This window comes from Bacillus smithii, from assembly GCF_001050115.1.
In the GTDB taxonomy this organism is placed as follows: Bacteria; Bacillota; Bacilli; order Bacillales; family DSM-4216; genus Bacillus_O; species Bacillus_O smithii.
Genome location: NZ_CP012024.1, coordinates 2,921,073 through 2,978,743, shown reverse-complemented (window position 1 = coordinate 2,978,743; position 57,671 = coordinate 2,921,073). Strand labels below are relative to the sequence as shown.

Annotated in this window: 54 protein-coding genes, 3 pseudogenes and 1 riboswitch (2 of these 58 cut by a window edge); of the genes and pseudogenes, 32 read left to right on the top strand and 25 right to left on the bottom strand. The window is 39.6% G+C overall.

Annotated elements, in window-relative coordinates:
- A protein-coding gene (gene aceA / locus BSM4216_RS13960; RefSeq protein WP_003354103.1) for an isocitrate lyase crosses the window boundary here: on the top strand, positions 1-414 show its 3' end. Its footprint begins 876 nt before the window's first position; the window shows 414 of its 1,290 coding nt (coding positions 877-1,290); its start codon lies beyond the left edge, outside the window; its stop codon occupies positions 412-414.
- 89 nt (positions 415-503) lie between these two features.
- Here the strand turns inward: aceA and putP are convergent, their stop codons facing one another.
- Positions 504-2,000: a sodium/proline symporter PutP gene (putP, locus tag BSM4216_RS13955; RefSeq protein ID WP_048624100.1), complete on the bottom strand. Its 1,497-nt coding sequence runs from the start codon at positions 1,998-2,000 to the stop codon at positions 504-506.
- A 353-nt stretch (positions 2,001-2,353) separates the two neighbouring features.
- On the opposite strand from putP, the gene gatC reads away from it, so the two are divergent.
- From gatC to ltrA, 4 genes are all read left to right on the top strand, one after another.
- Complete coding sequence (gene gatC / locus BSM4216_RS13950; RefSeq protein WP_003354105.1) at positions 2,354-2,644, top strand: Asp-tRNA(Asn)/Glu-tRNA(Gln) amidotransferase subunit GatC; 291 nt, start codon at positions 2,354-2,356, stop codon at positions 2,642-2,644.
- A 13-nt stretch (positions 2,645-2,657) separates the two neighbouring features.
- Positions 2,658-4,118: an Asp-tRNA(Asn)/Glu-tRNA(Gln) amidotransferase subunit GatA gene (gene gatA / locus BSM4216_RS13945; RefSeq protein ID WP_048624099.1), complete on the top strand. Its 1,461-nt coding sequence runs from the start codon at positions 2,658-2,660 to the stop codon at positions 4,116-4,118.
- Between the two features lie 15 nt (positions 4,119-4,133).
- Positions 4,134-5,564 (top strand): Asp-tRNA(Asn)/Glu-tRNA(Gln) amidotransferase subunit GatB, encoded by a 1,431-nt coding sequence (gene gatB / locus BSM4216_RS13940; protein WP_048624098.1) that lies wholly within the window; start codon positions 4,134-4,136, stop codon positions 5,562-5,564.
- Positions 5,565-6,169: 605 nt separating this feature from the next.
- Complete coding sequence (gene ltrA / locus BSM4216_RS13935) at positions 6,170-7,432, top strand: group II intron reverse transcriptase/maturase (RefSeq protein ID WP_048623974.1); 1,263 nt, start codon at positions 6,170-6,172, stop codon at positions 7,430-7,432.
- An 88-nt stretch (positions 7,433-7,520) separates the two neighbouring features.
- Here the strand turns inward: ltrA and BSM4216_RS13930 are convergent, their stop codons facing one another.
- The 6 genes from BSM4216_RS13930 to argC all read right to left on the bottom strand — a co-directional run bounded on the left by BSM4216_RS13930 (position 7,521) and on the right by argC (position 15,578).
- The gene (locus tag BSM4216_RS13930) at positions 7,521-8,567 is read right to left on the bottom strand and encodes a ribonucleotide-diphosphate reductase subunit beta (protein WP_003354124.1); all 1,047 of its coding nucleotides are present in this window, start codon (positions 8,565-8,567) and stop codon (positions 7,521-7,523) included.
- A gap of 27 nt (positions 8,568-8,594) precedes the next feature.
- Positions 8,595-10,838 carry a ribonucleoside-diphosphate reductase subunit alpha gene (locus BSM4216_RS13925; protein WP_048624097.1) on the bottom strand — a complete coding sequence of 748 codons (2,244 nt, stop codon included), beginning with the start codon at positions 10,836-10,838 and terminating at the stop codon, positions 8,595-8,597.
- A gap of 132 nt (positions 10,839-10,970) precedes the next feature.
- Positions 10,971-11,159: riboswitch (cobalamin riboswitch) on the bottom strand.
- A 192-nt stretch (positions 11,160-11,351) separates the two neighbouring features.
- Entirely contained in the window at positions 11,352-12,491 is a 1,140-nt protein-coding gene (locus BSM4216_RS13920) for an acetylornithine transaminase (protein ID WP_048624096.1), read from the bottom strand.
- Positions 12,488-13,258: an acetylglutamate kinase gene (argB, locus tag BSM4216_RS13915; RefSeq protein WP_048624095.1), complete on the bottom strand. Its 771-nt coding sequence runs from the start codon at positions 13,256-13,258 to the stop codon at positions 12,488-12,490. Before argB ends, BSM4216_RS13920 begins: the two co-directional genes overlap by 4 nt.
- Positions 13,259-13,285: 27 nt before the next feature.
- Entirely contained in the window at positions 13,286-14,518 is a 1,233-nt protein-coding gene (gene argJ, locus BSM4216_RS13910) for a bifunctional glutamate N-acetyltransferase/amino-acid acetyltransferase ArgJ (protein ID WP_048624094.1), read from the bottom strand.
- A gap of 22 nt (positions 14,519-14,540) precedes the next feature.
- Positions 14,541-15,578, bottom strand: a complete 1,038-nt coding sequence (gene argC, locus BSM4216_RS13905; protein ID WP_048624093.1) for an N-acetyl-gamma-glutamyl-phosphate reductase — start codon at positions 15,576-15,578, stop codon at positions 14,541-14,543.
- Between the two features lie 407 nt (positions 15,579-15,985).
- Between argC and BSM4216_RS13900 the strand changes: the two genes are divergently transcribed.
- Complete coding sequence (locus BSM4216_RS13900) at positions 15,986-16,549, top strand: thioredoxin family protein (RefSeq protein ID WP_003354132.1); 564 nt, start codon at positions 15,986-15,988, stop codon at positions 16,547-16,549.
- Positions 16,550-16,643: 94 nt separating this feature from the next.
- On the opposite strand, the gene BSM4216_RS13895 is transcribed toward BSM4216_RS13900, so the two are convergent.
- A complete protein-coding gene (locus tag BSM4216_RS13895) occupies positions 16,644-17,087 on the bottom strand; it encodes a hypothetical protein (RefSeq protein ID WP_048624092.1) in 444 nt (147 codons plus the stop codon).
- Between the two features lie 773 nt (positions 17,088-17,860).
- Between BSM4216_RS13895 and BSM4216_RS13890 the strand changes: the two genes are divergently transcribed.
- From BSM4216_RS13890 to BSM4216_RS13875, 4 genes are all read left to right on the top strand, one after another.
- On the top strand, positions 17,861-18,775 hold the full coding sequence (locus tag BSM4216_RS13890) for a diacylglycerol kinase (RefSeq protein ID WP_003354134.1): 915 nt from the start codon (positions 17,861-17,863) through the stop codon (positions 18,773-18,775).
- A gap of 157 nt (positions 18,776-18,932) precedes the next feature.
- Positions 18,933-20,321 (top strand): 23S rRNA (uracil(1939)-C(5))-methyltransferase RlmD, encoded by a 1,389-nt coding sequence (gene rlmD, locus BSM4216_RS13885; RefSeq protein WP_082142348.1) that lies wholly within the window; start codon positions 18,933-18,935, stop codon positions 20,319-20,321.
- Between the two features lie 546 nt (positions 20,322-20,867).
- Positions 20,868-22,400 carry a multicopper oxidase family protein gene (locus BSM4216_RS13880; RefSeq protein ID WP_048624091.1) on the top strand — a complete coding sequence of 511 codons (1,533 nt, stop codon included), beginning with the start codon at positions 20,868-20,870 and terminating at the stop codon, positions 22,398-22,400.
- 121 nt (positions 22,401-22,521) lie between these two features.
- Positions 22,522-22,764, top strand: coding sequence for a hypothetical protein (locus BSM4216_RS13875; protein WP_048624090.1), 243 nt, complete (start codon positions 22,522-22,524; stop codon positions 22,762-22,764).
- A 512-nt stretch (positions 22,765-23,276) separates the two neighbouring features.
- Here BSM4216_RS13875 and BSM4216_RS13870 read toward each other — a convergent pair.
- Complete coding sequence (locus BSM4216_RS13870) at positions 23,277-23,495, bottom strand: helix-turn-helix domain-containing protein (RefSeq protein WP_048624089.1); 219 nt, start codon at positions 23,493-23,495, stop codon at positions 23,277-23,279.
- Positions 23,496-23,601: 106 nt separating this feature from the next.
- Between BSM4216_RS13870 and BSM4216_RS13865 the strand changes: the two genes are divergently transcribed.
- The 6 genes from BSM4216_RS13865 to BSM4216_RS16915 all read left to right on the top strand — a co-directional run bounded on the left by BSM4216_RS13865 (position 23,602) and on the right by BSM4216_RS16915 (position 27,731).
- Positions 23,602-23,856, top strand: coding sequence for a helix-turn-helix domain-containing protein (locus tag BSM4216_RS13865; protein ID WP_003354149.1), 255 nt, complete (start codon positions 23,602-23,604; stop codon positions 23,854-23,856).
- A gap of 18 nt (positions 23,857-23,874) precedes the next feature.
- A complete protein-coding gene (locus BSM4216_RS13860; RefSeq protein ID WP_048624088.1) occupies positions 23,875-24,054 on the top strand; it encodes a hypothetical protein in 180 nt (59 codons plus the stop codon).
- A 46-nt stretch (positions 24,055-24,100) separates the two neighbouring features.
- The gene (locus tag BSM4216_RS13855) at positions 24,101-25,552 is read left to right on the top strand and encodes an S-layer homology domain-containing protein (protein ID WP_048624087.1); all 1,452 of its coding nucleotides are present in this window, start codon (positions 24,101-24,103) and stop codon (positions 25,550-25,552) included.
- 178 nt (positions 25,553-25,730) lie between these two features.
- Positions 25,731-27,014: an IS110 family RNA-guided transposase gene (locus tag BSM4216_RS13850; RefSeq protein WP_048622726.1), complete on the top strand. Its 1,284-nt coding sequence runs from the start codon at positions 25,731-25,733 to the stop codon at positions 27,012-27,014.
- Between the two features lie 391 nt (positions 27,015-27,405).
- Positions 27,406-27,555, top strand: coding sequence for a hypothetical protein (locus BSM4216_RS16790; RefSeq protein WP_003354155.1), 150 nt, complete (start codon positions 27,406-27,408; stop codon positions 27,553-27,555).
- Positions 27,552-27,731 (top strand): hypothetical protein, encoded by a 180-nt coding sequence (locus BSM4216_RS16915; protein ID WP_040341340.1) that lies wholly within the window; start codon positions 27,552-27,554, stop codon positions 27,729-27,731. Before BSM4216_RS16790 ends, BSM4216_RS16915 begins: the two co-directional genes overlap by 4 nt.
- Before the next feature lie 828 nt (positions 27,732-28,559).
- Here the strand turns inward: BSM4216_RS16915 and BSM4216_RS13835 are convergent.
- The 3 genes from BSM4216_RS13835 to BSM4216_RS13825 form a co-directional block, all read right to left on the bottom strand.
- Positions 28,560-29,315 carry a hypothetical protein gene (locus BSM4216_RS13835; RefSeq protein ID WP_169815876.1) on the bottom strand — a complete coding sequence of 252 codons (756 nt, stop codon included), beginning with the start codon at positions 29,313-29,315 and terminating at the stop codon, positions 28,560-28,562.
- Between the two features lie 121 nt (positions 29,316-29,436).
- Positions 29,437-30,249, bottom strand: a complete 813-nt coding sequence (locus tag BSM4216_RS13830) for an ImmA/IrrE family metallo-endopeptidase (RefSeq protein WP_048624084.1) — start codon at positions 30,247-30,249, stop codon at positions 29,437-29,439.
- Positions 30,239-30,679 (bottom strand): hypothetical protein, encoded by a 441-nt coding sequence (locus BSM4216_RS13825; protein ID WP_244878019.1) that lies wholly within the window; start codon positions 30,677-30,679, stop codon positions 30,239-30,241. Before BSM4216_RS13825 ends, BSM4216_RS13830 begins: the two co-directional genes overlap by 11 nt.
- 195 nt (positions 30,680-30,874) lie before the next feature.
- Between BSM4216_RS13825 and rlmD (BSM4216_RS13820) the strand changes: the two are divergent.
- The 5 genes and pseudogenes from rlmD (BSM4216_RS13820) to BSM4216_RS13805 form a co-directional block, all read left to right on the top strand.
- Positions 30,875-31,477 (top strand): annotated as a pseudogene (gene rlmD, locus BSM4216_RS13820) (23S rRNA (uracil(1939)-C(5))-methyltransferase RlmD); the annotation flags it as partial.
- A 734-nt stretch (positions 31,478-32,211) separates the two neighbouring features.
- A complete protein-coding gene (locus tag BSM4216_RS17180) occupies positions 32,212-32,361 on the top strand; it encodes a hypothetical protein (RefSeq protein WP_244878018.1) in 150 nt (49 codons plus the stop codon).
- Entirely contained in the window at positions 32,358-32,684 is a 327-nt protein-coding gene (locus tag BSM4216_RS17175) for a tyrosine-type recombinase/integrase (protein WP_244878017.1), read from the top strand. Before BSM4216_RS17180 ends, BSM4216_RS17175 begins: the two co-directional genes overlap by 4 nt.
- 302 nt (positions 32,685-32,986) lie before the next feature.
- On the top strand, positions 32,987-34,897 hold the full coding sequence (locus BSM4216_RS13810; protein ID WP_048624082.1) for a hypothetical protein: 1,911 nt from the start codon (positions 32,987-32,989) through the stop codon (positions 34,895-34,897).
- A 169-nt stretch (positions 34,898-35,066) separates the two neighbouring features.
- Entirely contained in the window at positions 35,067-35,528 is a 462-nt protein-coding gene (locus BSM4216_RS13805) for a hypothetical protein (RefSeq protein WP_048624081.1), read from the top strand.
- Positions 35,529-35,936: 408 nt separating this feature from the next.
- On the opposite strand, the pseudogene BSM4216_RS17375 reads toward BSM4216_RS13805, so the two are convergent.
- From BSM4216_RS17375 to BSM4216_RS13775, 7 genes and pseudogenes are all read right to left on the bottom strand, one after another.
- Positions 35,937-36,410: pseudogene (locus BSM4216_RS17375) on the bottom strand (ATP-binding protein).
- A 92-nt stretch (positions 36,411-36,502) separates the two neighbouring features.
- Complete coding sequence (gene tnpC, locus BSM4216_RS13800) at positions 36,503-38,080, bottom strand: IS66 family transposase (protein WP_048623352.1); 1,578 nt, start codon at positions 38,078-38,080, stop codon at positions 36,503-36,505.
- Positions 38,081-38,141: 61 nt separating this feature from the next.
- Entirely contained in the window at positions 38,142-38,498 is a 357-nt protein-coding gene (tnpB, locus tag BSM4216_RS13795) for an IS66 family insertion sequence element accessory protein TnpB (RefSeq protein WP_003352857.1), read from the bottom strand.
- Entirely contained in the window at positions 38,492-38,812 is a 321-nt protein-coding gene (gene tnpA, locus BSM4216_RS13790; protein ID WP_003352856.1) for an IS66 family insertion sequence element accessory protein TnpA, read from the bottom strand. Before tnpA ends, tnpB begins: the two co-directional genes overlap by 7 nt.
- Positions 38,813-39,090: 278 nt before the next feature.
- The gene (locus BSM4216_RS13785) at positions 39,091-40,206 is read right to left on the bottom strand and encodes an IS4 family transposase (protein WP_048622499.1); all 1,116 of its coding nucleotides are present in this window, start codon (positions 40,204-40,206) and stop codon (positions 39,091-39,093) included.
- 408 nt (positions 40,207-40,614) lie between these two features.
- Positions 40,615-41,250 carry a LysE family translocator gene (locus BSM4216_RS13780; protein WP_048624080.1) on the bottom strand — a complete coding sequence of 212 codons (636 nt, stop codon included), beginning with the start codon at positions 41,248-41,250 and terminating at the stop codon, positions 40,615-40,617.
- Between the two features lie 391 nt (positions 41,251-41,641).
- Entirely contained in the window at positions 41,642-42,109 is a 468-nt protein-coding gene (locus BSM4216_RS13775; RefSeq protein ID WP_048624541.1) for a VOC family protein, read from the bottom strand.
- Between the two features lie 147 nt (positions 42,110-42,256).
- Between BSM4216_RS13775 and BSM4216_RS13770 the strand changes: the two genes are divergently transcribed.
- The gene (locus BSM4216_RS13770; RefSeq protein WP_048624079.1) at positions 42,257-42,601 is read left to right on the top strand and encodes a DUF3139 domain-containing protein; all 345 of its coding nucleotides are present in this window, start codon (positions 42,257-42,259) and stop codon (positions 42,599-42,601) included.
- A gap of 260 nt (positions 42,602-42,861) precedes the next feature.
- Complete coding sequence (locus BSM4216_RS13765) at positions 42,862-43,794, top strand: aldo/keto reductase (protein WP_048624078.1); 933 nt, start codon at positions 42,862-42,864, stop codon at positions 43,792-43,794.
- A 139-nt stretch (positions 43,795-43,933) separates the two neighbouring features.
- Here the strand turns inward: BSM4216_RS13765 and BSM4216_RS13760 are convergent, their stop codons facing one another.
- A complete protein-coding gene (locus tag BSM4216_RS13760) occupies positions 43,934-44,395 on the bottom strand; it encodes a DUF4365 domain-containing protein (RefSeq protein ID WP_174521045.1) in 462 nt (153 codons plus the stop codon).
- A gap of 300 nt (positions 44,396-44,695) precedes the next feature.
- Between BSM4216_RS13760 and BSM4216_RS16510 the strand changes: the two are divergent.
- Positions 44,696-44,833, top strand: a pseudogene (locus BSM4216_RS16510) (DUF3658 domain-containing protein); the annotation flags it as partial.
- A 538-nt stretch (positions 44,834-45,371) separates the two neighbouring features.
- Complete coding sequence (locus tag BSM4216_RS13755) at positions 45,372-46,100, top strand: YwiC-like family protein (RefSeq protein WP_048624077.1); 729 nt, start codon at positions 45,372-45,374, stop codon at positions 46,098-46,100.
- A gap of 114 nt (positions 46,101-46,214) precedes the next feature.
- Here BSM4216_RS13755 and BSM4216_RS13750 read toward each other — a convergent pair whose 3' ends face one another.
- The gene (locus BSM4216_RS13750; RefSeq protein WP_048624076.1) at positions 46,215-46,760 is read right to left on the bottom strand and encodes a flavodoxin family protein; all 546 of its coding nucleotides are present in this window, start codon (positions 46,758-46,760) and stop codon (positions 46,215-46,217) included.
- Positions 46,761-47,522: 762 nt separating this feature from the next.
- On the opposite strand from BSM4216_RS13750, the gene BSM4216_RS13745 reads away from it, so the two are divergent.
- Positions 47,523-49,139, top strand: coding sequence for an APC family permease (locus tag BSM4216_RS13745; protein WP_156179295.1), 1,617 nt, complete (start codon positions 47,523-47,525; stop codon positions 49,137-49,139).
- A gap of 328 nt (positions 49,140-49,467) precedes the next feature.
- On the opposite strand, the gene BSM4216_RS13740 is transcribed toward BSM4216_RS13745, so the two are convergent.
- The 4 genes from BSM4216_RS13740 to BSM4216_RS13720 form a co-directional block, all read right to left on the bottom strand.
- Complete coding sequence (locus BSM4216_RS13740) at positions 49,468-50,946, bottom strand: sodium:solute symporter family protein (protein ID WP_048624074.1); 1,479 nt, start codon at positions 50,944-50,946, stop codon at positions 49,468-49,470.
- Positions 50,943-51,143, bottom strand: coding sequence for a DUF3311 domain-containing protein (locus BSM4216_RS13735; protein ID WP_048624073.1), 201 nt, complete (start codon positions 51,141-51,143; stop codon positions 50,943-50,945). Before BSM4216_RS13735 ends, BSM4216_RS13740 begins: the two co-directional genes overlap by 4 nt.
- Before the next feature lie 792 nt (positions 51,144-51,935).
- Positions 51,936-52,478, bottom strand: a complete 543-nt coding sequence (locus BSM4216_RS13725) for a VanZ family protein (protein WP_218016363.1) — start codon at positions 52,476-52,478, stop codon at positions 51,936-51,938.
- A gap of 149 nt (positions 52,479-52,627) precedes the next feature.
- Positions 52,628-53,065, bottom strand: a complete 438-nt coding sequence (locus BSM4216_RS13720) for a MarR family winged helix-turn-helix transcriptional regulator (RefSeq protein ID WP_048624071.1) — start codon at positions 53,063-53,065, stop codon at positions 52,628-52,630.
- 175 nt (positions 53,066-53,240) lie between these two features.
- Between BSM4216_RS13720 and BSM4216_RS13715 the strand changes: the two genes are divergently transcribed.
- The 6 genes from BSM4216_RS13715 to BSM4216_RS13685 all read left to right on the top strand — a co-directional run.
- Entirely contained in the window at positions 53,241-53,621 is a 381-nt protein-coding gene (locus BSM4216_RS13715) for a CidA/LrgA family protein (RefSeq protein ID WP_048624538.1), read from the top strand.
- A complete protein-coding gene (locus BSM4216_RS13710) occupies positions 53,621-54,313 on the top strand; it encodes an LrgB family protein (RefSeq protein WP_048624537.1) in 693 nt (230 codons plus the stop codon). Before BSM4216_RS13715 ends, BSM4216_RS13710 begins: the two co-directional genes overlap by 1 nt.
- A gap of 293 nt (positions 54,314-54,606) precedes the next feature.
- A complete protein-coding gene (locus BSM4216_RS13700; protein WP_040340828.1) occupies positions 54,607-55,173 on the top strand; it encodes a helix-turn-helix domain-containing protein in 567 nt (188 codons plus the stop codon).
- 3 nt (positions 55,174-55,176) lie between these two features.
- Positions 55,177-55,881, top strand: coding sequence for a hypothetical protein (locus BSM4216_RS13695; protein ID WP_048624069.1), 705 nt, complete (start codon positions 55,177-55,179; stop codon positions 55,879-55,881).
- Positions 55,882-55,925: 44 nt separating this feature from the next.
- Positions 55,926-56,711 (top strand): CPBP family intramembrane glutamic endopeptidase, encoded by a 786-nt coding sequence (locus BSM4216_RS13690; RefSeq protein WP_048624068.1) that lies wholly within the window; start codon positions 55,926-55,928, stop codon positions 56,709-56,711.
- Positions 56,712-57,097: 386 nt separating this feature from the next.
- Positions 57,098-57,671 carry the beginning of a PTS mannitol transporter subunit IIBC gene (locus tag BSM4216_RS13685; protein ID WP_048624067.1) on the top strand. It continues 926 nt past the right edge of the window, so 574 of the gene's 1,500 nt are visible here — the first part of the coding sequence; its start codon is at positions 57,098-57,100; its stop codon lies beyond the right edge, outside the window.

The window sequence follows — 57,671 nt, the reverse complement described above, 5'->3', positions numbered from 1 at the left end:
GCGGAAGCCATCCATGAGAAATTCCCAGGCAAGCTATTGGCATACAACTGCTCGCCATCGTTTAACTGGAAGGCAAAATTGGATGATAAAACGATTCTTAACTTCCAAAAAGAATTGGCCAAAATGGGCTATAAATTCCAATTTGTTACTCTTGCCGGATTCCATACCCTTAACTACAGCATGTTCGAATTGGCACGAGGCTATAAAGAGCGTGGAATGGCTGCTTACTCAGAATTGCAGCAAAAAGAGTTTGCCAGCGAAAAATATGGATACACGGCTACTCGCCATCAACGTGAAGTCGGCACCGGCTATTTTGACGAAGTGTCCATGGTGGTTACAGGCGGAAACGCCTCTACTGTTGCCCTTAAAGGCTCTACGGAAGTGGAACAATTCCAAACTCAACCTCAAAGATAATAAAGAAAAGAGCTTCGGATCTCATTCCGAAGCTCTTGTTCTTCATGTAGCCGTCACTTAATCTTCCGCTTCCAAGCCCCTTTACTCAACTAAAGGGGTCTGACCCCTTTTTTCAATTCTTTTGCCAACGTTTCTTCCATTAATTCAAACGTTTGTTCAATTTCATTTTCTGGTTTGGATGTAAGGAGGCTAACTATCAAAATCGCCAATGTGCTTAAGAAAAAGCCTGGAATCATTTCGTACATAAAGTGTTTCAGGGCGGGGATGCTGATCCAGATGATCACCGTTACAGCTCCGACTATCATGCCTGCAAGCGCCCCCCATTTATTCATTCGTTTCCAATACAAGCTCAGTAAGATCGCCGGACCGAAAGAGGCGCCAAATCCTGCCCAAGCGTTGCCTACTAAAGCTAAAATCGTATCGTTCGGCGAATACGATAAAATAATCGCGACAACGGCTACTAAAAGAACCGAAAGCCGTCCGATCAACACCAATTCCTTGTCAGAAACATTCCGCTTCACAAACGCTTTATAAACGTCTTCGGTCAAAGCGCTGGATGTGACCAAAAGCTGTGACGATATCGTGCTCATGATGGCCGCTAATATAGCCGCTAATAAAAAGCCGGTGATCAACGGGTGGAATAAGATCCTGGAGAACACGATAAAGATGGTTTCCGGATCGTGAAGAGGGTAATGTTTGACGGACATATAGGCAATCCCTGTAAGTCCGACAAGAACAGCGCCGCCGACCGTCATGATCATCCAGCCTATTCCGATCCGACGTGCCGTTTTCATTTCCTTGACAGAATGAATCGCCATAAAGCGGACAATGATGTGTGGCTGTCCAAAGTAGCCTAGCCCCCAAGCTAGGAAGGAGATAATGCCCATGATCGATGTACCCCTAAACATGTCCAGCAGTTTCGGATCCACCGAATGAATCTCGCTGAAAACGGAGACGGGACCGCCCAAATCCAGAAAAACGACAAGCGGTACGAGAATAAGAGCAATAAACATGATCGTTCCTTGGACAAAATCGGTTAAACTGACAGCTAAAAATCCACCTAATAAAGTATAAAAAATGACGACTCCTGCTGTAAGAAAGGCACCTAAATGATAGTTGAGGTGAAAGGCCGATTCAAACAGTTTTCCTCCTGAAACGATCCCGGCGGATGTATATAAGGTAAAGAAAATAATAATGACCAGCGAAGAAACAAGGCGCAGCAGCCTGGAACGGTCGATAAACCGATTTTCTAAGTAGTTTGGAATCGTAATGGAATCATTGGCGACATATGTGTACATTCGCAATCGCGGCGCCAAAAATAAATAATTGGAATACGCCCCGATGACCAGTCCGATGGCGATCCATGAACCGGAAATTCCGGTTGTGTACAAGGCGCCGGGAAGCCCCATCAATAGCCACCCGCTCATATCCGAGGCGCCAGCGGAAAGAGCGGTGACAGCAGGCCCTAACGATCGGCCGCCAAGCATATAATCCGATAAATTCGACGTTTTTCTGTAAGAGTACCATCCGATAGCCAGCATGGCCAAAAAATAAATCGATATTGAAATATAAACGCCGCTCTCCATAAAATCCTCCTCTTGTAATATTTTTTTGAATTTTCAAATTTAAATCTTTCTATTATTTTATGAACCATAAAGCCGTTTATACGGTGGCCGGATTCTGTAGATCGGCCATTTCGTCCTTGAGAAAAAGGTCTTATAGAAAAATATTATATAATTTTGTATTTTAAGAAAACAAGTCATATAAAAAAGATTTTGGAAAAGAAATAGACGGAGATTTGTTCTCTACTCCGTCGACAATGTTCGTGGTACAATAAACATTGAGTGAGAAATTACGCTAATTTGTTGCTTTTCCATCTTTTATTTTGATATCATCAATATTATTGCAATGGCACGAGAATATTCTGGAGGTGAAGGAAATGTCACGAATTTCCATTGAACAAGTAAAGCACGTTGCTGATTTAGCGCGATTGGCGATTACGGAAGAAGAAGCTGAAAAATTCGCTACACAGCTGGATGCCATTATTTCGTTTGCGGAACAGCTGAATGAATTAGATACGACGAATGTAAAACCAACTTCTCACGTGCTGGAAATGAAAAACGTGCTGAGAGAAGATACTCCGGAAAAAGGGCTTCCTCGCGAAGAAGTTCTAAAGAATGCGCCTGATCACCAAGATGGGCAAATTCGTGTTCCGGCCATTATTGAGTAGAGGAGGGGTATGAATGGCACTGTTTGACCATAAGCTGACAGAATTGCACGATCTTTTACATAACAAAGAAGTAAGCGTCTCGGACTTAGTCGATGAAGCTTATAAAAGAATCAGTGAAACGGATGAAAAAATACAAGCTTTCTTAACTTTAGATGAAGAAAACGCTCGTAAAAAAGCGCAAAAACTGGACGAAAAGCTTAGCAGCGACGAAGAAAAAGGCCTTTTATTCGGAATGCCGATTGGAATTAAAGACAACATCGTTACAAAAGGTCTGCGCACAACTTGCGCCAGCAAAATATTAGAAAACTTCGATCCTATTTATGATGCGACCGTAATCGAAAAACTTCGGGAAGCAGAAGCCATTACGATCGGAAAATTGAATATGGATGAATTTGCGATGGGATCCTCCACTGAAAATTCCGGCTTCCAGCTGACTCGCAACCCATGGGATACGGAACGTGTTCCGGGCGGTTCTTCAGGAGGCTCGGCTGCGGCAGTGGCAGCGGGACAAGTTCCTTTTGCTTTAGGATCTGACACGGGTGGATCGATTCGCCAGCCTGCAGCCTTTTGCGGAGTCGTAGGATTAAAGCCGACCTATGGACGGGTTTCTCGTTTTGGATTAGTAGCTTTTGCTTCTTCTTTGGATCAAATCGGTCCCATTACACGCAATGTAGAAGATAACGCTTATCTTCTACAAGTGATCGCCGGATTGGATCCGCATGACTCTACATCGGCCAATGTGGAAGTGCCGAATTATGCGGCTGCACTAACCGGAGATGTGAAGGGATTAAAGATCGCCGTTCCAAAAGAGTATCTTGGCGAAGGAGTTCAAGAAGAAGTTCGACAATCCGTATTGAATGCTTTGAAAGTGCTCGAAAAACTAGGAGCCACTTGGGAAGAAGTATCGCTCCCGCATTCAAAATACGGAGTAGCCACGTACTATCTGTTGGCTTCTTCTGAAGCATCGTCCAATTTGGCTCGCTTTGACGGCATCCGCTACGGTTATCGGACGGAAAATGCCGAAAACTTGATTGAACTTTATAAGAAAACGAGAGCAGAAGGCTTCGGCGACGAAGTAAAGCGCCGCATTATGCTTGGAACATTTGCGTTAAGCTCCGGTTACTATGATGCTTATTACAAGAAGGCACAACAAGTGCGTACGCTGATCAAAAAAGACTTTGAAGATATTTTTGAAACTTATGATGTCATCATCGGGCCAACGACTCCGACACCGGCATTCAAAATCGGCGAAAATATAGACGATCCGTTGACGATGTATGCAAATGATATTTTAACGATCCCTGTGAATCTTGCAGGTGTGCCGGGAATCTCTGTTCCATGCGGATTTTCTGCGGACGGATTGCCGTTAGGGCTTCAAATTATCGGAAAGCACTTTGACGAAAGCACCGTTTACCGCGTGGCGCATGCATTTGAACAGGCAACGGACTTCCATAAACAAAAACCGCAACTGTAAGGGGTGAAAAAGCGAATGAATTTTGAAACTGTGATCGGATTAGAAGTGCACGTAGAACTCAAAACGGAGTCGAAAATCTTTTCGCCTGCACCTGCTCATTTCGGAGCTGAACCGAACACCAATACGAACGTGATCGACCTTGGATATCCGGGTGTGCTGCCAGTGTTGAATAAACGGGCGGTAGAATTTGCGATGAAAGCGGCGATGGCGTTAAATTGCCAAATTGCGACTGAAACGAAGTTTGACCGCAAAAACTATTTTTATCCGGACAATCCGAAAGCCTATCAAATTTCCCAATACGATCAGCCGATTGGCCAAAATGGCTGGATTGAAATTGAAGTGAACGGCAAAAAGAAAAAAATCGGCATTACTCGCCTGCATTTAGAGGAAGATGCCGGGAAATTGACCCATGCCGGAAACGGTTATTCATTGGTTGACTTTAACCGTCAAGGGACACCTCTGATTGAAATCGTTTCTGAACCGGATATTCGCAGCCCGGAAGAAGCATATGCCTATCTGGAAAAATTGAAATCGATTATCCAATATACCGGCGTGTCGGATTGTAAAATGGAAGAAGGATCGCTTCGCTGCGATGCCAATATTTCACTTCGTCCTTACGGTCAAAAAGAATTTGGAACGAAAACGGAACTTAAAAACTTGAACTCGTTCAACTTTGTTCGCAAAGGGCTGGAATTTGAACAAAAACGGCAAGAAAAGATCTTGTTGTCCGGCGGAGTCATTGAACAAGAAACTCGCCGTTTTGATGAAGCGACCGGACAAACGATCTTGATGCGCGTGAAAGAAGGATCGGATGATTACCGCTACTTCCCGGAACCGGACTTAGTAGAACTGTATATTGACGACGAATGGAAAGAACGGGTGCGCGCTGAAATCCCGGAACTTCCGGATCAAAGGCAAAAACGATATGTGGAAGAATGGGGTCTTCCAGCTTATGACGCCAAAGTTCTGACCCTTACAAAAGAAATGTCCGATTTCTTTGAAGCAACCGTAAAAGCCGGAGCCGATGCTAAGCTCGCCTCCAACTGGATGATGGGAGAAGTGTCTGCTTATTTAAATGCGCAAGGAAAAGAATTGCATGAAATCGCCTTGACGCCGGAAAGTTTGGCAGGCATGATTCGCTTGATTGAAAATGGCACTATTTCTTCTAAAATTGCCAAGAAAGTATTTAAAGAGCTGGTCGAAAAAGGCGGAGATCCGGAAAAAATCGTCAAAGAAAAAGGGCTTGTCCAAATTTCTGATGAAAATGAACTGCGCAAATATGTGCTGGAAGTGCTCGATGCCAATCCGCAATCGATTGAAGACTTTAAAAACGGAAAAGATCGGGCGCTTGGATTCCTTGTCGGTCAAATTATGAAAGCGACTAAAGGACAAGCTAATCCGCCGATGGTGAATAAGTTATTGCTTGAAGAAATCAATAAACGTTAACATGCTTTATAATAAAAAGGAGGCGGCTCCGTTTAAGAGCCGGCCTCCTTTTTTGTGTGCGCCCGGCATGGGTGTAATCTATAGGGTGAAAGTCCCGAGCTGCGAAGGCAGAAGTAGCAGTTAGCTTAACGCAAGGGTGTCCGTGGTGACGCGGAATCTGAAGGAAGCTGGAGGCAAAACACCGGTCCGAGGAACACGAACCTCATATAAGGCTAGGTATGATTGAGTGAGTTTGCATAACAAAACAAAGCTCTTTCTGTCGAAGGTCATATCGAGTAAATGAGGCGGATAGATGGTGTGAAAGTGCATGTACTTACCCGGGGAGGTCTGGCGGATATGTGAAGTACTCTTCATAACCTACTTAGTGATAAGTAGCTGAACCGTCAGAAGTCAGCAGAGGTCATAGTATTAGTTGGTCTAGAACAACTAAGAAGGACCGAACAATTAAGAGAGAATAGCCCTTGGTATTCAGTGAGTCATGATGAACACAGAAAACGTAGTACCTCACTTGAGGGAGGAAGCGGTGAATCCCGTGGGAGACCTCTTGGAGGGTGGAGTGACCACTGGCATAAAGAGAACAGCTATTCACGGAAGGAAGAATAACAATGCTTTTGAATCAAATCCTGTCACGGGAGAATATGCTTTTAGCTTTACAAAGAGTAGAAAAGAACAAAGGTAGCCATGGAGTAGATATGATGCCCGTACAAAACCTCCGTCAGCACATAGTCGAAAACTGGATATCCATTAAAGAGGCAATTCTCAAGGGTACCTATGAACCAATGCCTGTTCGAAGAGTCGAAATCCCGAAACCTGATGGCGGTGTTCGGTTACTAGGTATTCCAACCGTAACAGACCGTTTGATTCAACAAGCAATTGCCCAAGTATTATCGAGGATATATGACCCTATGTTCTCCGAACATAGTTATGGGTTTCGTTCAAATCGAAGTGCTCATGACGCAGTTAGGAAAGCAAAAGGCTATATCAGAGATGGTTATAGATGGGTAGTAGACATGGATTTAGAAAAGTTCTTCGATCGAGTGAATCATGACAGGCTGATGAGTACATTAGCCAAGACTATTAAAGAAAAGCCACTATTGAAGCTAATCCGCAAATATCTACAAGCTGGTATCATGATTAATGGTGTGATATCTAGGACAGAAGAAGGGACGCCGCAAGGTGGCCCCCTAAGCCCTTTACTTTCGAATATTGTACTAGATGAACTAGACAAAGAATTAGAGAAAAGAGGGCATAAATTTGTTCGTTATGCCGATGACTGTAATATTTACGTGAAGTCAAAACGGGCTGGTGAAAGAACCATGGCTAGTGTCAAACGATTTATTGAGGGAAAACTTCGTCTAAAAGTCAACGAGAAGAAATCTGCGGTTGACCGACCATGGAAACGAAAGTTTCTAGGATTTAGTTTTACACCTTCAAAAGAGCCAAAAGTTCGGATTGCCAAGCAAAGTCTAAAACGAATGAAGAAAAAGGTGCGAGAAATCACGTCAAGAAAAATACCATACCCAATGGAATATCGGATTAAGAAACTTAACCAATATCTACTTGGATGGTGTGGATATTTTGCATTAGCAGACACAAAGAGTATCTTTGAAGATTTGGATGGCTGGATTCGACGAAGACTCCGGATGTGTTTATGGAAAAACTGGAAAACCTCAAAGACCAGGATACGCAACCTCATAAAACTAGGAGTTCCTGAATGGAAAGCTTATGAATGGGGGAACAGTCGTAAAGGTTATTGGCGAATCTCAAAAAGTCCCATATTACACAGAACCCTTGGAAACTCCTATTGGAGTAACCAAGGGCTTAAAAGTCTACAGAAACGTTATGAATTCTTGCGTCATTTATCTTGATTGAACCGCCGTATACGGAACCGTACGTACGGTGGTGTGAGAGGACGGGGGTTAATCACCCCCTCCTACTCGATTAAGCTTGAGGGGTTTATAATTCATCGAATCCGTTGTCAATTACATTGACTTTTGTATATTGACGCGACTTTTGTTCAAAGAAATCCGATTTTCCTAAGTCTACTTCTTCATACGCTTTAATCCACGGAAGCGGGTTGGTTTGATAGCCAGGAAACGGTTTTGAATCTGGGTATCCAAGCTGTTTGACGCGGAAGTTGGAATAAAACTTGACATAGGCTTCTACATCCTCAATGAAAATGCCATTTATTTTATTGCCAATCACTTCTCTTGCCCAATCAATCTCGAGTTCTGCCGCTTGTTTAAAAGTTTCTTTCACAAAGTGTTCCATTTCTTCATTATCATATTCCGGGTATTCTTTTAATACTTCTTTAAAGATTTTCACAAACAAATCGACATGAATTTGTTCGTCCCGGTTAATGTAATTAATCATCGTGCTTGTCGCGACCATTTTTTGATGGCGAGCAAGATGGTAAAAGAAAGCGAACCCTGAATAAAAGAACAGTCCTTCCAAAATGACGTCAAACACGCAGGATTTCAATAAGTGCTCCACAGTCGGCTGTTCCACGAAATGTTTATACCCATCGGTGACAAACTCATTTCTTCGTTGCAAAGTAGGCTCGGTCCGCCAAAACTCAAAAACTTCATCTTGTTTTTGTTTCGGAACGAGGCTGGATAATATATAAGAATAAGAATGATTATGAATCACTTCCTGCTGAGCCAATATAATCATCAGCGCGTTTAAGCTGGAATCGGTCAAGTAATCGGCCACTTTTCCGGCATAGTCGGTTTGGATGCTGTCAAGCAAAGCAAGAAGGCCGATGATTTTCAAAAAGCTGTCCTGTTCAGCAGGAGGCAGCTCAGGAAATTGTTTAATGTCTTGGGACATATTGATTTCAAATGGCGTCCAAAAATTAGCCAGCATTCTTTTATACTTCGGATAAGCCCAAGAAAAGCGGACATCATCCCAGTTTAAAATATTGGAGCTTTCACCGTTGACAATTTTCGTCGAACGGTTGGGAGCTTCGCGATTGATTAGTTCTCTCTTTTTTAATCGTTCCATTTTCATATCCTCCTTGAATATCCAATGTCAGCTTGAGCACGATTCGCATTCTTCCATGATTTCCGACGAAGTGGACCGCAAATAATACGTAGATTTCAGTCCGGATTTCCATGCTTGCAAATGAAGATCCAGCAGCTGTTTCGCTTTGATCGTGTTTTGTACGTACATGTTAAAGGAAATCGATTGATCAATATGGCGCTGACGAACGGCGTTTTGACGGATGCTCCAATGTTGGTCGAGAAGATAGGCTGATTTATAATACCATGTCGTGTCGGCGTTCAAGTCGGGCGCTGTCACCGGTATCTTGTAATCTTTCTTTTCTTCGGCATAAAATTTTTGGAAAACCGGATCAATGCTCGGTGTGCTTCCGGCTATCAAGGAGGTGGATGAATTCGGAGCGATCGCCATTAAATAGCCGTTTCGAATTCCGTATTCTTGAATGCTGCGGGCCAGCTGTTTCCATTTTTCATCTTTCAGATAGCCGCGTACTTCAAAATAGCGTCCGCTTTCCCAATCGGAGCCTTCAAAGTAAGGATAGGAACCTTTTTCTTTCGCTAATTCCATGCTGGCTTGAATGGCATAGTAAGCGATAGTTTCATATAATTCATCCGCATATTGAACGGCTTCATAACTTTCCCAGCGGATATGTTTCAAAGCGAGCAAATGATGCCAGCCGAACGTGCCTAATCCGACGGCTCGATATTTTTGATTCGTGATTTGAGCCTGCAAAACAGGAAGATGGTTAATGTCGATCACATTGTCGAGCATTCGGACTTGAATCCGGATGAGACGTTCCAAGCATCCATCTTGAACGGCCCTTGCTAAATGGATGGACGACAAATTACAAACGACAAAATCTCCCGGAACTTTCTCCACGTGAATGCGGCCGTCTTGGATATATTGTTGGGTCATGACGGTCGGGCTCATATTTTGGGCAATCTCGGTGCACAAATTTGTGGCGTAGATCATTCCTTTATGCTTGTTCGGATTCATGCGATTGGCCTCATCACGGTAGAACATAAACGGCGTTCCCGTTTCGAGCTGGCTTCTCATAATGGATTTCATAATTTCAATCGCAGGCACTTTTTCTTTGGAAAGCTGTGGATGGTTGACACATTCTTGATATTTTTCACGGAAGCTTCCCCGGCCTTTTTCTTCGTCATAATAATCTTCCAATGAGAAGCCCATGACGGTTCTGACCTCATGAGGATCAAACAAATACCAATCATCCCGGTTTTCGACGGCTTCCATAAAGAGATCGGGTATGCACACGCCCGTGAAGATATCATGGGTACGGAACCGTTCGTCGCCGTTATTCAGCTTCGCGTCTAGAAATGCAAAAATATCTTTATGCCAAACGTCCAGATAGACGGCAATCGCTCCTTTGCGTTGTCCGAGCTGATCGACGCTGACAGCGGTATTGTTCAATTGTTTCATCCATGGAATAACTCCTGATGAAGCGCCTTGATGGCCGCGAATGGCGCTGCCGCGGCTGCGGATTTTTCCAAGATACAGACCGATTCCGCCGCCATGTTTCGATAGATTGGCCGCATCGGTGTTGCTGTCGTAAATTCCTTGCAGGCTGTCGTCTACTGTATCGATAAAGCAGCTGGATAATTGACCGTATTTTTTGCCGGCGTTGGCCAAAGTCGGAGTGGCTACGGTCATATAGAGATTGCTTAATGCCCAGTAGGCTTCTTTCACAAGCGTTAGACGTTTTTCTTTCGGTTCCTTTTGCATCAACGTCATGGCGATGATCATCCAACGTTCTTGCGGCAATTCCATCGTTCGTTTTTCATAATCTTTTGCTAAATACCGGTCATTTAATGTACGCAGCCCGATGTATGTAAATAGCTCGTCTTTTTTCGGATCAATAATAGATTCCAACTCTTCTATTTCCTGTTTGCTGTAGGTTTCAAGCAGAACAGAGTCGTAAATTCCAATCTCCGTCAAATGTTGAATCAACGGATAAAAAGGCCCGTAGCCTGTCTCGCCCGGATCATAGCCTCTGTTGGCAGCCGCTTCTGTATACAATAGACCGGCGAACAGCTTGGCGGCTACAAACGTCCATTCAGGTTCTTCTACAGAAATAAAACCGAGACATTCCAAAATCAATTCCTCGGTTAACGCTTTGGTCGAAAGCCAAGGTTTTTGCTCCGCCATCTGTTTGGCTTTTAAGGATAATATCGAAAAATCAAGCTGTGGATATTGGTGAGATAGTTTTTCAAATAAAAGCTGAAAAACTTGTTCTTTTGAATTGGTTGAGATCATGGTTTGGTCCTCCTTATCGTTTGAAAGAACAAAAAAATCCGCCCGGAAATATGAGCGGATCAAACGATAGACAAAAAAGGCAGAGGCAACCTTTTTTCACTATCGTTTCATCTTCCCAAATCCCCGGAGAATTGAAACTTGACAAGGATGGCAGGTCTCCTGGCTTGTGGTCATCCTACTAGGGACCTTCCCATATCAGCACCGAACAGCAAACTGATACAGTGGTATTCCCGTTCGTCTCACTTACAGTTGCGGGGACAGCTCCGGAATTTCACCGGATTCCCTTTTAAGTCCAACGACACCATCGCTTGCAGCGAAACAATATATTGAAATTGTATGGAGTTGTCGATCTATATATTGTGATGATAAACTTTGCGCAAAGAATTGTCAAGAGGGCAGAGCTCTTTATCGATAGTGATAAAGAAAGAAGAGAACCTGAGTGAAGAAGTGCAAAAAAAGAAATCCCCCTGTCATTTTCAAAGAGACAAGGGGAGAATGATGTGGAATATTCATTTACGATCCCAGAACTTTTGACAAGATGTTGACGGCTTTTTCGATTTCTGAATCTGAGACCGTTAATGGAGGAAGGAGGCGGAGGACATGAGATCCGGCTGTTAAAATCAGCAGTTTTTCTTTTCTTGCTTGAACGAGGAAAGGTTCTGCATTATCTGTAAGCTCTATACCGATCATTAACCCTTTTCCTCTAATAGATTTAACTACTTTTGCATCGGATAATTTCGTTTTCAACAAGTTTTGGAAATAAGCTCCTTTTCTCTCTACTTCATTCAGAAAATCGTTTTGGAAAATGATTTCCAATGTGGCTTTTGCGGCTCGGACAGAAACCGGATTGCCCCCAAAAGTGGAACCGTGAGAGCCCGGAGAAAAGGCTTGGCCTAGTTCTTTTTTGCCGATGATGGCACCTAAAGGCAGTCCGCTGGCGATTCCTTTTGCGACCGAGACAATGTCGGGATGCAGGCCATAATGTTGGAAGGCAAACGGTTTGCCTGTCCGGCCGATGCCGGTTTGGATTTCATCGATGATGAGGAGAGAACCGTTTTCATGGCATAACGTTTCCAATGACTGTAAAAATTCCGGCGTGGCCGGATTTATGCCTCCTTCTCCTTGGATAATTTCGGTCATCACCGCCGCCGTGTTTTCATCAAGCGCTGCTTTTAAAGCTTCGATATCGTTGAAAGGAACGTATTCAAATGTTTCCAGCATCGGGCCAAAGCCGATTTTGACTTTTTCCTGTCCGGTTGCGGCCATTCCGGCAAAAGTCCGTCCGTGAAACGAATGTAAGAACGTGATGATTTTCGAGCGGCCGGTTGCCTTTCTGGCTAATTTGATCGCCGCTTCGTTTGCTTCCGCTCCGCTGTTGCAAAAGAATACAAGATCAAGACCGGATGCTTCCGCTAAAAGCTTGGCGGTTTCTTCTTGAAGTTTGCTTTGAAACAGATTGGAAGTGTGCCAAAACAGGTTGAGCTGGTCGATTACCTCTTCTTTAACAGTGGATGGTACATGTCCGAGATTGGTCACTCCGATACCGGCTGTAAAATCGAGATACTCATCGCCGTTTTGATCTGTCAGCCGCGATCCTTTCGCTTTTACGGGCTGCACTTCCCAGCGAGCGTATGTGGGAAATAAGTAACTCATATTGTCACCTTCTCTTTTGCAAATTGTGTTCCATGCCAATGGCCGCTTTTATAAAAACGCTTTTTCCCTGATACAATATGCACATGGCCCGTATTTTGGGAAGCCGCTTTTAATGCCGATTGGACTTTTGGAATCATTCCTCCTGTAATGACTCCGCTTTCCATAAGTTGATGGGCTTTTTCTTCTGTCAAACGGTCGATCAATCGGCCGTTTTGGTAGACCCCATCGACGTCCGTCACCATTAAAAAATGGTCCGCGTTGAGAGCCGCAGCCACCGCACAAGCCGCATGATCGGCATTGACATTTAAAATCCGGCCATCCGGACCGGAAGCAATCGGCGTTAAAACAGGCAAAAGTCCTTGTTCGGTGAGGCTGGACAGAAAATCGGCCTTGACGTTTGTTACATCTCCAACTAGTCCGTATTCTTCACGATTGATATAATCCGCTTCAAGCAAGAAAGCGTCGCTTGAATTTAAACCGATCGCTTGGAAACCGTGCTGCTGCAGCAGGTGGACCAATTTTCGATTGGTCTTGCCTGAAAGCACCAGCTCGGCTGTTTCCAGCACTTTTTCGTCGGTTATTCTTAAACCGTTTTTAAATTCAGATTTGATCTTGAACAGGTCGAGCATGGCGCTGATTTCCGGACCGCCGCCGTGCACGAATACAAGGCGGTAGCCGTCTTTTTCCATTTCTTTCATGCTTTGAAAAAAATCTTCTGATAAATGGTCCACCACACTTCCGCCGCATTTCACTACTGCCGTTTTCATTGGGATCCCCCTTTGTCATACCTTTCGTTATGTTCGATAACTGGCATTAATCTTCACGTAATCATAAGTTAAATCGCAGCCCCAGGCTGTTCCTGTCCCGTTTCCGACATTCAGACGGATCTGGATCACAACCGTTTCATTTTTTAAATACTCCGTGACGGCTTCTTCGCTGTAGGCTTGAACTTCGCTATTTTTCAGTATCCAATAAGGACCGATTGCAATGTCTATCTGATCCGGAAGAACGGTGGCTTCACTATAGCCGACAGCGCAAACCACTCTTCCCCAGTTCGCATCGTTGCCATAGACGGCGGTTTTCACCAAACTGGACCCGACTACCGTTTTGGCGATCTTTCTGGCTTCTTCGTCATTGGCTGCTCCTTCGACGTTGACTTCCACCAGTTTTGTTGCTCCTTCGCCATCGCGGGCAATTTTTTTCGCCAAATCTTCGCAGACCATTTTGAATGCGGCTAAAAACTTCTGCCATTCCGGATGTTTTGGGGAAAGCGGGTTATTTCCTGCCAGTCCGTTGGCCAAGACGAGGACCATATCATTGGTGGAGGTATCGCCGTCTACGGTAATTTGGTTAAAAGTATCATCCGTAATTTCTTTCAGCGCCTGCTTCACATATCCGTCTTCAACCGCGGCATCGGTCGTAACAAAAGCGAGCATGGTGGCCATGTTCGGCTTGATCATGCCCGATCCTTTCGCCGCGCCTCCGATCGTGACTTTTTTTCCGTCAATGGTCGTTTCGACCCCGCAGCTTTTTGTGACAAGATCCGTCGTCAAAATAGAGGTTTCAAACGAATTCGAATGCTCTTTAGAGGCAGCCGGTTTCAACATCTGAATTCCTTTTTTCATTTTTTCCATTTCTAAATATTCCCCAATGACGCCGGTGGACGCTACGGCTACATAGTGATCGGGAATGCCGAATTTTTTGGCTACCCATTCGCGCGTTTGATAGGCATCCAGCAGCCCTCTGTTTCCGGTGCATGCGTTAGCGCAGGCGCTGTTGACGAGAACGGCTTGCAGTTTATGTTCCTGGGCAAGGCTTTCCTGAGTAACCTTTAACGGAGCAGCTTGAAACACGTTCGTTGTGTAGACAGCTGCAGATTGGGCAGGCACTTCGCTAAAGATAATACCGAGGTCTTTTTTGGCATAACGCAGCCCGGCATGTACTCCATCAGCGGCGAACCCTTTCGGGGAGATGATAGATCCGTTTTCCAGCTGATGGATATCGTACGGTTTTTTCAATGCTTGCATGTAAAACTCCTCCTGTTCATTTTCACGGGTATAAAGGAAAGCCTTTCAATCCGCTTGTTTCGTCAAATCCAAACATCAAATTTGCATTTTGAACCGCTTGACCCGCGGCTCCTTTCATTAAATTGTCAATAACCGAGACGATGGTGAGTCGGTTCGTTCGTTCATCCACGGCGACCCCGATGTCACAAAAGTTGGAACCAGCTGTTTCTTTCACACTTGGGAACGTACCAAGAGGACGAACGCGGACAAACCTTTCGTTCTTGTATGTTTCTTTGTACAATTCATATACTTGTTCGGATGTCGCTTCTTTGGCTAATGGAGCGTATATCGTGGCCATAATGCCTCTTGTAATCGGCAGCAAATGGGTTGAAAAGGTGATAGGTCCACTAGCCTTGTTCCAAAGTTCGAGCTGCTGTTCGATTTCAGGTATGTGTTGATGAGCATTGACTTTATAAATACGAAAGTTTTCATTCATTTCCGCGAAATGAACGTTCAAGGAAAGCCCTCTGCCCGCGCCGGAGACGCCGGATTTCGCGTCAACAATAATTTGCCGAACATCAATCCAATGTTCTTTGACGACGGGAGCGAGCCCCAGCAGTGTGGCGGTCGGATAGCAGCCCGGATTGGATAAAAGTTTCGCCTTTTTGATGGCTTCTCGGTTCCATTCGGTCAATCCGTACACCGCTTGTTCCAAATAGAAAGAATCCGCCGGTGTTTTCTTATACCAATTTTTATAATCTTCAGGATTTTTCAAGCGCAAATCGCCCGATAAATCGACTACTTTTACATCATTCTTCAATAGTTCGGGGACCAGTTTTGCTGATGCTCCCGAAGGAACAGCTAAAAAGACAACGTCTGCTTCTTCTGCGATCTGGTCAGGATCTAATTTCGTAAGCTCTAGATCACATATATCAGATAAATGCGGATATTCTGCAGAAATCGGAACGTGGTCTTTGCTTGAAGAATACATTTTATTCAATTTCAAATGGGGATGATGGATTAATAAGCGTATCAACTCGGCTCCTCCATAGCCGGAAGCACCGACAACGGCAGCTTTCATCAGAAACCTCCTGGATTGTATTTTTATTTATAAAATCTCATAATTATAAGTAATTTTTTATAATTATAGAATTGTATGAAGCATAAATCAACTGTTTTTTTCTTGGATGAGAAAAATCAGGCGCATGACAAAAATAAAATTTCGGTTCATTTAATCAGCTAATACTCCAATCTTTTCTGTTTAAGACGTATTTTTTGCTTGATTGCACGGCCAACGCTTATTTCACCTTATGACTTGTTTTACGGATATGATTGTATATTTATTAATCATTTTGATAAAATATTCAGATTATTTCATCTGCTTTATAAGAGAAACTTATGAGTATAGCTTGAAGTTGTGCTAAAATAAAGGGAAAGTCAATATGCATCATTCATGTTTCCGGTTAAAGAAGAAACGGAGGAGTGTCGATGAATTTAGAGAAATGGTTTGAAAAAGGCATTACAGCAGAGCAATATGTCAAACAGATGGACGTCAACAAAGAAAACCTGCTTTTCATATACAACCAATTTACCATTCCGGAAGGGGAAGAGGATTTTATTAATGGTTTAAAAGAAAAAAAACTGCGCGTGATTGTGTTGACGGAAGACTGGTGCGGTGATTCGATGCTGAATGTTCCGATCTTGTTAAAGTTGGCGGAAGCCGCAGAGATGGACGTACGGTTTTTGTATCGGGATGAAAATCTTGAACTGATGGATCAATATTTAACAAACGGCACAACAAGGTCGATCCCCATTTTCATTTTTTTGAACCAAGATGGAGAAGAGGAAGCTGTTTGGGGACCTAGAGCTTCAGAAATTCAGCAGCTTGTGATCGAAAAACGTTCGGCGCTTCCGCCAATGGATCATCCGGACTTTGAGAAAAAGCATGAAGAAATGCACCAACAATTAAAAAACAGCTATTTGGAAACTGAAGAATATTGGTATGAAGTTTTCGACAGCCTGAAAACAAGGTTGGCTGAACGATTGTTTTAAAGCAGAAAAAAAGGGCCGGTAAGAGAGCTAAGGGTTCTGTTTTCTTGACCATGCCGATACATGAAAGGGATTTCTTTGGCTTTTGAATCACCCGTCACTTGTCAGCATTTTTTTCGATCACGACGGCCGACGGTATTTCGTAGTCTTTATTCATGGGACGGGGCATTTTTATTTTGTATTCGCGCGGCAAGAGAATGGTATTGGAAATCTTTCCGTTTTGGACAAATATTAATAAATTAATATCGTCCCGGTTTGCTATACCAATATTTTGGATCTTTTTCCATTCCTGGCCGAGCACTTTTTTCTGTTCCTTTTCAACCGTATAGGGCGGGAAAAGAAAGACGTGGTCGAAATGCATATGTAAGTCTTTATTAAAATCGACGTAAACGGAATTTTGATCTTTTTTTTCTATTAAAGAAAGCATAGTAGTTTCCGGACTTTCGTTGCTGGCTCGATCGCTTTGCGTATGTCCAAATAAGAGAAGCGAAAACAACAGCAAGTAAATAGGCAAAACGATCCGCTTGGTTCGTTTCTTCATATATGAAACTCCTTTCAACGGAAAGGTTTCCCCCGAGCAAAGAAAGTAGAACCCTTCACCATAATACCATTGATTGCCACAGAATGTGTAACATTTTTGTAAATAAAAAGAAATCCGTGCCATGTTGAACATTATTGTTCTATTATTCTTCCTCCAATCAATGAAGGAATATGAAGAGAGTGAACGGTAAGATAGCCGGGCTAACTCGTAGGCATCTTGTTTTGGAATCATCCCTTTTTTTGTCCCCAATGCAACCCTTTCATCCATTGCAAATCCATCGTTGTTTGATCCAACAGAAAATAGGAAGAGATTTATTTGTCGCTCTGATGTACTGTTTTTCTTGAACGATAGACGAACGCCTTTTTTGATATTGTATTTTTCGTGCTTCAACTCGTTTATCCTTTTATTTTTATCCGCAGTGCCCCGTATTGGATATGCTGCTTTCAGCATTTCAAACAAATGGTTTGAATCAAAAGATATACAGGCAGTTTACGCAGATAGAGATGGTAGGATGAGCGAGCGCAGGCGTATGTTAAGGAAAATCTTTTTTTGTGAGAAGAATTTTTTGCGTCGTCCAGAGAAGAGAAACGTTTCCAAAGAATCCTTCGATGTTTGAAGAAAGTGGATAAGCATTTGCACTTAGAGCTGCCAGTTGAAAGGGATGGGGGTGTAAATGAAGGGGGTTACAAAATTGATTCCTTCGTCCTGATAGGCTATGATGTTAGAGGGTAAATGCAAACACATACGACTTTAACAGATTAGGATGGGGAGTTATGAAAAGAGCGAGAATTATTTATAATCCGACATCAGGACGCGAATTGTTTAAAAAACATTTGCCGCAAGTCTTGCAGAAGTTGGAAAATGCCGGTTATGAAACATCCGCTCATGCGACCACCGGTGAAGGCGATGCGATCAGGGCTGCCAAAATCGCGGTGGAACGACGTTATGACATTGTGGTGGCCGCAGGAGGAGACGGGACACTCAATGAAGTCGTAAACGGATTAGCAGAGCAGGAATATCGGCCAAAACTTGGAGTTATTCCTATGGGAACGACCAATGACTTTGCCAGAGCTCTTCAAATACCGCGTGATATTGAAAAAGCCGTCGATATCATTGTGAAAGGCGATACGCTTCCGGTTGATATCGGACGGATGAATGACCGCTATTTTATTAATATTGCCGGCGGGGGCCGGCTGACAGAACTGACATATGAAGTGCCCAGCAAACTAAAGACGATGATGGGCCAGCTTGCTTATTATATCAAAGGAATTGAAATGCTTCCGTCGATAAAGGCGACGGAATTGACGATTGAATATGATGGAAAATTGTTTGAAGGCGAAGCCATGCTGTTTTTAATTGCCCTGACCAACTCAGTCGGCGGCTTCGAAAAACTGGCTCCCGATGCGTCCATCAATGACGGTCTCTTTACTCTTTTAATTTTAAAGAAAACGAATCTAGCCGAATTTTTGCGAATTGCCACGCTGGCGCTGCGGGGAGAACATTTATCCGACGATCACGTCATTTATACAACGGCCAACCGAGTAAAAGTTCGTTCCTCTGAAAAAGTATTAATTAACTTAGATGGAGAACTGGGCGGAGAAGCACCGGCAGAATTTGAAAATCTTTATCGCCACTTGGACGTATTTGTACCTATTGAAAAAGTTCGTCCGCAAGATCGAGTGGATTGAGGTTGGCGAAAAAAATCTCATTTAAAATGCGAATCCATTTTTAGATATTGGGGCAGGCTTAGGAAGCAAAGTCCGCCCTTTTGTTATGTGCACAAATCTAATCGGATATTGCGAATGGGAAATTGAGATACTGATTTTATAGGAGATACCAAAGAAGGTGATAGGTTTGGCGAAAGTACAGGCACCGGTTCAATTAAATGAAAAGATCGAGGTTATCTTCGATGATGTCACGCATGAAGGGCAAGGAGTGGCCAAGGTAGACAGCTATCCGTTGTTTGTTCCCGGAGCTCTGCAAGGAGAAAAGGGAACGATTCAAGTAACCAAAATCAATAAAAGCTACGGTTTTGGCAAAATCCTCGACATTTATGAAGAAAGCCCGGAACGCATGAATCCTCCGTGCCCGCTTTACCATGAATGCGGCGGCTGCCAGCTTCAGCATGTAAGCTATGAGGGACAATTAAAAATAAAAGAAAAGCATGTGCAAGATTGCCTTGTGCGAATCGGAAAAATAACGGATGCGGAAGTCCTTCCGGCATTAGGAATGGAAACACCGTGGCATTACCGCAACAAGGCGCAAGTGCCGGTCGGTCAAAGAAACGGCAAGATCATTGCCGGTTTTTACAAAAAACGCAGCCACGAGATCATGGAAATGGACGCTTGCATCATTCAGCAAAAGCAAACCGACGAAACGATTCAAGTCGTAAAAGACATTTGCGCCCGCTATCGCATTCGTCCTTACGATGAGAAACAGCATAAAGGCATACTCCGTCATATTATGGTCCGCTATGGCCGGACGAGCGGTGAGATCATGGTCGTCTTGATTACACGGACAAAAGACTTGCCGCATAAAAAGAAGATCGTACAAGAAATCAAAGCACGTGTGCCCGGGATCCGTTCGATTATTCAAAACGTCAACAGCAAGCGAACGAATGTCATTCTCGGCGAGGAAACGATCGTTTTATGGGGACGGGATGTCATTTATGACTCGATCGGCGATGTTCAATTTGCCATTTCGGCCAAGTCCTTTTACCAAGTGAACCCTGAACAAACGAAAGTATTGTATGACAAGGCTTTGGAATATGCCGAATTAAAAGGCGATGAAACGGTCATCGACGCTTATTGCGGCATCGGCACCATTTCGTTGTTTTTAGCCAAAAAAGCGAAAAAAGTGTACGGCGTCGAAATCGTCCCCGAAGCGATTGAGGATGCGAAGAAAAATGCCGAACTCAACGGCATCACCAATGCCGAATTTGCGGCGGGGAAAGCGGAAGAAGTCATCCCGGAATGGTACCAAAGAGGAGTCAAAGCCGACGTTCTTGTCGTCGATCCCCCCAGAAAAGGATGCGACCCGGCTCTATTGGACACCATCCTGCAAATGAAACCAAAAAAAGTCGTCTACGTCTCCTGCAACCCCGCCACACTCGCCCGCGACCTCCGCATCCTCGAAGACGGCGGATACAAAACCACCAAAGTCCAACCCGTCGACATGTTCCCGCAGACAGGGCATGTGGAGGCAGTGGCGCAGATGGTGTTGAAGGAGAAATAAGCAGAGGAAGCCGGAAATCTGAAAAAGATTTTCGGTGTTCCATCTGCTTTTTTTCAATTCGCTCAATATCATCGATGTAGGATTTCAGGAGCCAATTCTTTGAAAAACCATAAAGGCTTCCAGTAACTGTTTTAATTCCTCAATGGCAAGTTCATCATGTGTTGTTTGAAGGGGATGCTGCCCATATGAAATAGGAAAGTGATTTGTTCGGCACTAGGTGGGATATAAAAGAAAGGCACTTTTAAATTTTAATGTTGATTTTTTTGTATGTCTTCTTCAACGAAACCCCCATTTGCACAATAAAAAAGGCGGCATCACTTATTGTAGTAGTACCCTTAGTTGAACAAGCGCCTATTCCAATGATTCAGAATAGTACGTACTATGTGTACAGCGACGAACTTCTCTTTTGTTTTCTTTGATTTTCTCGTGCAATCGCATTATTTGTCAACCGCAATAACCATTTGAATTTGTCATACAGGGCTTGAAATATTTATAACCTTTAGAAAGAAGATGCTTATAATCAGCAGGTTATAAAGGAGTGGAAATATGATTCTCTCTAAATTTGTAGATGAGCTCCCCGTTCCCCCTATTTTAAAACCTCGATGGAAAGATCAGTTTCATACTTATTATGAAGTGAATATGACGGAATTTAAACAGTCGCTCCATAGCGAATTAAACGATACAACTATATGGGGCTATGAAGGAAATTATCCAGGACCTACAATTGAAGTAGAGAGCGGAGAAAAAGTGTTTATTAAATGGATGAACAATCTTCCAGATAAGCATCTTTTGCCAGTAGACCATACGGTGCATGGTGCCCATGTGGATGTACCGGAAGTACGAACGGTGGTGCACGTACATGGCGCTAGTGTTGAATGGGAAAGCGATGGCTACCCGGAGGCTTGGTTTACAAAGGGATTCAAACAAGTCGGTCCCTATTTTAGAAAGCAAATATATCAATATGATAATGACGATCGAGCTTGCACCCTCTGGTATCATGACCATGCGCTTGGTATCACGAGACTCAATGTGTATGCTGGATTGGCAGGATTCTATCTTATCAGAGATCATCGGGAACGTTTATTGAATTTACCAAGTGGGAAATATGAGGTCCCTCTTATGATACAAGACAAGACTTTTCATAAAGATGGTTCTCTTTATTACCCGAAGCAGCCAGAAAAACCAGTTCCTGCATTAGAAACGTCGATCGTTCCTGAATTTTTTGGAGATACCATCTTGGTGAATGGAAAAGTATGGCCGTATCTAAAAGTGGAACCCCGTAAATATCGATTCAGGCTGTTAAATGCATCTAACACCCGTTTCTATAGGCTAAAGCTTGATTCGGGACAAATTTTTTATCAAATCGGAACGGATGGAGGATTCATGCAACACCCGATAGGCGTCAAAGAAATCATGTTGGCACCTGCAGAACGAGCAGATGTGATCATTGATTTTACCAATCTTGAGGGCAAGAATATTATCATGACAAATGATGCCCCCGCGCCATTTCCAACCGGAGATCCACCAAATGAAAATACAGGTAATGTGATGCAGTTTAGAGTGACTCTTCCACTGTCAAGTGTTGATACGAGTGTTATTCCGGCTTATATGATGCCTCTTCCAAAAATAAAAGAACAGTCCGCTTCAAAGAAACGATCCCTAACATTAAATGAGAATACGGATAAGTACGGTCGTAAAATCATGCTATTGGATAATAAACACTGGGATGCCCCTATAACAGAGAATCCTAAATTGGGATCAACCGAAATATGGTATCTTATTAACTTAACGGAGGATACACATCCTATTCATCTTCACTTAATTAATTTTCAAATATTAGACCGGAGGGAGTTCAATGTAGAAAAGTTTAAAAAGGAGAGAATGATCCATTATACTGGTCCTGCGTTGCCTCCCGAACCACAAGAACGAGGATGGAAAGATACAGTAAGAGCTAATCCTAACCAGGTCACTCGAATAATCATGAAGTTTGGTCCTTATACAGGGTTGTATGTATGGCACTGTCATATCTTGGAGCACGAGGATTATGATATGATGAGACCGTATATTGTTATCCGATAATAGACTGTTCTCCTTGAGTATGTACTTGAACTGTATCTATGCTCGTTAATCCTGTCGATAAAATCCTTTTCTCGGATGAAATGTATGGGTATCATTCAAAACGTCAACAGTAAGCGGATGAATGTCATTCCCGGAAAAAATGAGGACGGGGTGCCATTTACGACTCGGCAAAGTTCAATTTGACATTTCGGACAAATCCTCTTACCAAGTGAACGCTGAACAAACGAAAGTATTGTATGACAAGGCTTTGGAATATGCCGAATTAAAAGGCGATGAAGCGGTCATCGACGCTTACTGCGGCGTCGCTTTTTTATTTCGATTCGATCAACTAAACTTCTTCAGCACGATAATAAAGGATAGTTGATGGAAAAGAATCGCCAAGGAAAGCGCTTGACCGCTTTTTTTCATCAACTGGCTGGTCAGTAAGTTGAAGAAGGAGGAGGTTTGAGTGTATCCCATTCTAATTAACTTATTGCCAAATTCTATGCTAATAACAAAAATGGTGAAGAGACTTTAAACTTTATTATTAGAAAAGAGTATCAATTAATAAAAATATGAGAGTTTTATGAGATTTTCGTGCGACTTTTGTGCAACTTTCGTGCGATTTTTTTGATAGTTTTTTGCAATTTTTTTGATACTTTTTTGGTACGGAAAACAGAAAAAAATCTGCTATTATGATAGTGTGAGATAAAAAGGAGCATAGCTTAAAGGGCTATGTTCTTTTTTTATGCTAATCAAAAAGGGGATGATAAAAATGAAATGATTGATGATGTTTCAAAAAATGCAGTAAATTGCCGCAATGATTCTCAAACAGTTTCCGATTCAATTATGCATATTTCAAAGGAAGTAGCAACGGAGGGCTTGTTCCCTTCGTTGCTATTTTCGTGTTGGATCATCCGAACGTCCTACTAGATAGTCGAGTGAAACATCGAAAAAGTCGGCAAGAGTCACAGCTTTTGAAATGGGCATATCGCTTTTGTCACTTTCATAACGCTGTTCTTGCCTAGTGGTGATATTGAGTAATTCTGCAATGTCACTTTGAGTGAGATCTTTCGAAACTCTTAATTCTTTAATTCTTTCGCCTAATGACGCCATAGAAAAATCCTCCAAAAAAATGTTGACACGACATAAAACGTCGCATATATTGAACTTAGAAAACGACATAAAATGTCGTTATAACATTGAAAATGAGTGGTGGTACATGACATATTTGAAAAAAATGCGTGAAAAGATGGATTTTACTCAAGAAGATGTGGCTCAAGCAATCGGAACCACGATCCGGCAATATCAACGGATAGAAGCCGGCTTGAGCTTCTGCAGCCGAGAAAAACTCAACAAGTTGGAAGATTTCTTCCAACTTCCTCAACGAATTTTGTTTGCTCGGAATTATGAGGAGATTCCAAGTTATTATCGTGGGTTTCTCCTTAACTGTAAATATAAAGCATTGTTCAAATGAAAGAAAGGGGGGTTTTCGTTGGGTGGTTTGCATAACAAAACAAAATCAGTTCTTATAGAAGAATTGAAAAGGTTGCATTTTTACACCCATAAAGGCGAGCCTATTGAAAATTTATCTATCGATGAATTGAAACAGTTAGTAGCTACGGCCCGATTGAAAGAGGATTCAGTGGAACATATAACCAATATAGGTAGATAGTTGTGTATAATGAAATTAATGGTATCTTTTTAAGGAGGCGTTTGAATTGAAGAAAAAGAGTTTTGTAGGAGCTTTGGCATTTGCGACTTTTTTAACGGGTGCTATCCCTGCTGTTGGGGCGAGTGCAGCTAATACAGACTTTCGAGATGTTCCGAAAAGTTCATACGCTTATTCGGATATTGAGAATTTAGTAGAACGCGGTGTTATCACTGGCTATTCTGATGGCAAATTTCATCCAGATGAAAAGGTAACAAGAGGACAATTTGCTGGCATGGTTGCTAGAGCGTTGAAGTTACCAAAGGGAACGAGTCGTTTCAAAGATGTTCCAGAATCGAAGGCACTTTATGATGAAATTAGCCGTGCTGCGAGTGCAGGAATTGTTAAGGGGACAGGTGGTAAATTTTATCCTGATCGTCCCGTAACACGCGCTGATATGGCCGTTATGTTAGATCGGGCCATGAATCTCAAAGGGAATTTCAAAGAAGAAGGAAATCTGAAATTTAAAGACAATGTTCCGGCATATGCTTTAGAATCAGTCAAACGAATGGTCTTTTATGGCGTGATTCAAGGAAAAACAAACGGTACATTTGCACCAAGCGAGAAAGCCGATCGTGCTTCATCCAGTGTCTTAGTGAGCCGGGCACTGCAAGTCATAGAAAGGAATGAAACGAACCCAAGTAATCCGACAGGTCCATCTACACCGTCGAATCCTTCGGATAAAGTGCCTGATTATGTCAATATGTCATTGGCTCAACTTCATGAAAAATATGGAGACTGGACGTTGGTTCGGAGAATTGATGGTATGGTGCCAGGTGGAGGCATTGTAGCAGACGTTGATTTGTTAAAAGATTTTTACAACGAACTACATCAATCAAAAGATGCCTATAAAAATCTTCCAGATCCTGAAACCTATTTAAAAAATGAAACACAGTCTTTACTATCTCAAGAAACGTTGATAAGCGCTCATTATCCAGACTATGAAATTATTTCATTTAACGGTAAGGCTTATAAGGATTCAGAAATTTATAATTCACCTTATCCTGAAGGACATCCAGTTTTGCTAACTATGCCTTCTCAACCGACAGAACCTAATCAGTATTGGATCGACTTGCATATTCCATATACTCAATTTGGCGTGTACGGTCACGACAAAGTGACGGTTGGTCAAGTTCAACCAACCTATACAAAATCCGGTGTGGTGATGGTCGATGTCAAGGGGTTGTTTGCCCAAGTACCAACTCTCACGGTGTCCAATGATGGCAAAACTGTTCAATATAACGGAACCACGATTCAACTCACACCGGGAAGCAATGAAATTCAAGTAAATGGAGAAACCAAAACATTGTCCGTCAATGTGGAAACAAAAAATGGAACCGTTTATGTTCCAGGAAGAGAGTTCGCTAAGGAATTAGGATGGTATACTCGTTCAATTCCTCGCTATAAACGATTGGATTTTTCCACTTACCCGTTACCGCAATATGAAGGATTAACGGAATAAATGAATATGTAAAATAAGATGAGAGCATAGCCAAAGGGCTGTGTTCTTTTTTATTCCTTGAAAGGAGCATTCCTGTAATGAGGAAATTTGAGGTTTGATAAAAAAAAGTCCCCTTGGTATAGTACAGGGTGTCAATGCGCGTTGACCCCGAATTTCAATAAACCAAGGAGGACTCAAAATGAATTATACACAAAATCAAAAAATCTCTCAAATTACACCATCAACTCTCATTGTAGGTATTGATGTAGCTAAAGAAAAGCACGTTGCCCGTTTTCAAGATGACCGAGGCTTAGAATTTGGCAAGAGATTGATCTTTGAAAATCGTATACACGGCTTTCAAACCTTATTAGATTGGGTTAATCATATTCAAAAAGAAAATCATAAGGACCACGTGATTTTTGGAATGGAGCCAACAGGTCATTATTGGCTAAATCTTGCTTACTTTCTTAAGGCAAAAGGATATGATGTAGTGCTAGTGAATCCCATGCACGTCAAAAAAAGTAAAGAGCTTGATGACAATTCGCCTACAAAAAACGATACAAAAGATGCTCGTGTCATTGCACAGTTAATGAAAGATGGGCGATACTCCGTACCGAACCTATTAGAGGGCGTATACGCTGAACTAAGGGAAGGCGTCAAATTACGAGATCAGCTCATCAAACAGCTTATGATCATTGAAGGGCGGATTGAAAACGTCATTCAGCGCTTTTTCCCAGAGTTTTTCGATGTGTTTGGAGATTGGAAAGGTAAAGCAGCCTTTTATACCTTGCGCATGTTTCCATTTCCCTCTCATATTCAAAAGTTGTCACCAGAAGAAGTGCTGCAAAAATGGAAACCGTATGTACAGCGTGGGGTTGGGCTGAAACGAGCAACCCGACTCGTAGAAGTAGCGAAAAAGAGCGTTGGGATTGAGACAGGAATCCAGTTCGCAAAAAGAGAATTGGATTGCCTATTGGATCAATATGAGCTTTACAAGAAACAGTTAGCACAACTAGATGAAGAACTAGAAGGTGTTGTTGAAAGCATACCAGGTGCGAAACAAATGACCAATATCCCGGGACTTAGTTACACTACCATTGCTTTGTTCTTTGCGGAAGTAGGAGATTTAACCAAGTACAATCATCCGCAACAATTAGTCAATCTGGCAGGGCTTTCTTTAAGAGAACACAGTTCAGGAAAGTATAAAGGGCAAACACGCATAACCAAAAGGGGTCGAAGACGTTTACGAAAAGCATTATACCTGGCCATTCGACCATTGGTTGCCCATAATCCTGTATTTAAAGCCTTGCATCATTACTATACCAATCGGCCAGACAGGCCGTTAAAAAAACAACAGTCTCTGATTGCCTTGTGTTGTAAATTATTACGTGTGTTATTTGCCATTGGTAAGAAACAGTGTGAGTTTGATGGATTAAAGCTATTAAAGGGATTACCTCAAATAAAAGCATTACAGGCTGCATAAAAGCTTTCAAACGACTTGTTATTCTGACAAACACCAATAGTGCAGAGTTGGAGTATATTTTCACCATTCGGGCATTAGACCCTGTAAAGGAGCATATCCAACCTCCACCTCATGGGTACGCAGGACGAAGGAATGTGTGGATCTTAAAATCCAGTGATACATGGGAGGGTGAGCGACCATGAGAAGTGTGGAGACTTCTTGCACGGTCATACATGATATTACAGATATTGTAAATCTGTATTATAGGATGCACCTTACCATGTAAATATATTGAATAAATACAAGAAATTTACACTCATTTGAGGTGAAGAAGCTATTATGTGTTAGCGAAATTTAAAGAAAACGCGAGAATTTTGAAGAAAATTAAAGTTTATAGAGGGAGGTGTGATCCATGTCAGAAAACAAGGCGGTTATAATTTTAGTTGTGGTCACTGTCGTGTTTTTCGTGGTCATTGACACAGGAGTGACTCAACTGCTATTCAATAAAATTGGCGACCTTTTAACCACGATGGTTACGAATGTATTTTCTGGAGTGAATTGAACAAAGATCTTTCATTTGAAAGGTCTTGTTTTATTGCTCAAAAGAAGGGTAATGAAAATCCGGGCAAAAAAACGGATCGAGTTAAAGGGTATGAGGGTAGAGCTAAAAGTATCCTTGATGCTCAAGGGATTGATTATTATGAATTGGTTACACAAGCGACATCAACAATTGGTTGAATAGGTGGTGATTACCAATTGGTGGTCTTGACCCGCAAGCAGAGAATGAGGCATTTTCCGAGTTTTTATCCAATGAACCACTTAACTTTAACCAAAGTCATTTTTTTAAATGAATTGTCGATTACATTGTCAATAACGGAGTCATGGATAAAAAAGTGCTGCAGGAATAACATTTTAATGTGTAGGAAAAGCATTGTAGACTCATTTAAAGAAAAACAGAATGACGTAAGGAAAATCATTGGCATTATTGACGAGATTAACAAGAACTCTGGGGATATTGTCAGGGCCTAGCTGAATATTTTACGCTTAACTATTAAAGGCGTCTTAAGGGTTTTTATAGCCACTCTTAGATGCCTTTTTCATTAGTAAAATGGAAGATATATGTTTATAAAATAAAGGATATGGAAATGTTAAAGGAACTGGGTGTTTACGATCAAATTTATAAATTTATAGAGAAAATTGAGCAGATCTACTCACGATTTTTAAAGAAAGACTTTTCACTCATAAATTGAACAATTATAAATAGGTGATCTTTTTATGAATTATTGTATTGCCAAATACGGCTGCATCAATATTCCATTATTTGCTGATCGGCTTTAAAGATAGGCTTATTCCTTGTTTTTAAAAGAAAATATAATTAAAGATAAAACAAAAGGGCTGTCCTTAATGAACTGCTCCCTGTCATGTGGAGTGCTTGGAGAGATTGTATTGAGAGAAAATTAAGCAGAGGGAGCCGGAAATCCGTAAAGATTTTCGGAGCTCCCTCTGCTTTTATTCGATTAGCCGATGAAGAAATTCAGGTATTGCCTCTTTAAAGGACAGGAACTTTTAAAATTGTATTTTGATTATTTGTTGGCTAATCCATTCAACCAAATTTTGGTTAGAGATTGGTGTATGGAAAGAGGTTCCGTTCAAACTATATAGGATATTTCTTGATTGATTACGATTACTTTTTTCAATCAAATCGATCAACTCTTCTTTACTTAAATCAGCTTGATGAAAAAGAGAAAGAATTAAGGATTCATAGGACATGAATTGATACAATTGAATAAAGTCAAAAGTATTTTCGACATTAATTAATTCCATTAACCTCTCATTGTTTAAAAATGTCCTAAAGGGTCCATAAATTCCCTTTTCATCTTCACTGACGATATAAACAGGACCGAGATACAAGCTCAATAATACAAGGGAAAAAATAGTGATAAAACGTTCGCCGGCATTTTTTCCATTGGCCAAAATACAACCAATTAATGTTTCTAAAGCAGCTTCAGAATGAGAATCGATTTCTTTAATGGAATCACGTATTGTTTGATTTGTTCTTACAGCTTCTAAAGATATGTTTTTCAATATATTGAATGCGGCTTCTTTTGTGCCAATCATATCCCTTAATAATTCAAATATGATTTGTAAATCTGCTACGTATATTTCATGCTCTGTAGATAGAATTCGAAATAATTCATAATAGTATTTTTCAAATGCCTTTTCATCGGGTAAGTTTTTTGAGGCTTCTTCAAGAATGATGTCTGGAATGAGAATGATTTTAGATAGTTGAAATCCCTTTTGTATAATAAAAGGATTACACACAGCGTCCTTCCTTAGCTTTGACAGCATCATATTATCCATAATATACAGTGCTTGATTGGCGTATAAAGATTTTTTTAGGCTTTCCGAATGAAATTGGATAAAAGGTTTTATGGGACGGATCTTAGGATTTTCGATAACCTTCATTTTCACTTTCGCCCGCTAACTCTTTTCGCCAATCTAGCACTAATTGATATAATTTTTTATATTTATTGATGATGGATTGATAGTCTTCTTCATTTAGGTTTTTTTCCGCTTTTGATATCAAGTTTTTATAATCGTCAATTTTAATTTTATTGCTAGCTGCAAATAATGTACGGTCTATTTCATCAGGCAGGTTATTTTTATAATCATAATCAATAATATCTTTAGCTTCATCAATGGTAATGAATTGATTTTGAGCCAGTTTTATTACGATTGCCTTATAAGGAACTTCAAAAACAGGAATTAAATGAACTGCAATGTCGGTTAAACTAAGACTGCTATCCTTTTTTAAAGATAGATATTTCCGATTTAAAATATGATCATTAATAAGAATTTCACCTGCAAAAAGATTTGGCAGTCTCTCCTTTTCATCAAAAATACTGTCTATCTGAACCAAATTTTCTTCTTTTTTCTTCACCTTATCTTTATCAAAATAAAAGTGATAGAACTCATGCGCCCACATAAAGTTCTCATAAATTTTAGGCTGTGCTGTGTTGATTTGTATATAAAAATCCTGATTGTAATAAAAAACTAAACCGCCATAATCAGAATTTTTAATGGGAAATTCTAATACGCGTGCATTTTCATATAAATAAGTTTTAATGAATTCTAAAGGCTTAGATGCGATAAGAGGATCACCGGAAGACTTTAACATCTCAATTTTTGATTTCACTTCAGGCAAATAATCTCGGTTAAAATTGATTATTTTTTCTATATTCTCTTTATTGATCACGATGTTCTCCTCCAAACATAACTGGTGAATGAGACAAAGGTTTGAGAATATCAATCAATTCTACAAATTCTCTAAAAACTTTCATCCCTTCTTTAAATGCTTCATTCACTTCCCCATTTAAAGACAGTGCAGCAAAATCCATAAAATTTTGTTCTTCCATTTTTTCATTGACACCTTTAGGCAAATCCATTTCTTTACGATGAAAATAAAAGGGATCTTTAATTCTAAACAGCTTTAACATTTTCTCCTCAAATTGATCCACATTTCCTTCACCTTTAAGAAATCTGTAAAAAGCACCTTTGCTTATTCCTAATCGATCTATAACCCAGTTATGTTTAACACCTTTCGCATCTAAATATTTCCTTATATTTTCTCCGATTATTTTTTTGGTCTCGCTCATCATCACACCTCCAAGTCTTTTGGTATTCATTTTGTATACTTCTATATATTATTATACGCAATAAACGTAAAAAAGTACATTATGTTAGACGAAATAGTGCACGTTTTAAATACTATTATAAGATGAAGATGGGAACCATAAAAAGTCCGTACTTCAGCTAAAGCTTCTCCATTCTGAAGTTATGATTAACTTCTATCGGTAACAATATGAATTGTCTACACTCTCGGCGACGAAACGATCGTTTTATGGGGACGGGATGTCATTTATGACTCGATCGGCGACGTTCAATTTGCCATTTCAGCAAAGTCGTTTTACCAAGTCAACCCTGAACAAACGAAAGTATTGTATGACAAGGCTTTGGAATATGCCGAATTAAAAGGCGATGAAGCGGTCATCGACGCTTATTGCGGCATTGGCACCATTTCGTTGTTTTTAGCGAAAAACGCGAAAAAAGTGTACGGCGTCGAAATCGTGCCGGAAGCGATTGAAAAAAAGAAAAACGCCGAACGAAACGGCATCACCAATGCCGAATTTGAGGCAGGAAAAGCAGAAGAAGTCATTCCAGAATGGTACAAAAGAGGAATCAAAGCCGACGTTCTAGTTGTCGATCCCCCTAGAAAAGGATGCGACCCAGTTCTATTAGAAACCATCCTTCAAATAAAACCAAAAAAAGTCGTCTACGTCTCCTGCAACCCCGCCACACTCGCCCGCGACCTCCGAATCCTCGAAGACGGCGGATACAAAACCCTCAAACTCCAACCCGTCGACAAGTTTCCGCAAACAAGGCATGTGGAGGCCGAGGCGGAGATAGTGTTGAGGGGAAATTAAGTAGAAGGAGCCGAAAATCAGTAAAAGATTTTCGGTGTTCCATCTGCTTTTATTTCGATTCGGTCGATGAACCGCGAGCGATAGCACTTTAAAGGATAAGAACTCTTCGAAGTTTTTCTTCAACTCTCAAAAAAGACAGAAGGCTAAGGCATTTCTCTATCTCTATCCATCTTCGACAAATTTTGAGGCGTGACAGGCACAGATCTCAGGACTAGGTTTGACACATTCGCCTTTACAATAAGGGCATTGTCATTTCACTACACGATCTTCCTCTAAGCTATATATCCCGATTTTTCGAGGGCTGTAAGTCGCATTGTAATGATGTTGGTCTTCCTCTGGTATTGGATCACCTTGAAGACAGGATTCGTAATGTGGACGGGTATTTCAAGTCATCAACCAAATTGACCACTACTTTACTCAAAAGGATTTAACAAAAGAATCAGAGAGTATAGTACATGAATCCATATTGAGAGGGAGATGAGCATATTTCAAAAAATGTCCGATTTTACCGGAAAATCTAATAGAATATACCGGTTATTTAAAACTTCAATGCAAACGAAAACCTTCCAACATTTATAAATATATTGCCGCATTAAAGGTATTCTTTGCATTTTTGCTTTCTAGAGGGATCATTAAAGACAATCCGATGGCACGTATCAAAATCGAAAAATTGGAATATGCTAATGGGGCTAATCAAATAAAATGGCTTACAAAAGAAGAACTAGACCGATTCATTGGTTATGTACAATTGGAGCCAAACGAATTCAAACGGCTGTGCAAATGCCATGATCGACTTAATGCTGGATGCAGGACTTCGGGTAAATGAGGTTGCTCCATTAGAAATAAACGACATCATATCTAAAGATAAAGGTGTTCAAGTGTGATCACTCGGGAAAGCAAGGGGAATAAGTTTGCCACTATATTACTGGTTCAAAAGCACGCCAGAAATTTACGTAAATGGCTGAAGTATCGAAAAAATTTAGAAATGTACATACATAAAGAATCCACACGGTTATTTGTATCCGAGCGTTCCCCATTTTTATCCGAGCTAGGAATTCAAAAAATGCTGACTAAATACGCACGTCTTGCCAATATGGAGAACAATACTCCACACCGCTTTCGACATAGCTTCTGTAAGAACTTGGCCAATGCCGGAACGCCGATTGAAACTATTCGGAAATTTGCACGACATGAAAGATTCAAATAACAGTGATATATGTTGACTCATTATAGGAAGAACAGTTGGAGGCGTTGAGGAGGATATATTAATATTTGGTTTCAGTGAATAAAAATAATATATAATACTAAAGGACATAGCATAATAAGGGAATCAAAACTTTGACCCATTTCATTATGCCATGTCCGATATTTGCAATATTATCTTATTCAACATCTTATAAATTTATTCTTCATTTTAATACTATATTTTTTATCTGTATTTGTCAATGTAATTTTTTGTAGAAATTTATGGTATACTTTAAAAAAATCAATTAGATTGAGGGGAAAGAAGTGTCAGAAGAAAAGTTGTTAGGTGGTCAACGTTATTTTATTAGTAAGATCATGGAATATTTTAATTATTCTAAATCCCAACAATCTCAAATGTTTACAAAAGCCTTACAGGAAAAGAGATATGATAGCATAACATTAATGTTTAGCGAATTTTTGGAAATTGAGCAAGATATTAGGGAAGGAACTAGTGATAAAACTAAATTAAAACATAGTTTAATCAGTTCAATGAAAAGTATTTTATTTCATTGTAAACAGAATCCTTTATTAATAAAGGGAGAGTTAGCCAGGGATATAAGTTTTCTAGTTAAGAGAATTCAGGAATTTTTAAATGAAGGAGAAAAAGAAAAAGTAGATCAAGAGAAATTAAATACTATACGTATTTCAATTTCTAGTTTAGTAAAAAGATATGATTCTGAAAGTTTAATTGAAGAATATATTGATTTAATTTTAGAGGTTCCATTATCCTACAAAGAGATCGATTTAATAGTCCAGTATTTTATTAGTGAGTTATTAAATTTAGGATATTCGTTTAAATATCTGAGTGAATGGAAACAAAGTTACAAAGAATTATATCAATACATAAAAGATTTGGATAGAGAAGAATTGAGTAAGGCTCTATTAGCGTTTAAAGATTTGATTAAAGAACCTACTAAGTATTCTATAATTATAAATAGTTGGTTACCGGATGAATTAAAAAATGAGTTGGAAACGGAAGGATGTATTAATTTAAAATATAGGTATTGTAGACTGAATGAAAGTGAAGAGTATATCATTCGTGAAAGAAAAGATAAACTCCATTTTCGACAATCTGATAAATATCATAATTTAAAAGTCGAAGTTGTTGCTTATGATAAATATAAGGCTATAGAAAAAGTAGTTAAAAACTTAGAAAGTTATCTTGGAATGTATAAACATTATTATAATTTTGATAAAGTTGCGGTCAATGTACAATGTCTTTTATCAAATGGTTATAATGAATGGGTACAAATGAGAACTGATAATACTGACGCACAAATTTTTAATAATAGTATAAGTGCCAGAGAAAATGAAGACATTAAAGATTTTTTACTTTTAAGAGATAAAGTGAGAAAAGAAAATGGCCGTATTACAACTAGTATTAAGCAATTGAATAATTCACTTGAAATGCTAAAGAAGTCTATTGAAACATCACCAGAAAATCGATTACTCAATAATTGGTCCAGCCTTGAATATCTTTTAAATTCCTATGAGGGGAAAAGTATAATTAGTAAAATAATAGATATAGTGCCTAAAGTGATTAGTTTATATCTTGTAAAAGAGCGGCTTAATATATTTTGGGAGAGACTTTTAGCAAATAAGAGATTTCATGAAATAAATATAGTAAAAGAATTATTTTTTAAATGTTCTAAAGAAGAAGGAAAATACGATAAAAATAAGTTAGTAGATTTTTTAGGAGAAGAAGATAATATTAAAAGTTTATTTGAAAGTTTAGAAAAGGATGTAGTAATGCATAGAGAGATTGCTTTTATAAGAGAGGTTTTAACAGATTTAAGTAAACTTTTGAGAAATATCGAGAATTTACATGAACTGATTGAACATGATTTAACGCGCATATATAGAGTACGTAACAAATTAGTTCATTCTAATAACAACATCTTATTTAATAATATCGATATATTTACAATCCGTTTAAATAAATATATTAATTCTTTAATTGGAACTATTATACATTATCTAAAAAGACGTCCTGATCTACAAATATCTGAAGTATTAAATTCAATACATGAAACTTATGAATGGTATAAGAATTTTCTGAAAAGTGAGAGTGAAAAAACTAAAGCTATTAAGAAAGCAAAAGAGGAAGGCAAAGAAACGGGTAAGATAAGCATAGATATAAAAACAGCATCGTTTCCACCGTATTTATACATGTAGGTTGCAAATATAAAAACTTCAATTGATGGACAGTTCAATAAATTTTTAAACCAATACTATTTAGCGAGGAAGCAAATTATTTTTATGGAAAATGAAGAGTATGTAGCAAGATAAGTAATATAAATGAAAATTATTTGGAATAATTCGGAAAGCAAAGAGGTGAAGTTAATTGAACATGGTTAGAGTATTTGAAGAACAAGTTATTAAGATAACAGAACAAAAATTGAACGAAACATTAGAGAAGTTGAAGGGAGATAAGTTACTTCAGCGGAAATTCAGGGAATTGACTGATATTTCGGCAACATTAAAAAGGCTTGACGTAATTATAAAAGAAAGTTCAAGTTTGGATAGTAGGGGAAAATGGATAGAAAAAAGAGATAAACTTATGGAGAAACGTGATGAAATATACTTTAAGATAGAAAACGAAGGATTTGAACGTGAGTGGATAATAACAATTGTTAAGTATGAAAGTGAAAACTTAGAAAAAGTTCTAAATGATGCAAGGGAAAGTGCAAGAAAGAAATATTTTTGGGATGCAAGTTTTGATGATATTGATATATTTGATAAACGATGGGAGCTTGTAGAACAACAAATAAAACAAGCCAAAATGAATTATTTAGAAGGTGTATAGTAAGCAAAATGCAAGATTAGTCTTCTTACCTCCTAGTCTCTTTTTTCTCCTATGTAACCCCAAAATAAACAATTGCTAGTTAAAATAAACTCTTGCTATTCCGACTCTGATTTCGTTAAAAAAATCATTTGCGATTTCGGTTTTTTTCATGCCAATCCCTTGTCCCATCATTCTTTTCTCAATTTTCTCTTCTCTCCAAATATAAGCAAAACTATTTTTTAATGCGAAAAAAGAGGCGAAAAAACGGTCATTTTTGCATCAAAAATTGTCCGAAATTAGGTTTCTATAGCCAAACTGTATTTTAACTCGAACTTAAGAATGCGGGGTTGGGGCGGGGGACAACAACGATTGAAAATTCCCCAATTTCAACAAAATGAAATTCCCCATTTTGAACGTTTAATTCGATAACTAGGAAGGAAAAAGGCCTGCTTTTTTCTTTTCTCGGAGGCGGTAAGAATCGCCTTTGATGTTAAAGGTAATGGGGTGATGTAATAGACGATCTAAAATGGCTGTTGCTAATGATCGTCGCCGAATACTTTTCCCCATTTGAGATAGGATTTATTCGATGTAAGAATCATCGTTCCTTGTTCATATCATTTCGATTATGATTTAAAAAAACACATTCTCCGTTAGTTCATCAAAAGGGGATATCCTACCTCATCTATAAAGTATGTCTGGGCGACTCCAATGATTGACTAAACGTTCGAGAGTCCCTTTTTCGTTTGCCTTTCGGCGTTCTGCCACTAAATCGTCTAAAGCGGTGTATTCTTGAGTAATGGCTTCAATCGAAAAGGAAATGGCTAAATGTGTTTTTCCAACGCCCGGTGGTCCAAGAAAAATAGATTTTCTCCGTGGGCAAAACCGACATTTTGATAGTGTCATTGTGAAGAACGTTTATTTATTCAATGCGTACTATTCCTTTATATGTAAGCGTAAAATAATCCCCACCTTTTAATGATAGGGATTAAATACTATTATTGTGATAAGTTATTAAAAACCCGACAATTCAAAGGAATTGTTTTGGACCAAGGAAGTAGTTGATCAAGCTCATCCATATTGCTTATATCCATATTGGGAAGCCTTTCAAATAAGTAGCGAAGATAATAAAATGGATTTAATTTATTCTCTTTTGCTGTCTCCACAATACTGTAAATGATTGAGCTGGCCTTAGCTCCTTTCGGAGTATTGCTAAAAATCCAGTTCTTCCTACCGATCACAAATGGTTTAATGGATCGTTCACTTCGATTATTATCGATTTCTAAACGTCCATCCTCTAAAAATGCCACGAGTTTTTCCCATTGGTTGAGGCAGTATGTAATGGCTTGACCTAATAGACTCTTTGGTAAAACATTGCTTTTCTCTGTTTTTAGCCATGCTGAAAAAGCCTCCAACAATGGTTGGCTGTGTTTAAGTCGTTTTTTATATCGTTCTTCTGGTGTACATTCTTTCAAATCACGCTCGATGGCAAATAGCTGATTACAGAAATTGAGTCCTTCCCGAACTGTGACTGCTGAATGACGTTTGGATTCAGGAAGTACGTTTAAAGCCTCATCGAACTTTCTGCGGGCATGAGCCCAACATCCAACTAATGTTACGCCGGATACCTTATGGTATCCTGCATATCCATCGACATGCAGGTATCCTTTAAACCCTTTTAGGAATTCTTTGGCATGTTCTCCTGCTCTAGTTTCCTGATAGTCATAAAGGACAAGTGGTGGATCCTCTCTTCCAGTCCGATAAAGCCACATGTAAGATTTCGATGTACTTGACCTTCCAGGTTCATGTAAAACCTGAACAGTTGTTTCATCCGCATGTAGAATGTCTTTAGAGAGGAGATGCTCTTTCATTCGTTGATAAATTGGCGCAAGCCATTTTTCGGCACCATAAAGCATCCAATTGGCCATGGTTTGCCTGGATAAGATCACACCTAATCGTTTGAACTGTTGTTCTTGGCGATATAGAGGTAGCCCCTCTACATATTTTTGATTCATAATATATGCCATGCTTGACGGTGAAGCTAAACTTTTTGGATACACAGATTTTGGGGCAGGTGCTGTAACGATTGGTGTCTCTATTTCATTACGCTCACAATGACGGCATCCATAGACATATCGAACGTGTTTTAAAACTTTGACTTGAGCCGGAATAATCACTAATTCTTGTCGTACTTCTGTGCTCATTTCGTGTGTTTTTTCACCGCAACACGAACAGACCTGCTCTTCTTCGGGTAAACGATATTCAATCGTTTCCATAGGCAGGTTTTCAAACGTAGCTTGACGTTGACCACGTTTCTTTTTACGACGATATGTAATTGTTTCAACAGTTGGCTCTTCGGCTTTTACATTAGACTCTACCTCTGCTTCATTGAATAAAGGTAGTTCTAATTGATTAGGATTTGTTTTTTCGCTTGAAGAGCCAAATTTTCGTTTTTGACTAAGACGATACTGTTCTTCATACCATCGTAATTTCGCCGTCAATTCAACGATTTGCTGTTGAAGTTTTTCAATTAATTCAAATGGGTTTTGGGTAGGATTCTTTAAATTTTTCATCATGTAGTAATAATTCGACGGTTTTAGCTATTTTCCTCCAAGGTTTTTGTTAAAAGTAAAAAATTCATATAACTGTTCTAGCCTTTACTTCTGGGTGTGCTTTCTTTTGCTCCATTGCAAGGCCATCCAATAACCAGCGTAATTGCCGATAACTAATTTGTATCGTTCCAGTGTCATTTTCATTTGGCCATTGAAATTTTCCTTTTTCCAATCGACGATAATAAAGCCAAAAACCATTATAGTCCCAGTGAAGAATTTTTAATTTATCTCGCTTTCGATTACAGAACACAAAATAGCTTGATGAAAAGGGATCTAAATCAAATCCCTCTTTCACCAAAGCAGCTAATCCATCAATGGATTTTCTCAAATCAGTACTTCCTTTTGCCAAGTAAACTCGTTCAGCTCTTGTACCAACTAACATGTTGATTTCAACGTCCTAACCACTTCTGAAAGAAAGGCCGGATCGAAACCAGGTTTTACTTCAATTGAAATCCCACTAATTTCAATCCGTAATGAATTTTCAACTGTTTGTGAATGATCTTCTAGGGTAACGGATGCCCATTTTGTAGACTTTCCTTGATTTTTTATTGGATTTTCAATTTTTCTTAACCAGTATTTAAACTGGTGAATACTCCATTGATTTTCCTTGCACCAGTTTACTTGAGTTTGACCGCTTTTACGATAGTCAGCGATTCGTTGTTCCCAAACCTTTCGTAATTCAGGATTCTTAGGCATAAAAAAACCTCCTTCAATTTCATCTTGAGGAGATTATCTCATGAAATTAGCACATCAAGAAGGTGTCCAAGATTTGACGCTTACCTTTATATAGTTCATGTACACAGAAAAAATTTTTGGTTGTTGCTGCACCATTAGCATTGCATAAATATAGTTAGAATTTTCTGTTAATTATTTTTTGTGAATTTGTGCCAAAAAGACAAAACCTAAAGAAAGGTGGCACTGCCCATTTGGTAAATATATACAGTTAAACCAGAGCGACAACGACAAAAGGGAGATTATGGACTGGCTCGCCCATCAAATTTTCGCAACCAAACATAAGCTGGTTTCCACAGAGCTCTCTTTAACCAACGAGTAATTCGAAGTAGGGATTTCTTACTTTTCATCTCCAATTGAATGAGAACATGTAAGCAATACGTGATCAGGGCTAAGAAAATTTGATTTTGAATAGCTGTTTCACTCATTCCATAAAAGTGCTTAATTTCTACGTGTTGCTTGAGCCATTTGAAAAAGAGTTCAATAGCCCAGCGAGATCGGTAAATATCACTTATCTCTTCTGGTTTTAAATCAAATCGGTTGGTGATGAAACGAAGTAAGTTCCCTTTTGTGTCCATAACTTCTAGTAGACGAAAGACATTTTCAGTACGATTTTGTGTGGTACCAATGTAGACCATTTTATCGGATAGAACGTGACAATCATCAGGAAGTGAAAATGTATAGACTTCACGAATGACTGCGTTTTTCTTCAGTCTTGAAACGAAGAAATAGCCATCATCTGTCATCCGATCAAAACGTTCATAGTCCACATAACCGCGGTCAAACACATACATGGCTTCTTGATCATCCACTAGGACTTCGAGTTGATTTCGGTCATGTTCTTTTGCTGTCGTAATCACTGCTTTTTCAGGATAGACGGTGTCTTTATCCATGAAAACGAGCCGTAAGTGTAGCTTTACACCAGCTTTTGTTTTCCGGAATTTTGCCCATTTATAATGGGTCAAGTTCAACGGGAGTGTACTTGAATCAATGATTTTCAGTGGCATATTCTTTCCGTTTTTATAATGGTACCGTTGAATTTTCCAAACAAGATCCAAGAACAAATTTGCAAGAATTAGTGGGTGGATCTGATTGTTTTTTCGGGATAGCTGAGAGGCACTTATCGATTCAAATCCGAGTGCTTTTTGAAGATCTTCGTCTACAAGTGCATCACTCATTTCCTCTAAGCTCTTAAATTCGAGCAGCTGGGCTACCAATAAAAGTTTAATATAAGCTTCTGTTGTCAGCTTTTTTGTGTAATAGTCCTGTTTCAATTCTTTGACTTGTTCGCTAAGTTTTTGAATATTTATGGGTGAAACCCATTTACCAAATGATAAAATTAGTGTATTCTTGTCCATAATGGTTATCCTTTACGATTGGATTTGGGCAGGAACCACCTGTACTTCCATTGTAAAGGATTTTTTTGTTTCGAAATCAATAAAAAATTGAACATTCTTAGTATTTTGAATCATCAGATTTAATTACTGCAATGCTAGTGATATATTATACATAGTTTAATAGTCGGAATAAAGGTTCAGCCCTTATAGAAGGGGGATGTCTGAATCCCCCGAAATGTATGAGACTGCAAAAAAGACCGTTAAGAGAAAAAAGAAAACCCGAAAGCGATCGAATAAAACATTGGCTCATTTTGTGTACGTTAAAAATTTTTTCATTTTTTACGTAAGAGCATGAGCAATTTTTGTTGTCCGGCAAGGGTGAGAAACGGTAAAGACTCTGTTAAACGGATTAAAATGATCATATTAAAGCTAACTTATAATATGCATCAAGCTTTTGATTGCTTTGTAGCCAAAATTTATGCCAAAGCCTATTAAAACCAATCCCGCAATGACCGATAGCCATTTTATGAAACGTTGATTCGTAAATTTTCGCCCGAAATGGACGGATGCGGCAACGGTTATATCCCAAAGTGCAATTCCGATAAAAATAGCGCTGCTGTAAAGGAAAGACTGGCCTTGACTTACGGTATTAAGAGTAGTTGTCAGAACAGAACCATAAATGCCTATCCAAAAAATAATATTGAGTGGATTCGAAATAGCGATTAAAAATCCCGATAAAAAAGACTTCGATATGCTTTCTTTTTGTATTTCGTCGGATATATGGACTTCTTTAAAAGCATCTCTTATGCTTTCGTATCCCAAGTATACCAGTATGATGAATCCGAAAATCCACATGATCAACTGGGCCACCGGGGTAGTCAAATAAGTAGATACACCAAAATAGATGAGAAACATTAATACGATGTCTGCTGACATTCCACCTAGACCAACTGCCCAAGATTGCCAAAATCCGTTTTTAATCCCCCTCTTAATCATTTCTATACTGATGGGACCAACGGGTATAGAAAGCGAAAGACCCAGTACGATGTAGCTGAAAATATTCACAATAAAAACACCTCTCCCTGTCATTAAACGTCTTGCTGCACTTTTTTGGCAGTGTGTATGTATGGATTTCATTTTGCATTTATTTTATCATAATTTTTTTATTATTCTTAAAAATTCTCCTTTCGCTTATCCTTCTAATTTCGTATCCGCTGTAAGATTGCAAGATGGTTGTCAAGTGCACGACGAGGAAGCATCTTTATTTCAAGGCCGAATACTCGGTAATTCTAAGGTCGAATATCTGATTTATGAAATTAAATGTTTTACACCTAAATACTAATCTAGGGAGCGCAACTCTTTCTATTGAAAATAAAGGGGAACATAAAAAGACCACCGAATTAGTGGCCTCATTCTTCAATGATTTAATCCAGAATTAGCATGTCTATGTTCTATCTCATTTTGAATGTTTGGCAATCAAAGTCTCCCAATCTTCAAATGACAATGTTTCGGTCAAATGTTTTAAATCATCTGGGACCTCTACGTAACACATTAATTCTAAGCTATTGCCATCGAGGTCATTGAAGTAAACCGAAGCATTCCCTTGATTGGGTCTTATAAAAGGCTCGTTAGTTGTTCGGCCGCCGTGAGGTACCGCTTCAATTTGCAGTGATTCGAGCCATTTTAAAGAATTCTTTAAATCCTCATAAGATACTCGGAAAGCAATATGCCTTAGTGATGGATGGTATGGAGTCCGGTATTCCTTTCCTTCCCACAGACCTAACCAGCTTTTTCCTTCTTCTATCCAAAAGAAAGCAATCTTTTCATAGCGCAAAGCTAATTTCAATCCTAATTTTTGATAAAATTCGATTGAAATGTTTAAATTTTTTACAGGCAAATGCGCCTCATATAACCCTTTTATCATTTCTCCCACGCCTTTGTCATTGAATATACTCCCCATATCATTTTAACTAATAAGTATTCCGCCCCTCAAGAAAATATTTACTTTATTGTATTATACAGGTAATCTGATTAATAAGATGATTGAGAAAATAAATATGAAGGGAGAACAATGAGAAATAAAAAATGGGTTTTCATTATTGGAATGTTGATTCTTATCGGAGGCGGCATTCTTACATACAAATTTTACTTTCAAAAAGCATTGACAGAAAAAGCAATCATGGACCACATAGAGGAAAAAGGATATACCGACAAGATTGAAAATAAAAAAATGGTTTACGACAGCAAACAAGGGGTTTATTACATGGTTGTTTACTACAAAGATGAAAAAGGAATCCGCTACGAATATTTTTGCAATGGCGGCTTGATTCCCGATAAAGTATTCGTATCAGCATACGATCAAACCAATGCAGAAATAACGAAAAGGAAAGAGAAAGGAAAATATTTAGAGGAATGACTCTTGTTGTATCAGGCAAATTCTTCACGCTCTTAAAAAGATGGTTGCTATTTAGTAATCCACTGCATTCATGCACAGCCTCCCTCGAACAAGTAGGAGTTCCAATTCAAATGCCGTGATTTTTACTGTTTTCAGAACGGATGGTTGGAGACCTCGCTCATTTCATTTTTTAAATTTGGCAATCCAAACCTTTTTAGTGGGTTTTTCCAGCAGAGGTTTGTTATACTGTTTTTAATAAATGAAAAGGAGATGAGGGACTGATGGTGGAAAAGGTTCAATTAGGAAAAACGGATTTATATGTTAATCCGATAGGGTTAGGAACGAATGCGGTTGGTGGCCACAATCTTTATCCGAATTTGAGCGAAGAAACAGGGAAACAAGTCGTTCGCACTGCTTTGGAAAACGGCGTCAACTTTTTGGATACTGCATTTATCTACGGTCCTAAACGTTCTGAAGAATTAATCGGGGAAGTGTTGAAAGAGTTCCGCCGGGAAGATACAGTGATTGCAACGAAAGGCGCGCATAAATTGGTAGGCGATAAGATTGAGATTGACAACTCTCCTGCTTTTCTTCGTCAATCGGTGGAGGACAGCTTGAGACGGCTGCAAACGGATTACATCGATTTGTTTTACATCCATTATCCCGATGAATCCACGCCAAAGTACGAAGCGGTCGGTGAATTAAAGAAACTGAAAGATGAAGGAAAAATTCGAGCCATCGGCGTATCCAATTTTTCGATTGAACAATTAAAAGAAGCGAATCAAGACGGTTATGTGGACGTGCTGCAATCGGAATATAATTTGTTTAAGCGGCAAGCGGAGAAAGATTTATTGCCTTATACCGCGGAGCAAGGCATTTCATTTGTACCGTATTTTCCTCTGGCTTCAGGTCTTTTAGCCGGAAAATATACGAAAGAGACGAAATTCGATGATCTGCGCGCCAAAAATCCGTTGTTCCAAGGAGAAGAATTTGTCCGGAATCTGGAAAAAGTTGAGAAGCTGCGACCCATCGCTGAAGCGAAAAATACGGAAATTGCCTATGTGGTGCTAGCTTGGTATTTAACGAGAGATTCCATCGATGCACTCATTCCGGGTGCAAAGAAACCGGAACAAGTCGTGAACAACTTAAAGACACTCGATGTACAGCTGACGAAAGAAGAAATTGAAAGCATTGATCGTATTTTTCAATCATAGCCATAATGGAAACAAAGCCGTGTTGAAGATTGTCAGCACGGCTTTACTTGCATACAGAAACGGCTGATATATAGGAATGGGTATGGATTTAAGAGAATCGCTGATAAATAAAGGGGGTGCCTCTTGGAGAATCCTCCATTTATAAAAACTCTTTTATGGTATTCTCAAAGTTGAATGTTTCAAGGATAGGATAATTCTTTTGAGATATGTTAATGCCGTATTCAGGAGTACTTTTTTGACCGGGCTTATCGTAATTCCTGTCTACAAATATTTCATTAGGCATTTCCCATGCTTTCGCAGGTATGAGAAAAATATCGGGCATTTTTCCTACCTCAAAAATTAATAGAGTTAGATATAAATTTTTATTGGTGATGTCAAATTTGCTTTTGGGTACAAAAACATATCCTTTTCCTCTAAGAGATTTTACTTGAATCTCACAAAAGCGCCCCTTTTTATCTTTAACAATAAAATCTACACCATGGTCATCCACCTCGGTTGTGTAAACTTCTAATCCATATGATGCAAACTCCATTTTTGCAAAATACTCTGCATATCTCCCTAATTGTAAAGTACTAAGTTTGGTCCAATTTGTATTTGGCACGTATTTTCCTCCTTGGTTACTGCTTTTTCCCTTTACGAGTAATTTTATCCTGCGACTATTTTCCTAATACCAAATCATAGCATAGAATAGTAGTGGATGAGTCCTGAAGAAATTCGATTATAAGTGCTTGAATACACACAGCCTAATGCTCATTTTTTGAAACCATGTACGGAATTATCGAAGAATGGATTATACCGTTTGCATGATCGTTCTCTGTTCGCCAAAAGAGAAAATAGATTACTTTACTAACCTAGATGAGATAATGTTTTTGGACGCATTAGTAGAAGGCTATGATGTTTTGGTCATTTAGAACAGTATGTAGGGGATGAGTTCTTGGAATATCGGTTAAGGAGGCTAATAGAAAAAGGGGTTTTCGAGATGGAAGGCAGTCTAGAAGCTATGAGATGCTATAGTATTAAATTGAGATCGAAAAAATGAGATAGGGTTCACACTGTTATTTTGTTTATTATTCTTACAGGTTGAATGAAATTGGCTGAGACTAATGAGGAAACCAATATTGATACGGAATAGAAGGGATCTAATAAAATGAAACAGGAGAAAAATACCTCCTGAATTTAAGTGGAATGGCCGTCTCCTTATTGGATAGACAACCTTAATTTTTAAAGAACAATCATACAAGCTATTCTGGGAGTAGCAAAAGATAAACTTGGACTTTGGAAAAGCGCACCAGAAATTCATTTCCCGCTGTCACTGGTGCTATCGCAACTTCAATGAATAGAAGAGGGGACCTCTATTGGAAGATTGTTAAAGAATAGACAAACCTTTTTAGTGGAAGACGATTATAATAGAAGTATATAAAATACTACTTTTATTTCATTCGTGGTCATTGTAAAGTGGACGGGATAAAACAAGAGAGCGGAATAAAAGACGGTGTCTGATTGGTTGGTGGTATGTTTTTCTCGCTTCGACACGTCTATGAACTTTCGCAGGAATCGAACAAGAGGAGTGAGAAGTGATGTCTTCTACTAAAAAATGGCTCATTCCAAAACAACATGGAGCGTGGGCGATGCTGACCATCCCCTTTTTTCTTGGAGCTTATGCGGGAGGGTTTACTTGGTTACATATTCCGTTATTTATCGGTTGGCTGGCTCTGTATTTAGCCACCTACCCGTTATTAACAGCTATAAAATTAAAACGTAAGGAATACTTGCCGTGGTTTTATCGTTATAGTGTTGTTGCCGTCCTGATGTTTGTCATCCCCATCTATTATCAAGTAAAACTTCTTTATTTCGGTATTGCCATGGTTCCGTTCTTTATTATCAATATTTATTATGCGCGAAAGAAAAAAGAACGCGATTTTGTGAATGATGTTGCGGCCATTACAAGTTTTTGTATCGGCGGTCTTGCCAGTTTTTATATGGGGAACGGCCAATTCACTATGACTGCGTTGGAATTGTTTATGTTTTGCTTTTTATTTTTTATCGGAAGCACTTTTTACGTAAAAACGATGATCCGTGAAAAAAATAATCCTGTCTATAAATGGCTTTCCTGGGGATATCATTTATTATTGATCTTTGGATTAATCTATGCGCACTACCCGTTATTTGTACTTGCTTACATACCAAGTGTCATTCGAGCCTTTTATTTATATGGAAAGTCATTGCCTATAAAGAAAATAGGACTTTCAGAGTTTGCGAACGCCATTTATTTTTTTGCCGCTATGCTTCTACTGTTTCATGTTTAACGAAAAGCAGATTTCTTTGAATACTGTTCTATTGCCAAGTAAATGAGAAGAGGGATGAAAGAGTCCCTCTTCAGGAAATAAAATCGCCAAAGAACCGGTGCGAACTTTTTGAAATTAGTTCTTTTTGAGACTTTCTCGCAATTGGTCAGCCGCTGATAATGCTTTTGGATCTTGAAGAATATCCCCCGGTTTGTTTCCTTCACCAAGAATATATCCTTTAAAAGCGATTCCCATAAAATCAAAGATATGCTGAAACTGCTGAACGAGCGGGAGTGCCTTCAAAGTTGGATGATCTCCCCCGACCGCAATGACATACGCTTCTTTTTCAGCCATTTTCGCTTTAAAGTCAGGATATTCAGGGTCTCTTAAGGTTTGTGACCAACGATCGATAAAATTTTTCATCGTTCCCGACATGCTGTACCAATAAACGGGGGTAGCAAAAATGAGAATGTCATGTGGTAAAACGCGATCAAGAACCTTGTTGTAATCATCGTTTACTTTTGGAAATCCCCCGTCTGCATGACGGCCATCTACAATCGGCCGAATGTCGTACTCATTTAAATAAATTCGTTCTGCTTCCAACCCTTCAATCGCCCGATTCGTCAGAATTTCGGTGTTGCCATTGGGGCGGGTTCCCCCGTAAATGACGGCGATGGACATGTTTTACACTCTCCTTTTTTTATCTTTAAAAAGCAATTCAATTATTTTGCCCTTATGATCAATGAATAGTGAAGCCTGACAGTCCTAGTATACTATGAGAAATGTATTCCTGTCGCATTTAGACCATTCGCCCAATTTTAAATGAATTTCTTGACATTGCTATTTAGCCGTGGCGCGGCCTTTTTCCAGATTTTTTAGTCTATCGGAAATCAGAAAGCTTTGATATGGTATTGGCAAAACCAAATTCTTCTCTGCATAATGAAATGTTATATTATATAACGCGATAATGTTGCATTATTGACGATTATGTGAAATATGATATATTATATTATAAAAGCATATATGCGAAGCGTTTGAGGAAGTACTAAACGAAGTATTCAGGATATTTTAAATATTGAATAAGGTGGTGGGTTTTGGGGGGCAAACTAGTTCAACGTAATGCCGTTTCATTGATAAAAATACATTGATAAAAATACATTCTTTTTATTACAGAAAGCAGATTTTGCTGAAAAACTATTTACGCATAAAGAATAAGCTGTTGACACTTATTCATACTTTTTGGAGAGAGTAATGTTTTATAGGAATGATAGATTAAAAGCGATTAGCGAATAAAGAAAAACAGTCGAGCAGTACAAATTTTTTGTCAAAAATATTCCGAAAAATAATATTTTTTTCAAATGTTTTACTCCCGAAATCCTTGGGAATGATTTCCTTTACTTTATCTTTGACAAGACAAAAGAGGGTGAAAGAATGCAAAAAAAAGTGGAGAATTTGAGACGGGAAATAGGGCTCTTCGCATTAACGTTGACGGGATTGGGCTCTATCATTGGTTCAGGTTGGTTGTTCGGTGCTTGGAAAGCGGCAAAAGTAGCTGGTCCTGCTTCGATCTTTTCATGGATTATCGGATGTCTGATCATCATTTGTATTGCCGTTTCTTATGCTGAGTTAGGAGGTATGTTTCCGGAGTCGGGAGGAATGGTGCGCTATCCTCAATATTCCCACGGCTCGTTTGTAGGGTTTATCGCTGGTTGGGCAAACTGGATAGCGATCGTATCAGTGATTCCAATCGAAGCAGAAGCTTCCGTACAATATATGAGCTCGTGGCCATGGGCGTGGGCGCAAAATATGTATGATGGAACCCATTTGACAACGTCAGGACTAGTCTTAGCGTTCTTTTTGGTTATCGGTTTTTTCTTGCTCAACTATTGGACGGTCGGATTGTTTGCGAAAGCCAACACCATTGTCACAGTGATCAAATTTGTCGTCCCGTTATTGACCGTTATCGGGATTTATGTCGTCGGATTTAAGACAACTAATTTTACGCATGTATCCGGTGGATTTATGCCGAACGGTTGGTCAGGCGTATTGACCGCGATTGCCACATCGGGTATCGTGTTTGCTTTTAATGGCTTTCAGACGCCCATCAATCTTGCGGGAGAAGTGAAGAATCCGGGACGCAACGTTCCTCTTGCCGTCATTTTATCGCTGCTTACGGCGGGAGTACTTTATTTCCTTCTTGAATTCGTGTTCATCGGCAGTGTTCCTTCCAGCATGCTGTCACATGGATGGACCGGATTAGAGATGAAGTCGCCGTTTGCTGATTTGGCGTTGGCTCTTGGAATCGGTTGGCTGGCGGTTGCGATGTTTGCTGATGCTGTGATCTCGCCTTCAGGTACAGGAACCGTCTACACTGCGACTACGGCAAGAATGATTTACGGGATGGAGAAAAACGGCTACTTTCCAAAGATTTTCGGAACCGTCCATCCATTATATAAGGTTCCGCGGCCTGCCATGTGGTTAAACTTGGCTGTGTCCTATTTGTTTATGTTTTTATTCCGCGGATGGGGAGAACTGGTGGAAGTCATATCGGTAGCGACTGTTGTCAGCTATATGGCGGGTCCGGTTACAGTCATGTCTTTGCGCAAGCTGGTTCCTGACTACCACCGTCCTTTGAAAACAAAAGGTTTAGCTGTCATTGCTCCGATTGCTTTTATCGTTTCTTCGCTGATTTTATATTGGTCCAGATGGCCATTAACCGGACAAGTTTTGTTCGTCATGCTCATAGGCCTTCCGATTTACTTTTATTATGAAGCGAAGCGAGGAAAGGAAACGTTTTTGAAAAATTTCAAGGCAGGGTTGTGGCTCGTTTGCTATCTTCTCTATATGATGCTCATTTCCTGTCTCGGCAGTAAACAATTTGGCGGATATAATATCATTCCGTACGGTTGGGATATGGTAGTCGTTGCGGTCAGTGCACTAGTGTTTTATGCGTGGGCGATTCGATCCGCTTACTTCACGGATCAATTGAAAGAAGCTGAAAGCCTCAATCAGCCAGTAGAATACGAAAACGAAAGCATAAAAAAAGTGGCTCAAAATTAAAAGTAGGAATGGCTTAGTTGGCTGAATAGAATCTAGGAATCGAAAAAATACCTTTATGGGATTGCACAAATGGCTTGAAGCGACACAATAAAATAATACAAGGAAAAAACACCTCCTGAATCGAATGGCCACTCCATTCGGTTGATGGGGGTGTTTTTGTTTGGTGTCTATAAGGGCAAGAATGCATTGTTGGAATCCGAAGGTGAATTTTATGTCTGGTCAAAGTTCACGTTCCCTCCATACTTTCTAATGCCAATGAAATGTTTTTGCTGTCTCATCGCTGCTTTTTCAATAAAATAGACTAGCGATCGGGAAAAAATCGGTTCCCCTACATGGTATTTTCTTTTGAGTCAACGTTTACTGACCGAGGGTTGCCTGAAATCCAGCTTACAACCACTGTCGCCACAGCATTCACGATCAACGCAATCATTCCGACGTTTAAATCTTGCATTGTCTGGGGCAAGGACGGGAACAAAGTACCAATGCCGCTGCCTGATAATGTCATATAAGCCGCCGTTGCAACCCCGGCTATAATACCAACAAACGCTCCTTGTTTCGTTACAAAATTGTTTTTCATCAAGCTTAGTACAAACGATGGGAACAGCTGCGTCACCAGACTATATCCCATGAGAAGCAAAGCAACGATCGTATTTCCTCCACGGAACGTAAAGTATAACGAAATCAAGGCAATGACAGGAACAAGATATTTCGCCAGCTTTGCAACTTGTTGGTCAGTGGCAGAAGGAGAAAATACTTTATAGACATTTTTCGATAGCAGCGTGGAAGCCGTCATTAATATCATCGAACCTGGAACCATAGCCGTCAACAGCCCGGCGGCGCCGATCAGCCCGACGACCCAAGGATCAAATGTCTGAATGGACAAACGCAACAGCGCCAAGTCGGTATCCGATCCTTCCAAATGCGGTATTTTTAAAATCGCCGCAAAGCCGACGAAAAAGACGAATAGAAGCAATAACTGATAAATGGGCAAAATAATGGCATTTTTCCGGAAAACATTGGCGCTCTTAGCCGAATAAATCGAACTGAACGTATGAGGCCACATATAAAAACCAAGAACCGTCAACAGTACGGTCGAAATGAACCATGATACGCTCATCCCCTTATTCGGCAAGGAGAGAAAACCTGGATTGGGTTTTTCGATCGCTTCAAACATCGGCCGAATTCCGCCATAGTAATGAAACGGCAGATAAAGACCTAAAAAGGCGATGACAATAAGAATCGTGATGTCTTTCACTAGCGCTGTCCAAGCCGAACCGTGGATTCCTGAAATAATTACATATACTGTAACGGCAACAACGCCGATCCAAATAGCCGCCGTTTCTGAAATCGTACCATATGAAGCTTCAGAAACGATGATGCCTAATCCTTTTAGCTGCAGTACCAAATACGGAATAAGTGCCAGCACCCCAACCAGAGAAACCAGCACTCCTAACGCTTGGCTGTTGTATTTGCTGGCGAAAAAATCAGACTGTGACATAAGCTGATGTTCTTTCGCATATTTCCATACTTTTGGGAGCATCCAATACGACAGAACATACGCCAAGCAACCGTACGCGATAATGTAAAACGCTGGCCCGCCTTTGCTGTATGCCCAGCCGCTGCCGCCTAAAAAGGTAAATGTCGTATAAATTTCGCCCGCCATGAGAAGAAAGACAAAAATGGTGCCAAACCCGCGGCCGCCGACTGTCCACTGTTCCAAATTCATTTCTTTCCCTTTCCGCGCTCGTACTCCTAAGAAAAGGGATAACAGCAGAAAAGCAAAAATCAACACCAACGATGTATTCATGTTTGGTCTTCCTCCTTCACTTTCGGATCAAAGCGATAAACAATCGCCATGATAATGGAAGTGATGATCACCCAGGCAACAATCCAAAAAAGAATAAACGGCAGGCCAAGTATATAGGGAGTCACTCTGTTGGCAAACGGGATACCGCCGAGAATGCCAAGAAAAGGGAGCAACATTAGCCAGCGGATTCCTTTCATTTTTATTTCCTCCTCTATGGAATGATAGAAAACCTTTAGAACGCTTTCCCAACGGAGCTGGCGGATATTTCTATTCCTGATTAAAATTCGAGTATGTTATATAATATAACATAATTATCAGAATATTAAAATTATTTGATCAGATAAAAAATGACAAAGTCGGTTTGTCTTCTTCCAAAGCGCCTTTTTCATCAGCGGTATTCCGGTATTTAGGAGAAATATCAGACAACAACAAGATTCTTTTTGTTATTTAGCTAAAACAACTACAGAGGACATTTTCTATATGCTCTAAATATCGATCTGCTGATGCAAGAAATGGCTAAAAACAGCTTCTAATAAAAGTGCAGCAGCAAGAGTGCTTTTTAAAAAAGCATATTGATTTTTTCATAAAAAAAGAATGGAGAAATGGACATTTCATTTCGACAAAGGACTGTCGAACAAACAAAAGGAAGGGGATGATATAGTGGGGAGGACCTTATCATACGTAGGAAAAGTTCGTGATATTCGAAATGGTCCATCGAAAACAATGGATAAAGGCAGAATTTTACCATTTCCTTCTTTTAAAATCATAAACACCGTTCGCATTTTTGAACGGTGTTTCATAATGGCTCTCTTTTTATTAAGGCTATGTTTTAAAATAGTGTTGAAAATTAAGCGATTTTTAAGGGAAGCCCTTTGACTTTCCTTAATTCGCCTTTTAAGAAGATAGCGAACCAACTTATACTTCGCATTATGCTTAATTTCTACGTTCTTTTTGTGTAGGGTATCTTCTTGAATATGAAATAAAGATATTCAGAATCTCATTCTCATCATGAATAAATAATATAATATACGAGGTAATCCGATAGCAGATAGTATTGTGATTGCAGTATGTACTTTTTTCTCATCTCGTAATATAAACAATAAAAACTTATACCCTGAAATACCAATCAATCCACCCAAACAATTTAGAATTATATCATCAATGTCTGATGCTCCAATGCCTAAAAGCCCCTGAATGATTTCAACAAACAAACTCACTATAAATATAAACAACAAATTGGTTATTACTCTTTTATCATTTTTGAATAATGACAAATATGTACCAAGGGGAATAAAAATAACTATATTGCCAACCACATTACTAAAAGCAAATGCTTTTATATTCGCAGATCTGCCAGATATATATTCCATTATACTATAAAAAGGAATGAGATTGATTGACCTATGCTCCAAATGCGAAATTCTTGATAAGAACAATATTTTAATTAACAAAAGTATGTAACAAATGAAAATACCATATAAAAAGACTGTTTTCATTCTCTCTCGTTTATTCATAATACCTCCATTTTTCATTTTATCCCTGCTTATTCTCTGAAGTTCAGTTTATAAATAATCTTCAGTTCGCACTTATCTTCGATTGTGTAATAAATTATAGTTAACTTACATTCAAATTGTCACGAAATTATATCAAATTTCAACATTGATTTAAAACATAGCCTTTATTAAATAAAGGAGTTGTTTAATCGATTCAATAAATTTTTGAATATTTCGCATTCTTCTTCTGTCCATTCTTCCAACCATTGATTGTATCTGGATAATCGTATTTTTTTGTCCATAGCAAGTTTCTCTTTTCCCGTTGCGGTAAGGTGAAAAAGAGTGGCTCGTCCATCGCTCGGATCTGCTAAACGTTCGATTAGTCCTTTGGATTCAAGTGAGGCCGCTTGTCTGCTGACGGTTGAAATATCAAGTTTCAGCACATCGGCCAGTGTCTTCAGCCGTGCGGATCCTAATTTATCGAGTTCTCTTAGCAGTAAATAAGTGGCACGTTCAAAGATGCCTACTTTTTTATCTGTCTGGTCCACATAAGTGGCCATACGTATAAAGGTCGTCATTTCGTATTCGATTTGTTCAATGGCACGTTCTTTTTTTGACAATCTCATATTCCTCCTTAAATTGGCGCCGCTTTCAACTTCTAAATTCATTGACAAGGAAAAATATCATTTTATAATACATATTATGTATGTAGTTGTATTATACAAGTATTTGAGTATTTTCTATTCCTATCATACATGATTACAACTCAAATTAAAGAGAGTGGGAGAAGGATTTTTGCGAATGAAGTGGATTCAAATTATTATTCAAATTTTTATTCTATACGGGTTTTCGTTTATTGGTGAAATGATTCACCGTGCTTTGCATTTATTGATTCCCGGAAATGTGCTGGGACTTTTATTATTGCTGCTTTGTTTATCTTTAAAACTATTTAAGCTGGATTGGATTGAACAAGGGGCTGGCTTCTTAATAGCGTTTCTGCCTCTTCTTTTTGTTCCGGCCATGATTGGCATTATGAATTACCCTTCATTGCTTTCCAAGCAGGGGGTCTTATTATTTTTCATTGTCTTCATTAGCACGATCATGACGGTGGTAGCTGCTGGTCATGCCAGTCAATTATTAGAAAAAAGCAGACAAAAAAGAAAGGATGAGCAGAAAGCATGATACAACAAGTTCTCATCCCTCTCGTCATGATCATCATGACGGTTGGGATTTATCTGATCATGAGCCGTATTTATTCACGCTTTTCTTGGCCGTTTTTGCTTCCTGTATTGACAACGACCATTTTGATGGTCGTTTTGTTGATTGGTGCACATATTTCGTATGACACATATATGAAGGGCGGCAAGTGGATTAATTTTTTGCTTCGACCAAGTGTCGTAGCGTTGGCCTATCCTTTATATAAGCAACGTTTTGTGCTGAAAAAATATATGGTTCCTATTCTGGTAGGCGTGAGCGTCGGGATGATGACCGGAATGCTAAGCGGACTTTTCTTTGGCAGATTCTTTCATTTTGATCGTAGTCTTGTTTTATCGATGCTGCCGAAATCCTTTACGATGCCAGTGGCTATTCAAATTACAGCCAGCATCGGCGGAATTTCCTCGATGACGATTATATGTGTGATGGTGGCAGGCCTTACCGGCGCCATAGTAGGACCCGTGATCTTAAAGTGGCTGCGCATCAAAAGTGTGCTTGGAAAAGGAATTGCCCTTGGAAGTGCATCACATGTACTTGGAATCACAAAAGCATCCGAATTCGGAGAACTAGCCGTTTCCATCGGCTCAGTCGCCATGGTATTAAGTGCTTTATTAGGCTCCATTGTCGCACCGTATATCACCATGTTCTTTCATATTTAAAAGGGGACAGACCCCCATGCTGTTTTAAAGGATTAAAGTGGTAAATTGATGGGGATTAAATGCGATGGATTGTGTTTTTCAATCTGTTTTATGTGAATAAAAGGGGAAATGAAAGGGAAAAGAGGATCTCAAGTACTACATTTTATGAAACGGAGTCGTTAGTTGTTGGACGTTGGCTAACGGCTCTTATTTTTTTCTCATTAGATGAAAAAAGGGATAATTGTGGATTGACAATTGTTATTTTCTTTATTATTATTATCAATAATGATAATAATAAAAAGAGGTGAACGACGATCAAACAGTCAAAGGCAGATTTACTTCTTCATCCGATCCGATTACGTATTGTTCAAACTTTCACTGGGGGGCGGCACCTAACTGCTCAACAATTAATCGAGTTGTTGCCGGATGTTCCGCAGGCTACATTATATCGACACCTTCATAAGTTGCATGAAGGCGGTATTATTCAAATTATTGATCAACGACAAGTCCGTGGAACGACAGAGAAAATTTACACATTGGCAGAACAAGGAGCCAATTTGACAAAAGATGATTTGGCAAACTTCAGCCGAGAAGATCACATGCGGAATTTTTTGGCTTTTTTAGCTTCCATTCAATCTGACTTTCACAGATATTTGCAGCAAGAACACTTTGATCTGGAGGCGGATGGAGTCAGCTATCGTAAGGCTTCATTGTATTTAAGCGATGAGGAGTTTTCCCGATTGTTACAAGCAATTCGTTCTGTTGTTGAGCCGGCTCTTAAAAATCAACCGGCTCCTGGCAGGCGCCTTCGCACACTTTCAACGATCTTCATACCTCAGCCAGAACAAAAACCTTCAAACCATAAAGGAGAGGGGGAATAATCAATGCCGACACCTTTGAAAAACGAAAATACATTATCTGATCCATCCAATCAAAAAATGGCTCGTAGATTTATCCTTGCAATCCCTTTTTATTTAGCAGTTCCTATATCATTTGGGTTGTTTTTTTACCATGGTTTTAGCCCTATTCAATGGAAAGCATTTAGTTTGGGAGCTCTTGGTTGGGTGATTGCCCTTTTTCTACGCGGTCCAGTCACTGTATTGTTTAAGGGATTGTCTAAAGAAAAAGCCACACTTTTTGTTGGTTTATCTTCCGGACCTTTGGAGGAAGGAGTTCGTTTGATTCTCTTGTTGCTTACTGGAACCTCTTTCTCCTGGGCGATTTCAGTTGGTCAAGGGTGGGCTGCGATAGAAGTATTATTTACGATCATCAACGGATTCGTTCTAATCCATATCATACAACGACAAGATGAAAAATCGATTCAAGTAAAAGAATTATTAGAATCAAATGGACAACTTCGTTTAAGTCCATTGTGGGGTGTGGTGGAACGGATCTTTGCAAGTGCCTTTCATATTGGAGTCACACTACTTATAGCGAAAATCCCTTTGCTAACGTTCATTTTTGTTATTGTCCATAGCTTATTTAATTTAGTAGTTGTTTGGCTATCTAGTAAAAATATGTTGGCTGCACAATTATTCGTAGCCGTTGTAGGGACAGCATTATTAGTAACGGGACTTATTGCATGGTAGTAGTAAAGAGTATGTTATCTATAAAGGGAAAAGGAGAAAAACGTATGTCTGCTAAACTATTCTGGAAGCAGTTTTGGGTTTTATTTACATTTAGTCTTTTAGGGGTGTTCATGATTATTCCGACCATTGAAATTACCCTTTCTCAAGTATTAAAAGATATTCCCAATAAACCTGATCTCCCTTTAGCTGTTTTAGCCGGATTATCTTTGATCAATCCGATTATTCTTTTAATCGTTGCGATTGTCATTGGCATTTTCCTCACGCCTCGGCTAGGTTTAAAATCGCATATCGTTGAAAACATGGCGAGAAAAGCGAAATTATGGCCTTCCCTTCGATCAGACATAAATCAAGCTATCATGTTAGGAATGATGGTTACCGTCATCTACTACTTATTTGATTTGATCTTTCAACAGTGGCTTCCAAGCAGTTTTCATCTAAATACACAGTCCCGCAGCTTGGTCGTGACTTTGGGAGGTATTTTTTATGGAGGAATTAGCGAAGAAATAATGATGCGATGGGGACTCATGTCTTTCGTTGCATGGATGGGGTGGCGTTTCTTTCAACACAGAAAAAATCGGCCGAAACCGTGGATCATGTGGCTTTCCATTTTGATAAGTTCCCTTTTGTTTGGAGTAGCTCATTTAGGGGCAAATACAGTTCTTGCACCACTGACATGGTTTATTTTCTTTCGTATGATGTTATTAAACGGAATAGCCGGAATCGCATTTGGCTGGCTTTTCTGGAAGAGGAGTTTGGAAGCGGCCATGATGGCTCACGCAACGGTTCATATTGTAATCACTATGATGGTATGGTTAAAAGCAATGGTTTAACGGGTTCCTCTACCAAAATACTTCAATTTGTATGATATCTGTTTTTGCTTGTCCTTCCTTGAAGCACACTGCTAAAAATAAGTTCAATGATCGGAGTAAAATTAATTTCCATTCTTTTTGTGTTTCGCTGAATACGGCCAGTTGAATCAATCATTTTCTATCGGTATTCCAAAAATGAATGAAATGACTTAAAAAAGGGAACCTAAAAAGGATAAGTCTCCTGCTTACAATCCAGTCTCTTTTCTGCACCAAATTTCCCCATTTTTAATAATGTCAACAATCAAATGGACAAATTTGATTTTTGTATTTATTGAACCTGTCATGAAACCGCTTTATTATGATAGTGCAATCATTATATTTCAATATAGTATGAGAGGAGTTATAAGATGACGACCAATAGTCAGGCCAACTCAGGTGTTAAAGTCAAAGTTCAGCGATTTGGTAGTTATTTAAGCGGCATGGTTATGCCGAATATAGGAGCATTTATCGCTTGGGGAATCATTACTGCTTTATTTATTCCGAAAGGCTGGCTTCCTAATGAAAGTTTAGCGAAGCTAGTGAGTCCAATGATTACTTATTTGCTCCCTATTTTAATTGGATTTACGGGAGGAAGAATCGTTCACGATATACGCGGCGGCGTCGTTGGCGCAACTGCAACGATGGGGGTCATTGTCGGATCGGATATCCCTATGTTTTTAGGAGCTATGATTATGGGGCCTTTAGGTGGATGGGCCATCAAGAAATTTGATCAGGCGGTTGAAGGAAAAGTAAAGTCTGGATTTGAAATGCTGGTAAATAACTTTTCAGCCGGTATCATTGGAGGCCTTCTTACATTACTTGCTTATAAAGGAATTGGCCCGATTGTTTTAGCGCTGGACAAAACGTTGGCAGCTGGTGTTCAAGCTATTATAAATGCGCATTTATTGCCGCTGGCCAGTATATTTATAGAACCTGCTAAAG

Excerpts from the sequence above, each read along its gene's own strand:
- BSM4216_RS13765 (WP_048624078.1), top strand. The coding sequence starts at position 42,862 with ATGGTGGAAAAGGTTCAATTAGGAAAAACGGATTTATATGTTAATCCG.
- BSM4216_RS13770 (WP_048624079.1), top strand. The coding sequence starts at position 42,257 with ATGAGAAATAAAAAATGGGTTTTCATTATTGGAATGTTGATTCTTATC.
- BSM4216_RS13870 (WP_048624089.1), bottom strand. The coding sequence starts at position 23,495 with ATGGCGTCATTAGGCGAAAGAATTAAAGAATTAAGAGTTTCGAAAGAT.
- argJ (WP_048624094.1), bottom strand. The coding sequence starts at position 14,518 with ATGCAAGCATTGAAAAAACCGTACGATATCCATCAGCTGGAAAACGGA.
- BSM4216_RS13755 (WP_048624077.1), top strand. The coding sequence starts at position 45,372 with ATGTCTTCTACTAAAAAATGGCTCATTCCAAAACAACATGGAGCGTGG.
- BSM4216_RS13880 (WP_048624091.1), top strand. The coding sequence starts at position 20,868 with ATGATTCTCTCTAAATTTGTAGATGAGCTCCCCGTTCCCCCTATTTTA.
- argC (WP_048624093.1), bottom strand. The coding sequence starts at position 15,578 with ATGAAAGCTGCCGTTGTCGGTGCTTCCGGCTATGGAGGAGCCGAGTTG.
- tnpC (WP_048623352.1), bottom strand. The coding sequence starts at position 38,080 with ATGATGAAAAATTTAAAGAATCCTACCCAAAACCCATTTGAATTAATT.
- BSM4216_RS13735 (WP_048624073.1), bottom strand. The coding sequence starts at position 51,143 with ATGAAAGGAATCCGCTGGCTAATGTTGCTCCCTTTTCTTGGCATTCTC.
- tnpA (WP_003352856.1), bottom strand. The coding sequence starts at position 38,812 with ATGCCTAAGAATCCTGAATTACGAAAGGTTTGGGAACAACGAATCGCT.
- BSM4216_RS13850 (WP_048622726.1), top strand. The coding sequence starts at position 25,731 with ATGAATTATACACAAAATCAAAAAATCTCTCAAATTACACCATCAACT.
- putP (WP_048624100.1), bottom strand. The coding sequence starts at position 2,000 with ATGGAGAGCGGCGTTTATATTTCAATATCGATTTATTTTTTGGCCATG.
- BSM4216_RS13725 (WP_218016363.1), bottom strand. The coding sequence starts at position 52,478 with ATGAAAAATGGAGGTATTATGAATAAACGAGAGAGAATGAAAACAGTC.
- ltrA (WP_048623974.1), top strand. The coding sequence starts at position 6,170 with ATGCTTTTGAATCAAATCCTGTCACGGGAGAATATGCTTTTAGCTTTA.
- BSM4216_RS13825 (WP_244878019.1), bottom strand. The coding sequence starts at position 30,679 with ATGAATACCAAAAGACTTGGAGGTGTGATGATGAGCGAGACCAAAAAA.
- BSM4216_RS13775 (WP_048624541.1), bottom strand. The coding sequence starts at position 42,109 with ATGATAAAAGGGTTATATGAGGCGCATTTGCCTGTAAAAAATTTAAAC.
- BSM4216_RS13715 (WP_048624538.1), top strand. The coding sequence starts at position 53,241 with ATGAAGTGGATTCAAATTATTATTCAAATTTTTATTCTATACGGGTTT.
- BSM4216_RS13785 (WP_048622499.1), bottom strand. The coding sequence starts at position 40,206 with ATGGACAAGAATACACTAATTTTATCATTTGGTAAATGGGTTTCACCC.
- BSM4216_RS13930 (WP_003354124.1), bottom strand. The coding sequence starts at position 8,567 with ATGGAACGATTAAAAAAGAGAGAACTAATCAATCGCGAAGCTCCCAAC.
- BSM4216_RS13920 (WP_048624096.1), bottom strand. The coding sequence starts at position 12,491 with ATGAGTTACTTATTTCCCACATACGCTCGCTGGGAAGTGCAGCCCGTA.
- BSM4216_RS13900 (WP_003354132.1), top strand. The coding sequence starts at position 15,986 with ATGAATTTAGAGAAATGGTTTGAAAAAGGCATTACAGCAGAGCAATAT.
- gatB (WP_048624098.1), top strand. The coding sequence starts at position 4,134 with ATGAATTTTGAAACTGTGATCGGATTAGAAGTGCACGTAGAACTCAAA.
- argB (WP_048624095.1), bottom strand. The coding sequence starts at position 13,258 with ATGAAAACGGCAGTAGTGAAATGCGGCGGAAGTGTGGTGGACCATTTA.
- gatA (WP_048624099.1), top strand. The coding sequence starts at position 2,658 with ATGGCACTGTTTGACCATAAGCTGACAGAATTGCACGATCTTTTACAT.
- BSM4216_RS13750 (WP_048624076.1), bottom strand. The coding sequence starts at position 46,760 with ATGTCCATCGCCGTCATTTACGGGGGAACCCGCCCCAATGGCAACACC.
- BSM4216_RS13875 (WP_048624090.1), top strand. The coding sequence starts at position 22,522 with ATGTCATTCCCGGAAAAAATGAGGACGGGGTGCCATTTACGACTCGGC.
- BSM4216_RS13690 (WP_048624068.1), top strand. The coding sequence starts at position 55,926 with ATGTCTGCTAAACTATTCTGGAAGCAGTTTTGGGTTTTATTTACATTT.
- BSM4216_RS13925 (WP_048624097.1), bottom strand. The coding sequence starts at position 10,838 with ATGATCTCAACCAATTCAAAAGAACAAGTTTTTCAGCTTTTATTTGAA.
- tnpB (WP_003352857.1), bottom strand. The coding sequence starts at position 38,498 with ATGTTAGTTGGTACAAGAGCTGAACGAGTTTACTTGGCAAAAGGAAGT.
- BSM4216_RS13695 (WP_048624069.1), top strand. The coding sequence starts at position 55,177 with ATGCCGACACCTTTGAAAAACGAAAATACATTATCTGATCCATCCAAT.
- BSM4216_RS16790 (WP_003354155.1), top strand. The coding sequence starts at position 27,406 with ATGTCAGAAAACAAGGCGGTTATAATTTTAGTTGTGGTCACTGTCGTG.
- BSM4216_RS13740 (WP_048624074.1), bottom strand. The coding sequence starts at position 50,946 with ATGAATACATCGTTGGTGTTGATTTTTGCTTTTCTGCTGTTATCCCTT.
- BSM4216_RS13890 (WP_003354134.1), top strand. The coding sequence starts at position 17,861 with ATGAAAAGAGCGAGAATTATTTATAATCCGACATCAGGACGCGAATTG.
- BSM4216_RS13720 (WP_048624071.1), bottom strand. The coding sequence starts at position 53,065 with ATGAGATTGTCAAAAAAAGAACGTGCCATTGAACAAATCGAATACGAA.
- gatC (WP_003354105.1), top strand. The coding sequence starts at position 2,354 with ATGTCACGAATTTCCATTGAACAAGTAAAGCACGTTGCTGATTTAGCG.
- BSM4216_RS13865 (WP_003354149.1), top strand. The coding sequence starts at position 23,602 with ATGACATATTTGAAAAAAATGCGTGAAAAGATGGATTTTACTCAAGAA.
- BSM4216_RS13895 (WP_048624092.1), bottom strand. The coding sequence starts at position 17,087 with ATGAAGAAACGAACCAAGCGGATCGTTTTGCCTATTTACTTGCTGTTG.